This is a genomic window from Pseudomonas algeriensis (genome assembly GCF_048847255.1).
In the GTDB taxonomy this organism is placed as follows: Bacteria; Pseudomonadota; Gammaproteobacteria; order Pseudomonadales; family Pseudomonadaceae; genus Aquipseudomonas.
In genome coordinates this window covers 1-56,181 of sequence record NZ_JBKKRK010000007.1, presented here as the reverse complement: position 1 = coordinate 56,181, position 56,181 = coordinate 1, and the positions used below count along the sequence as shown (strand labels likewise).

General features: G+C 60.7%; 52 protein-coding genes, 9 tRNA genes and 1 pseudogene (1 of these 62 only partly in view). 18 read left to right on the top strand and 44 right to left on the bottom strand.

Going from position 1 to position 56,181, the window contains the following annotated elements; genetic code table 11:
* From ACLK1G_RS12500 to ACLK1G_RS12485, 4 genes are all read left to right on the top strand, one after another.
* Positions 1-199: the final stretch of a hypothetical protein gene (locus ACLK1G_RS12500; protein ID WP_198795953.1), read on the top strand. Its footprint begins 536 nt before the window's first position; only the last 199 of its 735 coding nucleotides appear in the window; its start codon lies beyond the left edge, outside the window; it ends in the stop codon at positions 197-199.
* Positions 196-759, top strand: coding sequence for a siphovirus Gp157 family protein (locus tag ACLK1G_RS12495; RefSeq protein WP_420765705.1), 564 nt, complete (start codon positions 196-198; stop codon positions 757-759). The genes ACLK1G_RS12500 and ACLK1G_RS12495 overlap by 4 nt, the downstream gene beginning before the upstream one ends.
* A gap of 246 nt (positions 760-1,005) precedes the next feature.
* The gene (locus ACLK1G_RS12490) at positions 1,006-1,467 is read left to right on the top strand and encodes a hypothetical protein (RefSeq protein WP_420765704.1); all 462 of its coding nucleotides are present in this window, start codon (positions 1,006-1,008) and stop codon (positions 1,465-1,467) included.
* A gap of 592 nt (positions 1,468-2,059) precedes the next feature.
* Positions 2,060-2,302 (top strand): hypothetical protein, encoded by a 243-nt coding sequence (locus tag ACLK1G_RS12485; RefSeq protein ID WP_420765703.1) that lies wholly within the window; start codon positions 2,060-2,062, stop codon positions 2,300-2,302.
* A 34-nt stretch (positions 2,303-2,336) separates the two neighbouring features.
* Here the strand turns inward: ACLK1G_RS12485 and ACLK1G_RS12480 are convergent, their stop codons facing one another.
* The 5 genes from ACLK1G_RS12480 to ACLK1G_RS12460 form a co-directional block, all read right to left on the bottom strand.
* On the bottom strand, positions 2,337-2,591 hold the full coding sequence (locus ACLK1G_RS12480; protein WP_420765702.1) for a DUF7660 family protein: 255 nt from the start codon (positions 2,589-2,591) through the stop codon (positions 2,337-2,339).
* 13 nt (positions 2,592-2,604) lie between these two features.
* Positions 2,605-3,009, bottom strand: coding sequence for a hypothetical protein (locus ACLK1G_RS12475; RefSeq protein WP_420765701.1), 405 nt, complete (start codon positions 3,007-3,009; stop codon positions 2,605-2,607).
* A gap of 92 nt (positions 3,010-3,101) precedes the next feature.
* Positions 3,102-3,290, bottom strand: coding sequence for a hypothetical protein (locus ACLK1G_RS12470; RefSeq protein ID WP_420765700.1), 189 nt, complete (start codon positions 3,288-3,290; stop codon positions 3,102-3,104).
* A 206-nt stretch (positions 3,291-3,496) separates the two neighbouring features.
* Positions 3,497-4,306 carry a hypothetical protein gene (locus ACLK1G_RS12465; RefSeq protein ID WP_420765699.1) on the bottom strand — a complete coding sequence of 270 codons (810 nt, stop codon included), beginning with the start codon at positions 4,304-4,306 and terminating at the stop codon, positions 3,497-3,499.
* 83 nt (positions 4,307-4,389) lie between these two features.
* Positions 4,390-4,986, bottom strand: coding sequence for a hypothetical protein (locus tag ACLK1G_RS12460; RefSeq protein ID WP_420765698.1), 597 nt, complete (start codon positions 4,984-4,986; stop codon positions 4,390-4,392).
* A 329-nt stretch (positions 4,987-5,315) separates the two neighbouring features.
* Here ACLK1G_RS12460 and ACLK1G_RS12455 point away from each other — a divergent pair, with 329 nt between their 5' ends.
* Together ACLK1G_RS12455 and ACLK1G_RS12450 are read left to right on the top strand one after the other, a co-directional pair.
* On the top strand, positions 5,316-5,549 hold the full coding sequence (locus ACLK1G_RS12455; RefSeq protein WP_420765697.1) for a hypothetical protein: 234 nt from the start codon (positions 5,316-5,318) through the stop codon (positions 5,547-5,549).
* Positions 5,549-6,685: a tyrosine-type recombinase/integrase gene (locus ACLK1G_RS12450; protein ID WP_420765696.1), complete on the top strand. Its 1,137-nt coding sequence runs from the start codon at positions 5,549-5,551 to the stop codon at positions 6,683-6,685. The genes ACLK1G_RS12455 and ACLK1G_RS12450 overlap by 1 nt, the downstream gene beginning before the upstream one ends.
* A gap of 108 nt (positions 6,686-6,793) precedes the next feature.
* Here ACLK1G_RS12450 and ACLK1G_RS12445 read toward each other — a convergent pair.
* Positions 6,794-6,870: transfer RNA gene (locus tag ACLK1G_RS12445), tRNA-Val, on the bottom strand.
* Positions 6,871-7,053: 183 nt separating this feature from the next.
* Here ACLK1G_RS12445 and ACLK1G_RS12440 point away from each other — a divergent pair.
* Positions 7,054-8,337: an NAD(P)/FAD-dependent oxidoreductase gene (locus ACLK1G_RS12440; protein WP_420765695.1), complete on the top strand. Its 1,284-nt coding sequence runs from the start codon at positions 7,054-7,056 to the stop codon at positions 8,335-8,337.
* 189 nt (positions 8,338-8,526) lie between these two features.
* Here the strand turns inward: ACLK1G_RS12440 and ACLK1G_RS12435 are convergent.
* From ACLK1G_RS12435 to leuC, 19 genes are all read right to left on the bottom strand, one after another.
* Positions 8,527-8,603, bottom strand: a tRNA-Asp gene (locus tag ACLK1G_RS12435).
* 89 nt (positions 8,604-8,692) lie between these two features.
* A tRNA-Asp gene (locus ACLK1G_RS12430) sits at positions 8,693-8,769 on the bottom strand.
* Positions 8,770-8,827: 58 nt separating this feature from the next.
* A tRNA-Val gene (locus tag ACLK1G_RS12425) sits at positions 8,828-8,903 on the bottom strand.
* Positions 8,904-9,072: 169 nt separating this feature from the next.
* Entirely contained in the window at positions 9,073-9,846 is a 774-nt protein-coding gene (locus tag ACLK1G_RS12420; protein WP_420765694.1) for an SDR family oxidoreductase, read from the bottom strand.
* A complete protein-coding gene (locus tag ACLK1G_RS12415) occupies positions 9,843-11,054 on the bottom strand; it encodes an O-succinylhomoserine sulfhydrylase (protein WP_420765693.1) in 1,212 nt (403 codons plus the stop codon). Before ACLK1G_RS12415 ends, ACLK1G_RS12420 begins: the two co-directional genes overlap by 4 nt.
* 57 nt (positions 11,055-11,111) lie before the next feature.
* Positions 11,112-12,617, bottom strand: a complete 1,506-nt coding sequence (gene purF / locus ACLK1G_RS12410) for an amidophosphoribosyltransferase (RefSeq protein WP_305495814.1) — start codon at positions 12,615-12,617, stop codon at positions 11,112-11,114.
* A 41-nt stretch (positions 12,618-12,658) separates the two neighbouring features.
* The gene (locus ACLK1G_RS12405) at positions 12,659-13,219 is read right to left on the bottom strand and encodes a CvpA family protein (protein ID WP_039593931.1); all 561 of its coding nucleotides are present in this window, start codon (positions 13,217-13,219) and stop codon (positions 12,659-12,661) included.
* Positions 13,220-13,308: 89 nt separating this feature from the next.
* The gene (locus tag ACLK1G_RS12400) at positions 13,309-13,998 is read right to left on the bottom strand and encodes an SPOR domain-containing protein (protein ID WP_420765692.1); all 690 of its coding nucleotides are present in this window, start codon (positions 13,996-13,998) and stop codon (positions 13,309-13,311) included.
* Positions 13,982-15,289, bottom strand: a complete 1,308-nt coding sequence (gene folC / locus ACLK1G_RS12395; protein ID WP_420765691.1) for a bifunctional tetrahydrofolate synthase/dihydrofolate synthase — start codon at positions 15,287-15,289, stop codon at positions 13,982-13,984. Before folC ends, ACLK1G_RS12400 begins: the two co-directional genes overlap by 17 nt.
* On the bottom strand, positions 15,286-16,206 hold the full coding sequence (accD, locus tag ACLK1G_RS12390; protein ID WP_420765690.1) for an acetyl-CoA carboxylase, carboxyltransferase subunit beta: 921 nt from the start codon (positions 16,204-16,206) through the stop codon (positions 15,286-15,288). The genes folC and accD overlap by 4 nt, the downstream gene beginning before the upstream one ends.
* Positions 16,207-16,462: 256 nt before the next feature.
* Positions 16,463-17,095: a phosphoribosylanthranilate isomerase gene (locus ACLK1G_RS12385; protein ID WP_420765689.1), complete on the bottom strand. Its 633-nt coding sequence runs from the start codon at positions 17,093-17,095 to the stop codon at positions 16,463-16,465.
* Positions 17,096-17,158: 63 nt separating this feature from the next.
* Complete coding sequence (truA, locus tag ACLK1G_RS12380; RefSeq protein ID WP_420765920.1) at positions 17,159-17,983, bottom strand: tRNA pseudouridine(38-40) synthase TruA; 825 nt, start codon at positions 17,981-17,983, stop codon at positions 17,159-17,161.
* A 300-nt stretch (positions 17,984-18,283) separates the two neighbouring features.
* Positions 18,284-20,857, bottom strand: a complete 2,574-nt coding sequence (locus ACLK1G_RS12375) for a FimV/HubP family polar landmark protein (protein ID WP_420765688.1) — start codon at positions 20,855-20,857, stop codon at positions 18,284-18,286.
* Positions 20,858-21,065: 208 nt separating this feature from the next.
* On the bottom strand, positions 21,066-22,076 hold the full coding sequence (locus ACLK1G_RS12370) for an aspartate-semialdehyde dehydrogenase (RefSeq protein WP_420765687.1): 1,011 nt from the start codon (positions 22,074-22,076) through the stop codon (positions 21,066-21,068).
* A 253-nt stretch (positions 22,077-22,329) separates the two neighbouring features.
* Positions 22,330-23,442 carry an aspartate-semialdehyde dehydrogenase gene (gene asd, locus ACLK1G_RS12365; protein WP_420765686.1) on the bottom strand — a complete coding sequence of 371 codons (1,113 nt, stop codon included), beginning with the start codon at positions 23,440-23,442 and terminating at the stop codon, positions 22,330-22,332.
* 53 nt (positions 23,443-23,495) lie between these two features.
* Positions 23,496-24,578 carry a 3-isopropylmalate dehydrogenase gene (gene leuB, locus ACLK1G_RS12360; RefSeq protein WP_063320312.1) on the bottom strand — a complete coding sequence of 361 codons (1,083 nt, stop codon included), beginning with the start codon at positions 24,576-24,578 and terminating at the stop codon, positions 23,496-23,498.
* 56 nt (positions 24,579-24,634) lie between these two features.
* The gene (locus ACLK1G_RS12355; protein ID WP_420765685.1) at positions 24,635-25,399 is read right to left on the bottom strand and encodes a class I SAM-dependent methyltransferase; all 765 of its coding nucleotides are present in this window, start codon (positions 25,397-25,399) and stop codon (positions 24,635-24,637) included.
* 154 nt (positions 25,400-25,553) lie between these two features.
* Positions 25,554-26,198: a 3-isopropylmalate dehydratase small subunit gene (leuD, locus tag ACLK1G_RS12350; protein WP_030142033.1), complete on the bottom strand. Its 645-nt coding sequence runs from the start codon at positions 26,196-26,198 to the stop codon at positions 25,554-25,556.
* A gap of 11 nt (positions 26,199-26,209) precedes the next feature.
* A complete protein-coding gene (gene leuC / locus ACLK1G_RS12345) occupies positions 26,210-27,628 on the bottom strand; it encodes a 3-isopropylmalate dehydratase large subunit (RefSeq protein WP_420765684.1) in 1,419 nt (472 codons plus the stop codon).
* Positions 27,629-27,785: 157 nt separating this feature from the next.
* Between leuC and ACLK1G_RS12340 the strand changes: the two genes are divergently transcribed.
* The gene (locus tag ACLK1G_RS12340) at positions 27,786-28,676 is read left to right on the top strand and encodes a LysR family transcriptional regulator (protein ID WP_420765683.1); all 891 of its coding nucleotides are present in this window, start codon (positions 27,786-27,788) and stop codon (positions 28,674-28,676) included.
* 67 nt (positions 28,677-28,743) lie between these two features.
* On the top strand, positions 28,744-32,022 hold the full coding sequence (locus ACLK1G_RS12335; protein WP_420765682.1) for a PAS domain S-box protein: 3,279 nt from the start codon (positions 28,744-28,746) through the stop codon (positions 32,020-32,022).
* A 234-nt stretch (positions 32,023-32,256) separates the two neighbouring features.
* Here ACLK1G_RS12335 and ACLK1G_RS12330 read toward each other — a convergent pair whose 3' ends face one another.
* The 11 genes from ACLK1G_RS12330 to uvrB all read right to left on the bottom strand — a co-directional run bounded on the left by ACLK1G_RS12330 (position 32,257) and on the right by uvrB (position 40,506).
* Positions 32,257-32,709, bottom strand: coding sequence for an Hsp20 family protein (locus ACLK1G_RS12330; protein ID WP_420765681.1), 453 nt, complete (start codon positions 32,707-32,709; stop codon positions 32,257-32,259).
* 119 nt (positions 32,710-32,828) lie between these two features.
* Positions 32,829-33,788, bottom strand: coding sequence for a tRNA dihydrouridine synthase (locus ACLK1G_RS12325; RefSeq protein WP_420765680.1), 960 nt, complete (start codon positions 33,786-33,788; stop codon positions 32,829-32,831).
* A 244-nt stretch (positions 33,789-34,032) separates the two neighbouring features.
* Entirely contained in the window at positions 34,033-34,482 is a 450-nt protein-coding gene (locus ACLK1G_RS12320) for an acyl-CoA thioesterase (RefSeq protein ID WP_420765679.1), read from the bottom strand.
* Positions 34,483-34,527: 45 nt separating this feature from the next.
* Entirely contained in the window at positions 34,528-35,361 is an 834-nt protein-coding gene (locus ACLK1G_RS12315) for an alpha/beta fold hydrolase (protein ID WP_420765678.1), read from the bottom strand.
* Between the two features lie 27 nt (positions 35,362-35,388).
* Entirely contained in the window at positions 35,389-35,928 is a 540-nt protein-coding gene (locus ACLK1G_RS12310; RefSeq protein ID WP_039593946.1) for a TetR/AcrR family transcriptional regulator, read from the bottom strand.
* A gap of 179 nt (positions 35,929-36,107) precedes the next feature.
* Positions 36,108-36,183, bottom strand: a tRNA-Glu gene (locus ACLK1G_RS12305).
* A gap of 75 nt (positions 36,184-36,258) precedes the next feature.
* A tRNA-Ala gene (locus tag ACLK1G_RS12300) sits at positions 36,259-36,334 on the bottom strand.
* A 53-nt stretch (positions 36,335-36,387) separates the two neighbouring features.
* Positions 36,388-36,463: transfer RNA gene (locus ACLK1G_RS12295), tRNA-Glu, on the bottom strand.
* A gap of 79 nt (positions 36,464-36,542) precedes the next feature.
* A tRNA-Ala gene (locus ACLK1G_RS12290) sits at positions 36,543-36,618 on the bottom strand.
* Between the two features lie 146 nt (positions 36,619-36,764).
* Entirely contained in the window at positions 36,765-38,246 is a 1,482-nt protein-coding gene (gltX, locus tag ACLK1G_RS12285; RefSeq protein ID WP_420765677.1) for a glutamate--tRNA ligase, read from the bottom strand.
* A 244-nt stretch (positions 38,247-38,490) separates the two neighbouring features.
* Positions 38,491-40,506, bottom strand: coding sequence for an excinuclease ABC subunit UvrB (gene uvrB / locus ACLK1G_RS12280; protein ID WP_420765676.1), 2,016 nt, complete (start codon positions 40,504-40,506; stop codon positions 38,491-38,493).
* A 332-nt stretch (positions 40,507-40,838) separates the two neighbouring features.
* Between uvrB and ACLK1G_RS12275 the strand changes: the two genes are divergently transcribed.
* The 4 genes from ACLK1G_RS12275 (at position 40,839) to ACLK1G_RS12260 (ending at position 43,057) form a co-directional block, all read left to right on the top strand.
* The gene (locus ACLK1G_RS12275; protein WP_420765675.1) at positions 40,839-42,035 is read left to right on the top strand and encodes an amino acid aminotransferase; all 1,197 of its coding nucleotides are present in this window, start codon (positions 40,839-40,841) and stop codon (positions 42,033-42,035) included.
* 222 nt (positions 42,036-42,257) lie between these two features.
* A tRNA-Asn gene (locus ACLK1G_RS12270) sits at positions 42,258-42,333 on the top strand.
* A gap of 257 nt (positions 42,334-42,590) precedes the next feature.
* Positions 42,591-42,785, top strand: coding sequence for a hypothetical protein (locus ACLK1G_RS12265; RefSeq protein WP_420765674.1), 195 nt, complete (start codon positions 42,591-42,593; stop codon positions 42,783-42,785).
* An 89-nt stretch (positions 42,786-42,874) separates the two neighbouring features.
* On the top strand, positions 42,875-43,057 hold the full coding sequence (locus tag ACLK1G_RS12260) for a hypothetical protein (protein WP_420765673.1): 183 nt from the start codon (positions 42,875-42,877) through the stop codon (positions 43,055-43,057).
* On the opposite strand, the gene ACLK1G_RS12255 is transcribed toward ACLK1G_RS12260, so the two are convergent.
* From ACLK1G_RS12255 to ACLK1G_RS12220, 8 genes and pseudogenes are all read right to left on the bottom strand, one after another.
* The gene (locus tag ACLK1G_RS12255; RefSeq protein WP_420765672.1) at positions 43,054-44,115 is read right to left on the bottom strand and encodes an AI-2E family transporter; all 1,062 of its coding nucleotides are present in this window, start codon (positions 44,113-44,115) and stop codon (positions 43,054-43,056) included. The genes ACLK1G_RS12260 and ACLK1G_RS12255 overlap by 4 nt on opposite strands.
* 381 nt (positions 44,116-44,496) lie before the next feature.
* The gene (locus tag ACLK1G_RS12250; protein ID WP_371856978.1) at positions 44,497-45,252 is read right to left on the bottom strand and encodes a methyl-accepting chemotaxis protein; all 756 of its coding nucleotides are present in this window, start codon (positions 45,250-45,252) and stop codon (positions 44,497-44,499) included.
* Between the two features lie 102 nt (positions 45,253-45,354).
* Positions 45,355-46,176: pseudogene (locus ACLK1G_RS12245) on the bottom strand (cache domain-containing protein); the annotation flags it as partial.
* Between the two features lie 199 nt (positions 46,177-46,375).
* Positions 46,376-47,692, bottom strand: coding sequence for a Na+/H+ antiporter family protein (locus ACLK1G_RS12240; protein WP_420765919.1), 1,317 nt, complete (start codon positions 47,690-47,692; stop codon positions 46,376-46,378).
* A 234-nt stretch (positions 47,693-47,926) separates the two neighbouring features.
* Entirely contained in the window at positions 47,927-49,240 is a 1,314-nt protein-coding gene (locus ACLK1G_RS12235) for an ATP-binding protein (RefSeq protein WP_420765671.1), read from the bottom strand.
* Positions 49,237-49,905, bottom strand: coding sequence for a response regulator transcription factor (locus ACLK1G_RS12230; protein ID WP_420765670.1), 669 nt, complete (start codon positions 49,903-49,905; stop codon positions 49,237-49,239). Before ACLK1G_RS12230 ends, ACLK1G_RS12235 begins: the two co-directional genes overlap by 4 nt.
* Complete coding sequence (locus ACLK1G_RS12225; protein ID WP_420765669.1) at positions 49,905-50,216, bottom strand: PepSY domain-containing protein; 312 nt, start codon at positions 50,214-50,216, stop codon at positions 49,905-49,907. Before ACLK1G_RS12225 ends, ACLK1G_RS12230 begins: the two co-directional genes overlap by 1 nt.
* Positions 50,216-50,524 (bottom strand): PepSY domain-containing protein, encoded by a 309-nt coding sequence (locus tag ACLK1G_RS12220; RefSeq protein ID WP_420765668.1) that lies wholly within the window; start codon positions 50,522-50,524, stop codon positions 50,216-50,218. The genes ACLK1G_RS12225 and ACLK1G_RS12220 overlap by 1 nt, the downstream gene beginning before the upstream one ends.
* Positions 50,525-50,749: 225 nt before the next feature.
* Between ACLK1G_RS12220 and ACLK1G_RS12215 the strand changes: the two genes are divergently transcribed.
* The 5 genes from ACLK1G_RS12215 (at position 50,750) to codA (ending at position 55,908) form a co-directional block, all read left to right on the top strand.
* A complete protein-coding gene (locus tag ACLK1G_RS12215) occupies positions 50,750-51,829 on the top strand; it encodes a patatin-like phospholipase family protein (RefSeq protein WP_420765667.1) in 1,080 nt (359 codons plus the stop codon).
* A gap of 83 nt (positions 51,830-51,912) precedes the next feature.
* The gene (queD, locus tag ACLK1G_RS12210; RefSeq protein ID WP_025212792.1) at positions 51,913-52,269 is read left to right on the top strand and encodes a 6-carboxytetrahydropterin synthase QueD; all 357 of its coding nucleotides are present in this window, start codon (positions 51,913-51,915) and stop codon (positions 52,267-52,269) included.
* A 77-nt stretch (positions 52,270-52,346) separates the two neighbouring features.
* Positions 52,347-53,177 (top strand): alpha/beta fold hydrolase, encoded by an 831-nt coding sequence (locus tag ACLK1G_RS12205; RefSeq protein ID WP_420765666.1) that lies wholly within the window; start codon positions 52,347-52,349, stop codon positions 53,175-53,177.
* Positions 53,178-53,376: 199 nt separating this feature from the next.
* Positions 53,377-54,648, top strand: coding sequence for a cytosine permease (gene codB / locus ACLK1G_RS12200; protein ID WP_420765665.1), 1,272 nt, complete (start codon positions 53,377-53,379; stop codon positions 54,646-54,648).
* A 12-nt stretch (positions 54,649-54,660) separates the two neighbouring features.
* Positions 54,661-55,908 (top strand): cytosine deaminase, encoded by a 1,248-nt coding sequence (gene codA, locus ACLK1G_RS12195; RefSeq protein ID WP_420765664.1) that lies wholly within the window; start codon positions 54,661-54,663, stop codon positions 55,906-55,908.
* Positions 55,909-56,181: the final 273 nt, after the last annotated feature.

Genomic DNA, 56,181 nt, shown 5'->3' with positions numbered 1-56,181 from the left:
CCAGAAGCAAGAACGGCTGGATTACATCAGGTCGGTTGTCGAGACGATGCAAGGTGCCCAGTCGCTGCAAGAACTCAAAAAGATCCATGACCACGCAGTTCGACGCCTGACCGCGCGTAAAGACGATACGGCGGTCCGGCGCATCGCCAAAGAATTGAAAGACCTTTCTGCGAAATTCGAAGAGGAGTCAGCTGCATGACCCAGCTATACGCACTCTCCGGCAAGCTCGCCGAGATCCAAGCGATGGCCGACGTCGATGATGAGGGACTTAAAGAGGCCCTACAGCACGCCCTGGAAGAGATCCAAGGCGAGTTCGAAGTGAAGGCCGACAATGTCGTCATGCTGCGCCGGAACATTGAAAGCGATGTGGCCGCGATTGAAAACGAGATTGAGCGTCTCACCGAGCTCAAGCGCATCAAGAACAACAGCGTGGCCGAGATCACCGACTACCTTCGCCGGAACATGGAAGCGGCAAATCTCAAAACCATTAAGCGTCCCCTTTTCACCATTACCCTGGCCCTCGGCAAAGAGAAGGTAATCGTGGACAACGAGGACGCCGTGCCGGATGAGCTCATTGCCGTGAAAACCAGCATTGCGCCCGATAAGAACGCTATCGCCGCCAAACTCAAAGAAATCCGCGATCACAACGACACCGTCCGGAAGCGGATCGAAGCTGGTGAAGACGTCGAGCATGAACTTCTGCCCGAACCGTCCTGGGCGCACCTGGAACGTGGAGATAGCTCCATCCGAATTAAGTGAGGCAAAGATGATTAGCAATCACCTCAGCCTGATCGAGCTGCAGCGGCGGAATGCAGAGTCGATCGATGATCAGATCACCAAATATCTCCAGAAGGGCGGACGAGTCGTTCAATTGGAGGCACCGCCTTTCAATCCGATACGACCGCCCCGCTCCACCCGGATAGACCCGGAAACAATCCTGAAGCGGAACCGAGAATCGCCGCCTCACGCCAAGCGGAGGACGAGACGCAAAGCGGTGGACACGCCATGAGCAAACGTAAAGCGAATAACAACGTCGCCCGCGCCGAACGAAAATGCCGGGCATTGCTCAGGACCAACCATGTCGCAGTGGTAAACATTGACCCGAGCGGCACGCAGGTCATGATGAACTGGAAAAGTTGCCGCCAGATCCGAACGCTTGAAATCGCAAACGCAATCTTCGATTTCGCCTACAACTGGACGATCTATATCGCCGGCATGTGCCGAGACGACCGCGGAGCCGAGTACATCAAGTCAGTGGAGATATCGCCAGAAGGCGTCTACAAGGTGGAAAGTCTTACGCATGCTATCGAGCATTACTACCTGGAGCTCCGCAATAGCTGCAATCCGAACCATCTGGTGGCGTCTGGCTGGATTGCGATACCCGACGATGTGTGTCTGGGAGAGGGGCAAGCCGCGAAGCTATTCTCTGCCGTCGGCGCTTGGAATCAGGTCAGATTAGCCGCTTGATACCTATTTAGGCTCGCCATGACAGTTCATCTATTCACCCCGCTGTACTGCCAGCTTGTTTAAGGTGATAGGCCAGCCGATCAATTTCCCAGAAGGCTTTAGTGGCGGCATTTTGTGGGCAAATACGGCGCTGTACCGGTGCACCAGCGGAATGCAACCCTGAGTGCTAACGAAAGCGAAAGTGTCTCGCATGCGCTCTACGTCAAATTTACTACCTAGGTAATCCTTCAACAAACGGCGACTAATTATGTAATGTCCACACTCTAGGCAAGTGACATCATCCCAGTCACCGTATAGACCCTTGCGATACGCGTCGCCCCAACAAATCCAGCAACTGCACTTCATTCCACTTCCACCTCCCGTTTCCAAATTGGATTCTAGGCAAACGGGTTGGGTTCCTCCTAGGATGAGGTCGCTGGCGAGCCGTTTGTCGTGCCAGCCGGCAGATGGGCAGCCTATCGGAAACGCGACCCCGTCAGGCGCCAAAAGCTAAGGATTTCTGAAACCCTACTTCGTCGAATTGGTCGATGGCATCAGAGGGCGACGACGCCCCAGCCCGGCGAAGGGCAAACTTGCGTGTGCGGAGTACCAAATGTCTAACGAACCTTTCAACCTACCAGCCGGGGCGATGCGCGCCGCTGAGAAGATACTAAAAGACATCGAGACCGCTGGATCGATGATCCTGGCCGTCAAAAGCGGTGCAAAAGCTCACGGATTTGTGATCGGCCTAACCTGCGCGGGAGCCATCACCGGGGATCAAGCCGACCTAATTCTGGACCGGTTCGACCACGCGACGGAGAGAAGGCTTAGAGACTTGGCACTTAACGCTAAATAGGAGCTTTTTTTCCAACAGCCCTCAAACGCAAGGGTCATTCATAGATCTTTCCCCAGTACAGAAAAACCGCAAACTGACGCCAAGGGTTAGACGGATCAAGCCCCTGCCTGATACCAAAGTCGCTGGCTTTTGCCCACGCAACGGCAGATTCCAAGAAACCATCTATCGTATCGTTTTCCCAATCTGCGCTATCTGCCGAGGCTGCCGCTCTATCTGCCATCAAAGCATGGGCAAATCTAAGAAAAGATTGGTCGTCGTTGACTTCTTCTAGGAGGTCGTAGGGGTCCATCGTCGCCCCATCCTTAAGGGGTGATCGGTTTATCTATCCGTTCACCGGATTCCATATCCTCGATCTTAAAGTCCCACCAGTCTTCACTTGGCATCGACTTGAGACCGTACTCACGCCCGGCTTTTAGGTAAACGTCCCGAAAAATTGGCCTCGTCGCTCGTGTTCCCGTCCACTTCTTCACTTCCAGACGGTGTTTTCCTGGGGACAAGCGATATTGGGTACGCTGCGTGTACAACGCATACAGGGTGTCTGCTCCATCTACGCTGGCAATAGTGAGCGTCTTCTCTATCGCCCGAATACCTGCCGTTTGGGAGTCTGGTAACCCCTCTGCTGCTTTCTCAGTGTAGGACTTACACCCAGCCGCCATAGCGATAATCATAGCGAAACCGAGGATGCTGAAGCCGCGCTTGAGCTGCATAAACCGTCCTGTATTCCATTCGTGGATCGGCTATTCAACCCCACCCATTATAAAAATGCCAGCATAGCGCCATCGCCACGGAGCGCCATGAATCACTCGAGATCAAACCCATGGGGTATGAGAGTCATAGCTTCGGTGTAGGTCGCGAAATCAATGATCTCGCGGAGGAAGACGACTACCGCCAGTTTCTGAGCATCGTCAGGCATTCCGATCCATTTCAGCATCGCCCTTGCATCCTCCTCGATTGCCGCGAGCGCATCTACGTCGCTTTGCAGTCTCATGTCGGTCTCCGGCCAGTGTCAGCTCGGATAAGTAATAGCTTTTAATAGCAAATGATGCCAACCAAGGCGGCCCTTAAAATTTTCAAAGCCCGGAAAAACGGCCAACAATCCGCCACTTTGCATATCAAGCCGTCTCCTCGGGGGATCGGGAAATACGCAGGTTTTCTGAGCCGGACGAGGAGGATCAGTCGTCTGGTCGTGATACCTCAGTAGTTTTTCATGGCGAGCCGTGCTAGAACTGCACTATGAAGCAAATCCTTCCGATAATTAAAAAGATCGTCCTTCGCCGCGCCAGCAAAGTATTCCGCTTCCAGAATATTTGAGAATATAATTTTCTCTCTAGGCGAAAAGATCATGACATAAAACAAAAGCAGCTTTTCGGCAGATGTCATTTGGGCAAATACAGCACGCATTGAGAACTCAACATTTTTTTCTTCACGTGCGTTTTCAATAACATAACGAATTAAGAACAACATAGACTCTACATAACTGGCCACTGCCGTCCAGTATATTAGCTTCCAACTAGCGTACTCAGGAACCAACTTATCGTACATCTGGCCCGCATTGACGCGCTCAGCCCTGCTGAAATAATCTTCTTGCAACCTATTAAGAGCATATTCAATAGCACGATGCCCTGAAAATTCATCGTGCTTCCGATCCCCTATATATTGAATAAGCTTTACTGACTCGACTGAGCTATGACTCAAAGTCAACAATTGAAAGAGCCGAGTATCGAACGTCATTTCTTCGTGCCGCTTCTCCGACCTCTTACTTTCGGCATATTGAGCCCGTAGTGTAACCATAAGCCCAATTAACGCAAAGAATGAAAGCAAAGGATTTAACACTCCGCCAAAGTAATCACCAAACTGACCCCAAACAGCTTGATCGGTAGATCTGACCGCAGGAAAATTAGAGAAGTAATTACTTAAGATTCCGCCTATCAACAATATTGCAATAGCAATGATTACATTAAATAAAACCAAACCTGAGATTTTACTTTCGCACTCTTTCTTCATCGGACACTTCCTGATAGGCGGGTCATTTTTTATATTAGCCAACCCGTTCACAATAGAGGAGTCTTGGCCATTTATTCTCAGATTTAGTTCGGATCTGCTTCCTCCGTTGAAACGCCGACCCACAGCTGACTGGATGCCATTTTTCGGAAAGGGTGTTCGCCGAGACCTGCCCTACTATGCAGCTCACAGATCAGAGTTTTACAAGCGTCAAAACACTTCCTCGCGTTTGAGATAGTCAGTGCCGTTTGCCATCCAGCAGCGATTTGCCGCGAGTTTTCTCCTCCAATGGAAACGGGCAAGTCGAGCGTAAACATATGCGTCTCGGTTCTGCCGTGAGCCATTTCATTTCGGAATTGAATCGCCGAGGCAGCATCTGGATAGGCTTCGTCGATACTTAAAACATCCAAACCCACCTTGACTCTAAGCAACTTGTATTTATCCCAGACGGAGGTTCTGTTGTTTTTTCTATTCCACTCGGCGTACCCATTCAATTCGCCTAGATGATTAAAATAGGCTTCGACAAGAAAACTAGAAAGCACCAAAGCATTTATAAGATTATAAGCCTGACCATCTTCACTGCTTTCCGCCGACGCTAACGATGCTCTGGCGCCGGCATGGAAGAAAGCGTACGTAAACAACCTCGTTTGCCCGCTTACCTTTTTTGACTTTTGTATGTCCATTTATCGTCTCTATCTCATGTACAAAAAGGAGCCAGTAAACTCCAAACCGCACCATCCGACGCCCCAATCTGACGTACGTCCATGATGTCACACGAAAGAGCTCACAGTCGCATCAAGGGAAAGTACATTTGCGAAGGCCCAGCATGTGGTGCTCGGCTTAATCCCAAGAGATCGCCCCCCCTAGCTCAACGCTGCATCTAAAACCGCGCCCAATCTATCACTACATGCCAACGGTCCAAATGGAGCGAGTGCCTCCCTCCACGGTGCTTGAAACGCAGTACGTAACCCATCACAACCTTCCGCCGCTACGCGCGGCATGGAGCATCATCATGGCAAAAATCATTGCCCAAATGACAGTAAAGCTCCCTCGCCTCATGGAGGTGAGCGAGTACAGAAAACTACGCTATGCCGGCGGCAAACCCAGCGTGCAGCAACTAAAAAAGTGGATTGAGGAAGGGGAAGTGATCGGAGAGATAAAGGGCGGGATGTATTTTGTTGACCTACAAGCAGCAGTCATGGGAGCGAACGACCCGCTGCTGGCACAGATGACGGAGATTGGTTAATGGCTGCTCGGCCACGCATATTGAAAAACAGAAAGTTGCCGCCGAACCTCTACCCCAACGGAAAATATTGGCGGTACCGCAATCCCATCACCGGATTGGTGACAAGCATCAACCGTCCTTTGGAAGAAGCAATAAAGCTAGCGCGGGCGGCGAATCTGAAACTGTCGGCGCTGGTTGTCGACGACGGCGCGCTACTCACCGTGTTGACTGGGGAGCGTCTGCCGACGATCAACATCCTATTGCAGCGTTTCCAGGACGAGTGGCTCAAGGACAAAGGCTACGCAGCTCGCACGCTGGAGGAGATCAAGTTCAAGCTTCAGCGGTACCAGCGAGACCTTGGCGAACGCCTGATTGGGCAATTGAACGTGCTTACCATGGCTGAATACCTGGACCAGTTCAGCAACAACGCCTACACGAAGCACCGCGGCTTGTGGGTTCAGATATTTGCTTTCGCCGTGGCTAAAGGCCTGGCAGAGCGAAATGTGGCAGAGCTGACCTTGGTGAAAAAGGAGGCGGAGAAGAAGCGTCAGCGTCACACGCTCGAAGGGCTGACCTCAATCATCAACGCCGCGACGACTCCCCCCTGGCTAAAACGCGCAATCCGCCTAGCGCTAACAAGCCTCCAGCGGCGCGAGGACATCGTGACGTGGCAGAAATCAGCCGCCAACATGGATGAAAACACGCTGACCGTTTCGCCCGGAAAAACTCAGGGTTACAGCAATCCGGTTCACCTCAAAATCAAGATGGGCGCAGCCCTACGCGAGGTTGTAGGAGAGTGCCTACGCTCACCAGTAGCTTCCCCCTACTTGATCCATTACAAGCCAAAGGCGAGGCGCAGAGAGCAGATCAATGCGAAGGATCACTGGACCTCTGTGACGCCGGATTACCTGACCAAGGAATTCAGCAAGGCCAGGGACGAGGCGCACGCCTATGACTATATGCCAGCAGGAGAGCGCCCCACTTTTCACGAGATTCGCGCTTTAGGCGCGTGGCTCTACGAGCAGCAGAACTTCCCCCAGGAATACATCCAGGCGCTGCTCGGTCATGCTGACGAAAAGATGACGAAGCACTACCAGAAGGGACACGGCGAGCAGACGATTGAATACGTCGAGGTGGGTGCCGAATTGGCGTTGTGAGGTGGGGTTTTGCAAAAGTTTTGAAAAAGTTTTGAAAATCGCACCCAACAAAAAAGGGCCCACCTTTCGGTGAGCCCTTCTAGACCGCCCAGCAGAGCGGATTTTGTTTGGTAGGCGCGATTGGACTCGAACCAACGACCCCCACCATGTCAAGGTGGTGCTCTAACCAACTGAGCTACGTGCCTGCTGTGAGGCGGCATTCTACGGAATTCCAAAGGGGTGTCAACACCTTTTTTTCACCTAAGCCTATGAATATGCAAAATATTTAATTGCGCCGAGGCGACAAGGATTTTGTGGTGGCTGGCGGCGGATTTTTATCTCGGGTAGGATCGCTGCATTCGTAAAAAATATAAAACAGAGGTTCCAGAATGGCGAACACATCCTACCCAGCGTCCTATTACGCCGCATCGGCCAATGCGACGCCGTCGCGCCCTGCCCTGCAGGATGATGTCGAAACCGATGTCTGCGTGATCGGTGCGGGATACACGGGGTTGTCTTCCGCGCTGTTTCTGCTGGAGCACGGTTTTAAAGTGACGATCGTCGAGGCGGCGAAGGTCGGCTTCGGCGCTTCGGGTCGCAACGGTGGGCAGATCGTCAACAGCTACAGCCGCGACATCGATGTGATCGAGCGCAGCGTCGGTCCACAGCAAGCGCAGTTGCTCGGCAACATGGCGTTCGAGGGTGGACGGATCATCCGTGAGCGGGTGGCTAAGTATCAGATTCAGTGCGATCTGAAGGACGGCGGTGTATTCGCGGCCCTCACCGCTAAACAGATGGGTCATCTGGAGTCGCAGAAGCGTTTATGGGAGCGTTTCGGTCATACACAGCTGGAGTTGCTGGATCAGCGGCGTATTCGCGAGGTGGTGGCTTGCGAGGAGTATGTCGGCGGCATGTTGGATATGAGCGGAGGGCATATCCACCCGCTCAATCTGGCGCTGGGCGAAGCGGCGGCGGTGGAGTCACTGGGTGGTGTGATCTACGAGCAGTCGCCGGCGGTGCGCATCGAGCGCGGTGCCAGTCCGGTCGTGCATACGCCGCAGGGCAAGGTCAGGGCCAAATTCATTATCGTGGCGGGCAATGCTTACCTGGGCAATCTGGTGCCGGAGTTGGCGGCCAAGTCGATGCCTTGTGGTACGCAGGTGATCGCCACTGAGCCGCTGGGGGACGAGTTGGCCCATCGCCTGCTGCCTCAGGATTACTGCGTCGAAGATTGCAACTACCTGCTCGACTACTACCGGCTGACGGGTGACAAGCGCCTGATTTTCGGTGGTGGCGTGGTGTATGGCGCAAGGGATCCGGCCAACATTGAAGCGATCATTCGGCCGAAGATGCTCAAAGCGTTCCCGCAGCTCAAGGATGTGAAGATCGATTACGCCTGGACCGGAAATTTCCTACTGACTCTGTCGCGTCTTCCGCAAGTCGGGCGGCTGGGGGATAACATTTATTATTCCCAAGGCTGCAGTGGTCATGGCGTGACGTATACGCATTTGGCGGGCAAGGTACTGGCAGAGGCATTGCGAGGGCAAGCAGAGCGTTTTGACGCGTTTGCGGACCTGCCTCACTACCCCTTCCCCGGCGGTCAATTGCTGCGCACCCCGTTTGCAGCGATGGGGGCTTGGTATTACGGGTTGCGGGATCGGTTGGGGTTCTGAAGCGGCCGACACAAGGGCTGCTTTGCAGCCCAGCGGGAGCAAGCTCCCTCGCCACGGTTGTAGGCCCAATACTGTTCAGCCAGACACAAAAAACCCCGGTCTTTCGACCAGGGTCTTTGCTATCGATTGGAAGAAGCTCTTCAGCTCTCTTCTTAGCTTCAAGGCGTTCAGTGGGCCTCGAAGCAGATATGGCGCAGCGGACGGGACTCGAACCCGCGACCCCCGGCGTGACAGGCCGGTATTCTAACCGACTGAACTACCGCTGCGTATCGCTGTGGACTTGCGTCCATTTAACTCGTCTGATCCAAACCCGCGGGCTTGGATCTCGAACCAGGCGAACCTGCTTCGCAAAATATGGCGCAGCGGACGGGACTCGAACCCGCGACCCCCGGCGTGACAGGCCGGTATTCTAACCGACTGAACTACCGCTGCGCGTCGGTGGATGCTTTTGACAGCTTCCATCTTGCTTTCGCAAGACTCTCAAGAAACATGGTGGGTGATGACGGGATCGAACCGCCGACATTCTGCTTGTAAGGCAGACGCTCTCCCGGCTGAGCTAATCACCCTTTGCTGCGTTGAGGCCGCGAAATTTACGCAGGTACCGAAGCTAAGTCAATAGCAGGGTTGGATTTTTTTCAGAAACAGTTTCAAGCGACAAGCGCCAAGCTACAAGTAAAAAGCACCGGACCCGCACCACGCTGCTTGCAGCTTGAACTTGCCGCTTGCAGCTGCTCCTTACTCATAAATCATTTTCTTGGTCATGCCGCCATCCACCACGAACTCCTGCCCCGTGACAAAACCGGCGTTGCGCGAAAGCAGCCATGCCACCATCGCCGCCACGTCCTCCACCGTACCCACCCTGCCCGCCGGATGCTGGGCGTGATCGGCATCGGTGAGCGGCTGCGCTCGACGTTGCGATGGGTCTCGCGCGTCGATCCAACCAGGGCTGACGGCGTTGACCCGAATCTCCGGCCCTAGACTGATCGCCAGGGCATGAGTCAGGGCCAGCAAGCCTCCTTTGCTGGCCGCATAGGCCTCGGTGTCCGGTTCCGACTGCGCGGCGCGGGTCGAGGCCAGGTTGACGATGGCCCCGTTGTGGGCACGCAGGTAAGGCGCGCAGTGCTTGGCCAGCAGCATCGGCCCGCCCAGGTTCACCGCCAGGACCCGGTTCCAATGCGCCAGGTCCAGGCTTTCCAGGGTGATGTTGTGCGGGTCGGCGATGGCGGCGTTGCACACCAGCGCGTCGAGCCGCCCGAACTGGCCGAGCACTTCAGCGATAGCGGTGGCAACCTGGGCCTCGTCCGACACATCCATGGCGATGAACCAGGCATTGTCACCCAAGGTTTTCGCCACCTTGGAACCGCGCTCGCGGTCCAGGTCGGTGAGAACCACCTGCCAACCTTCACAGATCAGCCAGGCGGCAATCCCAAGGCCGATACCCCGCGCGGCGCCCGTCACCAGGACTACCCGGCCATGAGTACCGCTCGGCGGCGTAGCCAGCTCGATCACAAGGCCGCCAACCCGCGGGCCAGGTCGGCTTGCAGGTCCGCCACGTCTTCCAGGCCGACCGCCACGCGGATCAGGCTGTCACGGATACCCGCCGATTCACGCTCCTGGGGCGACAGGCGACCGTGGGAGGTGGTGCTCGGGTGGGTAATGGTGGTTTTGCTGTCACCGAGGTTGGCGGTGATGGAGATCAACCGGGTCGCGTCGATGAAACGCCAGGCGCCCTCCTTGCCGCCCTTGACCTCGAAGCTCACCACCGCGCCGAAACCGCGCTGCTGACGCAAGGCCAGTTCGTGTTGCGGATGGCTCTTGAGGCCGGCGTAATGCACTTTCTCGATACCGTCCTGCTGCTCCAGCCACTCGGCCAGGGCCTGGGCATTGGCGCAATGAGCCTTCATCCGTAGGCCGAGGGTTTCCAGGCCTTTGAGGAAGATCCAGGCATTGAACGGGCTGAGGGTCGGCCCAGCGGTGCGCAAGAAGCCCACGACCTCTTTCATTTGCTCGCCACGACCAGCAACGACACCGCCCATGCAACGACCTTGGCCGTCGATGAACTTGGTGGCCGAATGCACCACCACGTCCGCGCCCAGCTTGAGCGGCTGTTGCAGCGCCGGTGTGCAGAAGCAGTTGTCGACCACCAGCATGGCGCCCTTGGCATGGGCGATTTCCGCCAGCGCGGCGATGTCCACCAGCTCAGCAAGCGGATTGGACGGCGACTCGACGAAAAGCAGCTTGGTATTGGCCTTGATCGCGGCATCCCAACCGGACAGGTCCGCCAGGGGCACGTAATCGACTTCCACGCCGAAACGCTTGAAGTACTTTTCGAACAGGCTGATGGTCGAGCCGAAGACGCTGCGCGACACCAGCACATGGTCGCCAGCGCTGCAGAAGCTCATCACCACCGCCATGATCGCGGCCATGCCGGTGGCGGTCGCCACGGCTTGCTCGGCGCCTTCCAGGGCGGCGATACGCTCCTCGAAAGCCCGCACGGTCGGGTTGGTGTAACGCGAGTAGACGTTGCCCGGCACTTCCCCGGCAAAGCGCGCCGCGGCATCGGCGGCCGTGCGGAACACGTAGCTGGAGGTGAAGAACATCGGATCGCCATGTTCGGCTTCCGGTGTACGGTGCTGGCCCGCGCGAACCGCCAGGGTATCGAACGCTACGCCTTCAAGGTCGCTGTCCAGCCGACCGGCATCCCAATCCTGACTCATGCTGCCACTCCTGTAATCGGTTAAACGCAAACCGGCCCCTCGGGGCCGGTTCGTGACTCAGTTGTTGTACAGATCGATGATCGCGCTGACCGCCTGCGTCTTGGCCTTGGACGCGTCGTTACGCGCGTTCTCGATCCGATTCAGGTAGGCCTCGTCGATGTCGCCGGTGACGTACTTGCCGTCGAATACCGCACAATCGAACTGCTCGATCTTGATCTTGCCGCCACCCACCGCTTCGATGAGGTCCGGCAAGTCCTGGTAGATCAGCCAGTCGGCGCCGATCAGGTCGGCCACTTCCTGGGTCGTGCGGTTATGAGCGATCAGCTCATGGGCACTCGGCATATCGATGCCGTAGACGTTCGGGTAGCGCACGGCCGGGGCCGCCGAGCAGAAGTAGACATTCTTGGCGCCGGCTTCGCGGGCCATCTGGATGATCTGCTTGCAGGTGGTACCGCGCACGATGGAATCGTCCACCAGCATCACGTTCTTGCCGCGGAATTCCAGTTCAATGGCGTTGAGCTTCTGGCGTACGGATTTTTTCCGTGCAGCCTGGCCCGGCATGATGAAGGTGCGGCCAATGTAGCGGTTCTTCACGAAGCCTTCGCGGAACTTCACGCCCAAATGGTTCGCCAGCTCCAGGGCCGCGGTGCGGCTGGTGTCCGGGATCGGGATGACCACGTCGATGTCATGGTCCGGACGCTCGCGCAGGATCTTGTCGGCGAGCTTCTCGCCCATGCGCAGGCGCGCCTTGTAGACCGAGATACCGTCAATGATCGAGTCCGGACGGGCCAGGTAGACGTGCTCGAAGATACACGGCGTCAGGCTCGGGTTGGTCGCGCACTGGCGGGTGAACAACTTGCCGTCTTCAGTGATGTAGACCGCTTCGCCCGGGGCCAGGTCGCGAATCAGGGTGAAACCAAGCACGTCCAGGGACACGCTCTCGGAGGCGATCATGTACTCGACGCCTTCGTCGGTGTGACGCTGGCCGAACACGATCGGACGAATACCGTGCGGGTCGCGGAAACCGACGATGCCGTAGCCGGTGATCATCGCCACCACCGAGTAGCCACCCACGCAACGGTTGTGCACGTCGGTCACGGCGGCGAACACGTCTTCTTCGGTCGGCTGCAGCTTGCCGCGCTGGGCCAGCTCGTGAGCGAAGACGTTGAGCATCACTTCCGAGTCGGAACTGGTGTTGACGTGGCGCAAATCAGATTCGTAGATCTCCTTGGCCAGTTGCTCGACATTGGTCAGGTTGCCGTTGTGCGCCAACGTGATGCCGTACGGCGAGTTGACATAGAACGGCTGGGCTTCGGCCGAAGTCGAGCTACCCGCTGTGGGGTAACGCACATGGCCGATGCCCATATGCCCGACGAGGCGCTGCATGTGACGCTGATGGAACACGTCGCGCACCAGGCCATTGTCCTTGCGCAGGAATAACCGGCCGTCATGGCTGGTCACGATACCGGCAGCGTCCTGGCCGCGGTGCTGGAGCACGGTTAGCGCGTCATACAGCGCCTGATTGACGTTCGACTTACCGACGATACCGACGATGCCACACATGCGACGCAACCCCTACTTAATGGATCTGAACTGAACAACACTCACTGCGGCGTTTTGGCCATCGGTAAGAGCTGTTCCTTGAACGGTATTTCAGCGGGTACGCTGATACCGCTGGCAAGCCACTGACTGCTCCAACCCAGGATCAGGTTCTTGGACCAGTCTGCGACCAATAGAAATTGTGGCACGAGCCGGGACTCCTGCCACCACGTATCCTGCTGTACCGGCCCCAGGCTCAACAGCCCGACGGCCACGACCACCAGCAAGGCGCCACGCGCCGCGCCGAAAGCCATGCCCAGGAACCGGTCCGTCCCGGAAAGCCCGGTGACGCGAATCAGTTCGCCGATCAGATAATTGATCATTGCGCCCACCAGCAAGGTGGCGATAAACAAGATGGCACAGCCCGCGATCACGCGGGCCGAGGGTGTTTCGATGTATCCGGCGAGGTACTGGGACAGCGAGCCACCAAACATCCAGGCCACGACTCCCGCGATGATCCAGGTCAGCAGCGAGAGCGCTTCCTTGACGAAGCCGCGACTCAGACTGATCAATGCGGAGATGGCGACGATCGCAACGATCGCCCAGTCAACCCAGGTAAATGGCACGGTGCAGCCTACAGACGGATAAGGCGGCGCATTTTAGCAGAGCGCAGGGCTGTCGGTAAGCTGCGTGATTCAAATCGGCTAAATGGCTGTCAACCGCGCTCTGGCTGGAAGCGAACCACAAAGCCCTTGAGGTTCTGCTGGCGATTGAGCAAGTCGCGCAGACGGTCGGCCTCGGCACGCTCGATCAACGGACCGACAAAGACCCGATTCTTGCCATCGGCGGAACGGATGTAGGCGTTGTAGCCCTGGCTGCGCAGGTTTTTCTGCAGTTTTTCCGCGCTTTCGCGACTGGTCAGGCTGGCCAGTTGCACCGACCAGCTCACCGACAGGCCGTTGGCATCGACGCGGCTCTGGGTGGTGTCTGGCTTGGGGCCCGCGGTGATCGGCTGGCTTGGCGCCGGTTTGATCGCCGGCGTCGCCGGGATGGGCGTTGGCGCTACAGCAGGCTTGGCGGGTGCCGCCGGGGCAGGCGCGACAGCGGCAGATGCGGGCGCTGTCGGCGTGGACCCGACCGGCGCGGTAGGCGCGGCGGATTGTTCAGCCAATTCCGCGTCGCTCGGCACCGGCTCCTGGGGCAGTGCCTGCGGCTCGGGCACTGGCACGGGTTCGACTTGCACGGGTGGCACCGCAGGCGCTTGGGGCGCGGCCGGCGCATCAACCGTGACCTGGCGCTGCTCGTCCTGCCGGGAAAACAGCATCGGCAGGAAGATCACCGCCAGGGCCACCAACACCAGGGCCCCGACCATGCGCTGCTTGTAAGCCTTATCCAGCAATGCCATCTGCAGCTTCCTCCGTGGAGCGCCGGGCCAACCATTGAAGGGCCTCGGCAACGCAATAAAATGATCCGAACAACAGAATCTCGTCGTCTGCCGTCGCCAGGGCGCACTGCCCTTCCAGCGCGTCAGCCACACTGCCATAAGCTTCCACCGAAGCGCCACGATGCTGCAACACCGCCTGCAACTCGCTGGCCGGACGCGAACGCGGCGAATCCAGTGGCGTCACGGCCCAGTGATGGACACTAGCACCCAACGCATCGACAACGCCATCCAGGTCCTTGTCCGACAGCAGGCCAAACACCGCCAGCCGCTTGCCCGCCACGGGTCGACGCGCCAGGCGTTCGGCCAGGTACTGCGCCGCGTGGGGGTTGTGACCGACATCCAAGAGCACGTTGAGGCGCTTGCCTTGCCAATCGATCGAGCGGCGATCAAGACGACCGACAACGCGAGTCGCCTGCAGTGCCTGGATAATCCGTCCGGTGTCCCACGGCAGCCCGAGCAGCAGGTAGGCCTGCAGTGCCAGCGCGGCGTTCTCCATTGGTAAGTCCAGCTGCGGCAGGTCACGCAGCTCGACCGGGTTGCCCCGAGCATCGCTGCCACGCCATTGCCAGTGCCGCTCCGTCATGGCCAGGTCGAAGTCCCGCCCACGCAGGAAGAACGGGCAGCCCAGCTCGCGCACTTTATCCAGCAACGGCTGCGGCGGATCGAGATCGCCGCAGAGTGCCGGCGCGCCCTGGCGAAAAATACCGGCCTTCTCGAAAGCCACGGACTCGCGGGTATCGCCCAGGTAATCGGCGTGATCCACGCCAATACTGGTGACCAGCGCGATGTCCGCGTCCACGAGATTGACGGTATCCAGGCGACCACCCAGGCCGACTTCCAGCACGACCGCATCCAGGCCGGCACGGGCGAACAGCCAGAACGCCGCGAGCGTGCCCATCTCGAAATAGGTCAGGGAAGTCTCGCCCCGCCCGGCTTCCACCGCCGCGAAGGCTTCACACAGATCGGCGTCGGAAGCTTCGACACCGTTGACCTGCACCCGCTCGTTATAGCGCAGCAGGTGCGGCGAACTGTAGACGCCGACACTTAATCCCTGGGCCCGCAGCAGCGAGGCCAGAAAGGCGCAGGTCGACCCCTTGCCGTTGGTGCCGGTAACCGTGATGACCCGAGGCGCCGGCTTGGCCAGTCCCATGCGGGACGCTACCGCTTGCGAGCGCTCCAGCCCCATGTCGATGGCCGATGGATGCAACTGCTCGAGGTAGGCAAGCCAGTCGCCCAGGGTACGTTCGGTCATAGGCCAGCAGGCGCCGGCGGAACCACGATCGGCTCGATTGGCGTGGCGACGAAGGTCGGCGTCGGCAGGCCCATCAGTTGCGCCAGCAGATTACCCAGGCGCGGACGCAGCTCCTGGCGGTGAATGATCATGTCGATCGCGCCATGTTCCAGCAGGAATTCGCTGCGCTGGAAACCTTCCGGCAGCTTTTCACGCACGGTCTGCTCGATCACACGCGGACCGGCGAAGCCGATCAGGGCTTTCGGCTCGCCGACGATGACGTCGCCCAGCATCGCCAGACTGGCGGAAACACCGCCGTAGACCGGATCGGTCAGCACCGAGATGAACGGAATGCCTTCTTCACGCAAGCGCGCCAGTACCGCGGAGGTCTTGGCCATTTGCATCAGCGAGATCAGGGCCTCCTGCATCCGCGCGCCACCGGAGGCGGCGAAGCAGATCATCGGGCACCGGTTTTCCAGGGCGTAGTTGGCGGCGCGAACGAAGCGCTCGCCGACGATGGCGCCCATGGAACCGCCCATGAACGAGAATTCAAAGGCCGACACCACCACCGGCATGCCCAACAGGGTGCCGCTCATGGAAACCAGGGCGTCTTTTTCACCGGTCTGCTTCTGGGCAGCGGTCAGGCGATCCTTGTATTTCTTGCCGTCGCGGAATTTAAGGCGGTCCACGGGCTCCAGGTCGGCACCCAGCTCAACACGGCCTTCGGCGTCCAGGAAGATATCGATACGGGCACGCGCGCCGATGCGCATGTGGTGGTTGCACTTGGGGCAAACGTCCAGGGTCTTTTCCAGCTCGGGACGGTACAGCACCGCTTCGCAGGATGGACATTTGTGCCACAGACCTTCAGGCACCGAGCTTTTCTTCACCTCGGAACGCATGATCGAAGGGATCAGTTTGTCTACCAACCAGTTGCTCATGCTTCTTTCTCCAGTACCGGCGGCCCGAACGCTCTGGTTCGCGGCCCCGCGTATGCCCTTGAGCTCAAATTCATTGTGCGGCGAGGAACGAGGATCGTCGCGGTCAGTGCGAAACATGACCTGCGCCCAGCCCAACCATCCCCCGCCATCCCGGCAACCGCTGCACTGCGATTGCCACTACGCTATCGGCCCACCCGTAGGCGGCGCCTGCCTGCTTTGAACAGTGCAGGTATGGACGGCGGCAGTCTGCCAGCCGTCACATTGACGACTGGCTGCTGCGCACAGCCGCCATGAATGCCCGGATCTTCGCTGGGTCCTTGATGCCCCTGGCCTGCTCCACCCCGCCACTGACGTCCACCGCGTAGGGTCGAACCTGGGCGATGGCGTCAGCCACGTTGTCCGCCGTCAGGCCACCGGCGAGGATGATCGGCTTGTCCAGGCCCTGCGGCACCAACGTCCAGTCGAACGCTTCACCGGTCCCTCCCGGAACGCCCTCCACGTAGGTGTCCAGCAAGATACCGCTGGCCCCGGAAAAGGCTTTGCAACTGGCGGCGATGTCGTCGCCGGCCTTGACCCGCAACGCCTTGATGTACGGTCGATGCCAACCCTCGCAATCGGCGGGTGTCTCGTCGCCATGGAACTGCAGGAAGGCCAGCGGCACCGCATCGAGGATTTCGCCCAGCTCGCAACGACTCGCATTGACGAACAGGCCGACCGGCGTGACGAAGGGTGGCAGCGCCTGGATGATCGCTCGTGCCTGCTGCACCGTCACCGCCCGCGGGCTCTTGGCGTAGAACACGAGCCCGATGGCGTCCGCACCGGCGTCGACCGCCGCCAAGGCGTCTTCGACTCGGGTGATTCCGCATATCTTGCTGCGAACGACCGACATGGTGGATAAAACCTCAGGCAAATCCGTGGAAGTCCCGGATGGTAACAAATGCAGCGGAGGGCGTCAGCCGTCGAGTTCCGAGAACCCCGTGAGGAAATGTGGCCCGATGTAACGCTCAGGCAACTCGAATTCGTCGTGATATTCAACCTGGACCAGGTACAGGCCAAACGGGTGCGCGGTCACGCCTCCCGAGCGGCGAATGCGGCTTTCGAGCACTTCCTTGACCCATTCCACCGGCCGCTCACCCGCGCCGATGGTCATCAGCACACCGGCGATGTTGCGCACCATGTGGTGCAGAAAGGCGCTGGCGCGGATATCAAGCACGATCATCTTGCCGTGACGGGTCACGCGCAGGTGGTGCAGTTCCTTGATCGGCGACTTGGCCTGGCACTGCCCCGCGCGAAAAGCGCTGAAATCATGGACGCCGACCAGGTATTGCGCGGCCTCGGCCATACGCTCGACATCCAGCGGACGGTGGTTCCAGGTGATTTCTTCATTCAGGTGCGCTGGGCGGATCTGATCGTTGTAGATCACGTAGCGATAGCGCCGGGCGATAGCCTTGAAGCGCGCATGGAAATGCGCGGGCATCGCCTTTGCCCAACTGACGCTGACATCGTGCGGCAGGTTGATATTGGCCCCCATCACCCAAGCCTTCATCGAGCGCTCGACTTGGGTGTCAAAATGCACCACCTGGCCGCAGGCATGCACGCCGGCGTCGGTACGTCCGGCGCAATGCAGCGACACGGGGGAATCGGCGACTTTGGACAGTGCGTCTTCAAGGATTTCCTGCACCGTTAATACGCCGGAGGCCTGACGCTGCCAGCCGCGATAGCGCGAGCCTTTGTATTCAACGCCCAAGGCGATTCGGAAAAAGCCGTCGGCCGCCATTTCGGCGGCCGGGTTGTCTATGTTTGCCAAGGAATTACAGCCTGCTGAGGTACGCAAAGGCGGGCATTATAAAGCCGGCTGGGCGGGATGCTAGTGCCACAGGTGGGCACTGTCGGGAATGGACTGGCGCCATCGCGAGCAAGCTCGCTCCCACAGGGTTCTCGGGTGCTCATGGATTCTGCGCTCACCGCGAATCCTTGTGGGAGCGAGCTTGCTCGCGATGCCGCCAGCCCAGACGCTACAAAACCTGCAAATAAAAACGGCAGCCTCACCGGCTGCCGTTTTTGTTTAACCGCCGACTCACGCCAGGCGCGACAACATCTCCTTCGCTTCGCTCTTCTGCGTGGCATCGCCTTCACTGAGCACTTCGCCGAGGATATCCCGGGCGCCGTCATTGTCGCCCATGTCGATGTAGGCCTGGGCCAGATCGAGCTTGGTTGCCACTTCGTCGGTGCCGCTGAGGAAATCGAAGTCCGGCTCGTCGTCGGCAGTCGCCAAGGCGTCTTCAGCAGTGAAGGTTGGCTGGCCTATGTTGTCGGACAGGCGATCCAGCTCGGCGTTGACATCGTCCAGCTCGGACTCGAAGGCATCCTTAGGCTGATCGTGGGCGTCCATCTCGTCGGCCAGGGACAGATCGAAATCCGCCGGCAGTTCAAGATCGTCGGCCGGCGTGTCATCCAACGCGGGCGTTTCGGCCGCTGGAATGTCCAACCCCTTGAGATCGTCGTCCAGGTCCAGCAGGAAGTCTTCATCCGCCAAGGCGGGTGCCGGAGCATCCGCGCCCAGGTCCAGATCGAACTCCGACAGATCGTCGAGGCTTTCGTTGGCCTCGGTCTGTTGCTTGAGCACCGATTCAAAACTCAGGTCATCGTCTTGCGGAAACGCATCCAGTTCGGCGAGCGGCTCGGGGGCTGGCGCGACCGGAGCGGTGTCCATGTCCTCCAGGCTCAGATCAAAAGCGCTGTCGAGCTCGTCGTCGGTCGGCGATTTGTCTTCCAACAGCTCCTTGACGTACTGGGCATCCAACTCAGCGGCGACGGCTGCCGCAGCCAGGCCTGCACCAGCGGCGACCGCCATGGCCGGGAAACGGCTCTTGAGCTGTTCGACCTGGGCGTAATTCTCGCCATTGGCGACCAACTGCCGCTCCTGGGCGACAAAGGCGTCGCGGTCGCCCTGCTGGCCGTAGACTTCCATCAGCTTCAAGCGCAGGTCGCTGCGCTGGGGCTCGGCCTTGATGCCTTGCTCAAGCAGGTCGGCGGCCTGATTCAAGCGACCACGATCGATGTGCGACTGAGCCTGGGGCAGCACGTCATCCGAACGCTCCGCGGCCGGTGCTACCAGCGGTGCGGCTATGGGGGGCGTGACGACCACGGGCGCAACCACCGGGGCAGGCCTAGGGGCTGGCGCGGGGGCTGGCTTGGGTTCGAGCTTTACGCTAGGTGGTGGTACTTCAATGCCCTCGAAGCTGCTCGGGGGCAGATCGAACTCCGGGGAGAAGTCGGCCTCCTCCTCGAGGGCTCGGGCCATGCGCAGATGTTTCTCGGCTTCCTGCTGGGCCTTGCGGCGGCGAGCGAGCAGCAGGAGCAGCAGCAAGAGGAGCAACGCACCGCCGCCAATCAGGCCCAGCAGGATCGGATTGGTCAGCAGGTCGTTGTATTTTTTCTCGTCGGCTGCGGCCGGCGCCGGTTCAACCGGCGGGGTCGCTTCTGGGGTGGCCTGGGGTGCCGGGGCGGCGGACGGTGCTTGTGCCGCTGGCGCGGGGGTCAGTTCCGCCGACATCGCCGGGGTGGCTTCGCCAGTGGGCGGGACCGCGACGCCTTCGGCCTGCATTTTCGCCAGTTGATTGTTCTTCAGCTCGATCAGGCGCTGCAGTTTGTCCAGCTGGCTCTGAAGATCGGCCATGCGGCTCTTCAGTTCTTCATTGTCGCGACGAGCCGAATCGAGGCTTTCCTGAGTCACGGCAAGTTGGTTACTCAGGGCCTGGGCATCACCGGCTGCGCCTTTGCCTTTGGCACCCGCTTTCGCCGACTCGGCGGAAACCAGGCTCAGGTTATCGCGAGCCGCGCCCTGGGCCGGTGCGTTATCGCCACCGCCACGCCGGGTGGCGTCCACCTGCTGGCGTCCGTTACCCGCCCCGCTCCGACGCCCCTGGCGCCAGGCGGCGTTTTGAGCGGCCACTTCGGCAATGGCCTGGGGCTGCGGCAATGCCGTGCTTTGCACCGGATCGGGCAGGCGCAACACCTGGCCGGTCTTGAGCAGGTTGATGTTGCCGTCGATGAATGCGTTCGGGTTCAACGCCTGGATCGCCAGCATCGTTTGCTGCACCGAACCACCGTTGCGCACCTTGGCGGCGATTTCCCATAGGGTATCGCGCGGCGTCGTGGTGTATTGGGACGGCTTGGTAGCCCCGGTGACCGGCGAAGACACCACCTGGGACGGCTTCGCCCGAGCGGCGTCGGCGGCCTGCGGCGAGAACTTAGACGGATCGAGCAGTACGCTGTAGTCGCGCAGCAAGCGGCCGTTGGGCCACATCACCTGCACGAGGAACTTGACCATCGGTTCGGTCAGCGGCCGGCTGGAAGTCACCCGCAGGACACTCTTGCCGTTGGCGTTGATCACCGGTGTGAAGCTCAATTCATTGAGAAAGGCTTGGCGGTCAATGCCCGCCTTGGCGAATTCTTCAGGTGGGGCCAGGCTCGGCACCACCTCGGCGGCGGTCAGTTGCTGGACATCGAGCAGTTCGATCTCGGCCACCAGAGGCTGGTTCGGCGGCGACTTGAGGGTCAATTCCCCCAGCCCGAGCGCTTGCGCCATACCGGAGGACAGCGCCGAGGCGGCCGCTATTGCTAACACCAGTTTGCGAACTTGAACCATAGCCTCTTCCTTTGTTTGAACATTCCTCGGCCAGCGAGAAGGTGTTGATGCCGCTGCCGTAAGGCATTGCGCGCAGCCCCAAGCGACGGTGCGCGCGATCGTTTCACTCATGCCCGAGGCAGTCCCCGGGAGGGAGGTTCGCCTTCAGCACTCTGGCCAAGCATAGCGCCCAGCTAGAACCATTCGACAAATTGTTGCCAAGTATCTTTTACAGCAGGTCTTTTATCAACAACTCAGCCACCTGCACCGCGTTGAGCGCCGCGCCCTTGCGCACGTTATCCGACGTCAGCCACATATTCAGCTCCGACGGATCATCGATGCCGCCGCGCACGCGACCGATATAGACCACATCCTGCCCCACCGCATCACCCACCGGCGTCGGATAATCACCCGCCTCCACCAGCTCGATGCCGGGGGCCGCTTCCAGGGCGGCGTTGACCTTCGCCAGGTCGACGGGACCGGCAGACTCCACGGTCACGCTAAAGCTATCGCCAAAAAACACCGGGGCTTGAATGCAAGTCGCGGAAATCTTTAACAAAGGTTGCTCCAGCACTTGGCGCAGCTCACTCACCAGTCGCTTTTCCAGTGGGGTATGGCCCTGCGCATCGGGACTACCCACCTGGGCCAACAGGTTGAACGCCATCTGCCGGTCGAAGAACGTCGGTTCGAGCGGACGGGCGTTGAGCAATTCCGCCGTCTGGCGCGCCAATTCAGTGACCGCAACGCGGCCTTGGGCCGATACGGCGAGGCTGGCAGTCAGGCTCACGCGCTGGATATCCAGGCATTGGCGCAACGGTGCCAAGGCAACGGCCAGGACCGTCGCCGAGGGGCTCGGGCTGCTGACCTGCACGGGCCTGGACAGATTCGCCAGCACATGCGGGTTGGCCTCCGGTACGATCTGCGGCGCCTGTTCGGCCGGCAGCGCACCGGACAGGTCGATCAGCGCGCAGCCGGCCGCCGTGGCGCGCGGAGCGAAGCTCAGAGTGACCGCCGGCCCCGCCGCGAAAAACGCCAGTTGGACTTTGCTGAAATCGAACTCATCGACCTCGCGCACCCGCACGTTTTTACTCCGGAACATCACCGAGCTGCCCGCCGACTCGCTGCTGGCCAACAGGTGCAGGTTGCCGATCGGGAAGTCGCGCTCTTCAAGGATCTGGACGAGGGTTTCGCCGACAGTACCGGTGGCGCCGATCACGGCAATATCAAAGGACTGGCTCATGGGTCTACCTCAGGTAAAACGTGGGGAGCGGCACTTTACCGGGTGGTGGGTGGGCAGGCAATTGGCGGGAAGTTTGTGGTGACTGTGGCGGCCCCTTCGCGAGCAGGCTCGCTCCCACATTGGATCTTCAGTGAACACAAAACCTGTGGAAGCGAGCCTGCTCGTGAAGGGGCCGGTCCAGACACCCAAAAACTGCCCCAATAAAAAACCCGCACCTCTTACAAGGCGCGGGTTCTTTCACAGCGACAATCGATCAACGCTCGAGCAAAATCCGCAGCATGCGGCGCAGCGGTTCGGCCGCGCCCCACAACAGTTGGTCGCCAACGGTGAAGGCACCGACGAACTGCGAGCCCATGTTCAGTTTGCGCAAGCGGCCCACTGGCACGTTCAGGGTGCCGTTGACCTTGGTCGGGCTCAGCTCCTGCATGCTGGTTTCACGGTTGTTCGGCACCAGCTTGACCCACGGGTTGTGCTGGCTGATCAAGCCTTCGATGTCGGCGATCGGCACGTCTTTGTTCAGCTTGATGGTCAGCGCCTGGCTGTGGCAACGCATGGCGCCGATGCGCACGCAGATGCCGTCCACCGGGATCGGGCTCTTGAAGCGGCCCAGGATCTTGTTGGTCTCGGCCTGGGCCTTCCATTCTTCACGGCTCTGGCCGTTCGGCAGTTCCTTGTCGATCCAAGGGATCAGGCTGCCGGCCAGCGGCACGCCGAAATTCTCGGTCGGGTAGGCATCGCTGCGCATCGCTTCGGCGACCTTGCGGTCGATGTCCAGGATGGCACTGGCCGGGTTCGCCAGCTCGTCAGCCACGGCGCCGTGGGTCACGCCCATTTGCTTGATCAGCTCGCGCATGTGCTGCGCGCCGCCACCGGAGGCTGCCTGATAGGTCATGGCGCTCATCCACTCCACCAGGCCCGCTTCGAACAGGCCGCCCAGACCCATCAGCATCAGGCTGACGGTGCAGTTGCCGCCGATGTAGTTCTTGGTGCCCGCATCCAGCTGCTGGTCGATGACCTTGCGGTTGACCGGGTCGAGGATGATCACCGCGTCGTCCTGCATGCGCAGGCTGGAAGCGGCATCGATCCAGTAACCCTGCCAGCCGGCTTCACGCAGTTTCGGGAAGACTTCGCTGGTGTAGTCGCCGCCCTGGCAGGTCAAAATCACGTCGAGGGTCTTGAGCTCGTCGATGCTGTAGGCATCCTTGAGCGCACCGGTGTCCTTGCCCACGGACGGGCCCTGGCCACCCACGTTGGAAGTGGTGAAGAACACCGGCTCAATGAGATCGAAATCCTGCTCTTCCAGCATTCGCTGCATGAGCACGGAACCGACCATGCCGCGCCAACCGATCAGACCTACACGTTTCATCGCAACACACCTATACAAAAGTGGGCCACCGTCGAGGCGGTGGGCCCGAAAGATTACAGATTCCGCAGCGCGGCGACTACTGCATCGCCCATTTGCTGCGTACCGACTTTGGTACAGCCTTGCGACCAGATATCACCGGTGCGCAAGCCCTGGTCCAGGACCACGCTGACGGCTTTTTCGATCGCGTCGGCGGCATCGTTCAAGTTGAAGCTGTAGCGCAGCATCATCGACACCGACAGGATGGTCGCCAACGGGTTGGCAATGCCCTGCCCGGCGATGTCCGGCGCCGAACCGTGGCACGGCTCGTACATGCCCTTGTTGTTGGCGTCCAGGGAAGCCGACGGCAGCATGCCGATGGAACCGGTGAGCATTGACGCTTCGTCGGACAGGATGTCGCCGAACATGTTGTCGGTGACGATCACGTCGAACTGCTTCGGCGCACGCACCAGTTGCATCGCCGCGTTGTCGACGTACATGTGGCTCAGTTCGATGTCCGGGTAATCCTTGGCCACCTGCTCGACCACTTCGCGCCACAGTTGGCTGGAAGCCAGCACGTTGGCCTTGTCCACCGAGCACAGTTTCTTGCCCCGCACGCGGGCCATGTCGAAGCCGACCCGGGCGATACGGCGGATTTCGCTTTCGCTGTAAGGCAGGGTGTCGTAGGCCTGGCGCTCGCCATTCTCCAGCTCACGGGTGCCGCGCGGGGCGCCGAAGTAGATACCGCCGGTCAGTTCGCGGACGATGAGGATGTCCAGGCCCGAGACGATTTCCGGCTTCAGGCTCGACGCGTCGGCCAGTTGCGGATAAAGGATCGCCGGACGCAGGTTGCCAAACAGACCCAGTTGCGCACGAATCTTCAGAAGGCCGCGCTCCGGGCGGATGTCGCGTTCGATCTTGTCCCATTTCGGGCCGCCCACGGCGCCCAGCAGCACGGCATCGGCGGCACGGGCACGGTCCAGGGTTTCATCGGCCAGGGGTACGCCGTGCTTGTCGATGGCCGCGCCACCAATGACGTCGTGGCTGAGTTCGAAGCCCAGGCCGTACTTGTCGTTCGCCAACTCCAGGACCTTGACCGCCTCGGCCATGATTTCCGGGCCGATGCCGTCACCTGGGAGAATCAGAATCTGTTTGCTCATGCTTTCCTCGTTTGTTCGGTTTTCGGCACAACCCCTGGGGCCGACCGGTAAAAATCCTATCGCTCGGCCCACAGCACCAGCACATCTGTACTGAACGAACCATCGGCCTCAATCTGAAAATATTCACGCACTTCGTCGCCCATCGAACGCTGCAGCTCAAGAATCGCCGCACGCATCACCTCGGGGGTGCGCATGCGCTCGACCCAGGACTGGTACTCCAGGCGCAGGCGCTGGCGCGACGTGCTGCGAGTGTGCAGCCCCGCTTCGCTGACCTGGCGCAACCATTCGGCGGCCGAATAGTCGCGCACATGGCTGGTGTCGCGCAGCACTTCGATGCTTTGCAGGTAGGTGTCCAGTAACGGCGTGCCAGGCGACAGGATATCGATGAACGCTACCACCCCGCCCGGCTTGAGCACCCGGCGCACTTCCCGCAATGCCAGGCCGAGGTCGCTCCAATGATGCGCCGAATAGCGGCTGAACACGAAGTCGAACTCAGCGTCGGCGAACGGCAACCGCTCGGCGGCGCCACGAACCGTGCTGATATTGCCCAGGCCACGCTCGGCAGCCGCCGCCGTCACCACGTCGAGCATCTGCTGGGACAGATCGTACGCCACCACCTTACCGGCCAGCGGCGCCACGTGGAAACTCACATGGCCGGCGCCGCAACCCAGGTCCAGCACACGGGCATCGCCACGACCGGCCAGCTCGGCCTGTAGCAGGGCGAACTCGGTGCCCTGGGCGTGCACGGCACTGCTCAGGTAGGCCGAGGCCTGTTCACCGAATTGCTTTTGGACGACTTGGCTGTGGGCGGTGCTGGTCATGGGGACTTCCTTTTTGGGTATAGCCTTGTGGTGTCAGTGCCGCCGTCTTCGCGAGCAGGCTCGCTCCCACACTGGACTTGCAGCGTCCACAATCCCTGTGGGAGCGAGCCTGCTCGCGAAGGGGCCTGCACTGACTACATCTATCTCAGGTCAATCAAGCATCGCGAAACAACCAAGGCTGGCTCGCCCGATGCTTGGCCTCGAACGCGGCAATTGCCTCGCCGTCCTGCAAGGTCAGGCCGATGTCATCCAGGCCATTGAGCAGGCAATGCTTGCGAAACGCATCGATCTCGAAACCCAACACCTTGCCGTCGGGACGGGTCACCGTCTGCGCGGCCAGGTCGATCTGCAATTGATAACCAGGATTGGCCTCGACCTGCTGGAACAGCTCGTCCACTTCGGCGTCGCTGAGGATGATCGGCAGCAGGCCGTTCTTGAAGCTGTTGTTGAAGAAAATGTCGGCGTAGCTCGGCGCGATGATGCTGCGAAAACCGTACTCTTCCAAGGCCCACGGCGCGTGCTCGCGGCTCGAGCCGCAGCCGAAGTTCTCACGGGCCAGCAACACGCTGGCGCCTTGGTAGCGCTCGGCGTTGAGCACGAAGTCCTTGTTCAGCGGACGCTTGGAGTTGTCCTGGTACGGCTGGCCGACATCCAGGTAGCGCCATTCGTCGAACAGGTTCGGGCCGAAGCCGGTGCGCTTGATGGATTTCAAGAATTGCTTGGGGATGATCTGGTCGGTGTCGACATTGGCACGATCCAAAGGCGCGACAAGACCGGTGTGCTGGGTAAAAGCTTTCATGCTGCGCTCCTTCAGATCAATTCGCGGACGTCGACGAAACGGCCGTTGACAGCTGCCGCCGCGGCCATCGCCGGGCTAACCAGGTGCGTACGACCACCGGCACCCTGACGGCCTTCGAAATTTCGGTTGGACGTCGAGGCGCAATGCTCGCCCGACTCCAGGCGGTCCGGGTTCATCGCCAGGCACATCGAGCAACCCGGCTCACGCCATTCGAAACCGGCTTCGAGGAAAATCTTGTCCAGCCCTTCCGCTTCGGCCTGGGCCTTCACCAGGCCCGAGCCCGGCACCACGATGGCCTGTTTGATGGTCGAGGCGACCTTGCGGCCCTTGGCGATGACCGCCGCGGCGCGCAGGTCCTCAATCCGCGAGTTGGTGCAGGAGCCGATGAAAACACGGTCGAGCTGAATGTCGGTGATCGCCTGGTTGGCGCTCAAGCCCATGTACTTCAAGGCACGGACAATGGAGTCGCGCTTGACCAGGTCCGTTTCCTTGGCCGGATCCGGCACGTTCTGGTCCACTGCCAGGACCATTTCCGGCGAAGTGCCCCAGCTGACTTGCGGCTTGATCTGCGTCGCATCGAGCTCGACCACGGTGTCGAATTTGGCGTCCGGGTCAGAGACCAGGTCTTTCCAGGCTTCGACCGCCATGTCCCACTCCGCGCCTTTGGGCGAGAACGGACGGCCCTTGACGTATTCGACGGTTTTTTCATCGGCGGCCACCAACCCGACGCGCGCGCCGGCTTCGATGGACATGTTGCAGATGGTCATGCGGCCCTCGACGGACAAGTCGCGGATCGCGCTGCCGGCGAACTCGATGGCATGGCCGTTACCGCCAGCGGTACCGATCTTGCCGATCACGGCCAGGACGATGTCCTTGGCGGTCACGCCGAACGGCAACTTGCCCTCGACGCGCACCAGCATGTTTTTCATTTTCTTGGCGACCAGGCACTGGGTGGCGAGCACGTGCTCGACCTCGGAAGTGCCGATGCCGTGGGCCAAGGCGCCGAATGCGCCGTGGGTCGAGGTATGGGAGTCACCGCAGACCACGGTCATGCCGGGCAAGGTCGCGCCTTGCTCCGGGCCGATGACGTGGACGATGCCCTGGCGCACGTCGTTCATCTTGAATTCAACGATGCCGTATTCATCACAGTTGTCGTCGAGGGTCTGGACTTGAAGACGCGAGACCTGGTCGGCAATGGCTTCGATGCCGCCCTTGCGCTCCGGGGTGGTCGGTACGTTGTGGTCCGGGGTGGCGATGTTGGCATCGATGCGCCAAGGCTTGCGCCCAGCCAGGCGCAGGCCTTCGAAGGCTTGCGGCGAAGTCACTTCATGGATGATGTGACGATCGATGTAGATCAGCGCCGAGCCATCGTCGCGCTGCTTGACCAAATGCGAATCCCAGAGCTTGTCGTAGAGCGTTTTGCCGGCCATCACACGGTTTCCTCATCAGCTTGTTTCTATGCCCTGGGTCTTGAGTGAGTAAATGCCCCCTTGGCTTGTGAGGCTGATGTTATGAGGCTACATTAAATAACTCAAATTCATATTTTTCATGCTTTGCATAACCAACAGGAATTCGACCGGTACGGCCATGGACTTAGCCAACCTCAACGCCTTTATTGCCATCGCCGAGACCGGCAGTTTCTCCGGAGCCGGCGAGCGCCTGCACCTCACCCAGCCCGCTATCAGCAAGCGTATTGCCGGGCTGGAACAACAGCTCAATGTGCGCCTCTTCGACCGGCTGGGTCGTGAAATTGGCCTGACCGAAGCCGGCCGGGCGCTGCTGCCCCGGGCCTATCAGATTCTCAACGTGCTCGACGACACCCGCCGCGCGCTGACCAATCTGACCGGCGAAGTGACCGGGCGGCTGACCCTCGCCACCAGTCACCACATCGGCTTGCATCGCCTGCCCTCCTTATTAAGGGAATTCACCCGACGCTACCCACAGGTGGCATTGGATATTCAGTTCCTTGATTCGGAAGTGGCCTACGAGGAAATCCTTCACGGTCGCGCGGAACTCGCCGTCATCACCCTCGCCCCCGAGCCCCACGCACTGGTAAGGGCCAAGCCGGTGTGGGATGACCCGCTGGATTTCGTCGTAGCGCCGGAACACGCGCTGCTGGAAAACGGCGCAGTGAGCCTGGCGGACATCGCCTTGCATCCGGCGGTGTTCCCTGGCGGCAATACCTTCACCCATCACATCGTCCAGCGACTGTTCGAAGCCCAAGGCCTGACTCCGAACATCGCCATGAGCACGAATTATCTGGAGACCATAAAGATGATGGTCTCCATCGGCCTGGCCTGGAGCGTCCTGCCGCGCACCATGCTCGACGAACAGGTGGCGCGCATTCCTTTGCCGGGCATACAGCTCAGTCGCCAGCTAGGCTATATCGTGCACACCGAACGGACGCTGTCGAATGCAGCACGGGCTTTCATGGCTCTACTGGACGCACAAATCGATCTGCCAGGGACAAGGGCATAAGTTGTGCTACTCCTATAGGGCCACTACGCCTGTGCATCACACCCACCCGCCCAAGGCCCGCTAGAGAATGCCCAAACCCGCCGACCATCTTCCGCCCCTGCCGCGTATCCAGGCGCTCGACCCGAAGCGGTCCGAGCAAAGCTGGGACAGCGCGCCACAGCTGCTGGCCGCCCTGAACGGAGCGCGGCTGGGGGCCTGGTCGTGGGACATCGATACCGGGCAGATCAGTTGGTCCCGAGGCACCCAGGCACTGTTCGGCTTCGATCCGCGCCAACCGTTACCCGCCGACGTGGACTACCTCGATCTGTTGCTGCCCGAGGACCGGGCCCGGGCCATGCGCGCGTTTCACGCGGCGGTGGCCGGCGCACCGCTCGAGCAGGCCATGCACCACCGAATCGTCTGGCCCGACGGCAGCCTGCATTGGCTGGAAATCAGCGGCAGCGTATTGCCCGACAAACATGGCCGTCCACGCATGATCGGGGTCATTCGCGAGATCACCCACCAGCGCGAACGGGAACAGGCGCTGCGCAGCTCGGAAAAACGCTTCGCCACGCTTTTTCATCTTTGCCCGAACATGGTCTTGCTGACCCGCCAGGAGGACGGCCTGATCAGCGAAGCCAACCAGTATTTCGAAAGCCTGTTCGGCTGGCCGGTTCACGATGTGATTGGCCGCACCACCCTGGAACTGGGCCTGTGGGTCGACCCCAGGCAACGGGCGAAGCTGGTGGAGGCGACCAAGGCCAAAGGCGAACTGGTGAGCATGGAAGTGGAGTTCCGGGCCAGTAACGGCCAGGTCCACAACGGCATCCTCAGCGCGCAGAAAGTCGAACTCGAAGGCCAACCGTACCTGCTGAGCACGTTCCTCGATACCACCGAGCGCAAACTCGCCGAACAGGCCCTCAAGGACAGCCAGGAACGCCTGGACCTGGCCCTCGACTCGGCGCAACTGGGCACCTGGGACTGGCACATTCCCAGCGGCATGCTCTACGGTTCGGCCCGGGCCGCGCAGCTCCATGGCCTGGAGCCCAAAGCCTTTCATGAATCGTTCGACGCATTTTTCGAGGGCGTACCCACCGAAGAACGCAACAACATGCGCAACGCCTACCGCAGCCTGCGCGAAGGCCCGGCGGGCAACTATCAATTGACCTATCGCGTGCAGCTGCCGGACGGCAGCTCACGCTATCTGGAGAGCCGCGCCCGCCTCTACCGCGACGACGACGGCAGCCCCTTGCGCATGGCCGGCACGTTGCTCGACATCACCGATCAGGTGGAGCGCGAACAGAGCCTGGCGGCATCGGAAGAAAAATTCGCCACACTGTTCCAGGTCAGCCCCGACCCGATCTGCGTGACCCACCAGGACGATGGCAGATTCCTGGAAATCAACTCCAGCTTCACCCAGACCTTCGGCTGGGCGGCCAGCGACGTCATCGGCCGCAGCGCCGACGAGATTGGTCTGTGGGACGCGTCCGGCAGCAGCCTGCAACGCATCGAACGGGTGATCCGCGAGCAATCGCTGAGCAATGTCGCCATCGTCGTCCACCACAAGAACGGCCAGCCGCTGACCTGCGTGATTTCCAGCCGGCAGATCCACGTCGGCAACCAGCCCTGCATCGTCACCACCCTGCGGGACATCACCCAGCAGCAGCGTTCCGAGGCGGCGCTCAAGGCCAGCGAGGAAAAATTCGCCAAAGCTTTCCACTCCAGCCCTGACGCCATCACCATCACTGAATGCGAAAGCGGCCGCTACCTTGAGGTCAACGACGGTTTCTGCCGCCTCACTGGCTATCGCGCCGACGAAGTGGTCGGCCACACAGTGTACGAAGTCGGCATCTGGGCCGAGGAAAAACAACGCACGGCGCTGCTGGCAGAGCTACAGCTCAAGGGCCGGGTCGTGCATCAGGAAATGCTCGGGCGCAACAAGCGTGGGGAAATCCTCACGGTGGAAGTGTCGGTGGAACCCATCACGCTCAACGAGACCGCCTGTCTGCTGCTGACAGCCCGGGACGTCAGCCTGCTGCGCAACGCCGAAGCGCAGATCCGCCACCTGGCTTATCACGACCCACTCACCAACCTGCCCAACCGGGCGTTGTTGATGGACCGCTTGAGCCAGCAGATCGCCTTGCTCAAGCGCCACAGCCTTCGCGGAGCCCTGCTGTTCCTCGACCTGGACCACTTCAAGCACATCAATGACTCCCTCGGCCATCCGGTGGGCGATACGGTGCTGAAGATCATCACCGCACGCCTCGAAGCCAGCGTGCGCCTCGAAGACACCGTGGCGCGGCTGGGTGGCGACGAGTTCGTGGTACTGCTCAGCGGCCTCGAAGGCACACGGGCCGCGGTCAGCGAACAGGTACAGAACCTGGCCGACACCCTGCGTGACCTGCTCTCGGAGCCGATGTTCCTGGACGGCCAACGGCTTCAAGTTACCCCCAGCATTGGCATGGCGCTGATTCCGGACCACGGCTCCACCCCGACCGACCTGCTCAAGCGCGCCGACATTGCCCTTTACCGCGCCAAGGACTCGGGGCGCAACACGTCGCAGATGTTCCACGCCACCATGCAAAAAGCCGCGAGCGAGCGACTGCGCATGGAAACCGACTTGCGCCAGGCCCTGGCTCGCAACGAGTTCAGTTTGCATTTTCAGCCCCAGATCGATGCCCGGGACAACCGCATCATCGGCGCCGAAGCCCTGGTCCGTTGGAATCATCCGGACCTGGGTGCGCAGTCGCCCAACGAGTTCATCAAGGTACTGGAAGACAGCGGCTTGATCCTGGAGGTCGGGACCTGGATCCTCGATGAAGCCTGCAACGGCTTCAAGCACTTGATCGCCAAGAGCAAGGTCGATCCACAGCGCTTCAAATTGTGCGTCAACATCAGCCCACGGCAGTTTCGCCAGAGTGATTTCGTCGAACGCATCGAAAGCAGCCTCTCCCGTCACGGCCTGCCCTATTGCGTGCTCAAACTGGAAATCACCGAAGGCATCGTAATCCAGAACCTGGACGACACCATCGGCAAGATGCGTCGCCTCAAGAAACTGGGCGTGAGCTTCGCCATGGATGATTTCGGCACGGGATACTCGTCGCTGACGTACCTCAAACGCCTACCGGTCGACACGTTGAAAATCGATCAATCCTTCGTGCGGGACGCCACCAGCGACCCCAACGACGCCGAAATCATCCGCGCCATCGTGGCCATGGCCCGTAGCCTGAACCTGGAAATGATCGCCGAAGGGGTGGAGACGCTGGAACAATTGCAGTTCCTGCAGGGGCTCGATTGTCATTTGTACCAGGGTTACCTGCACAGCCGGCCGTTGCCGCTGGAGGCGTTTGAGCGGTTGTTGCCCTAATTTTGAACCGCAATACAAGACGGGCTTTTGTGGCGAGGGGATTTATCCCCGCTGGGTTGCGAAGCAGCCCCAAAAAAGAACAGACGACGCTGTTTAGCCTGACACGCCGAGGCGACGGCTTTAAGGGCTGCTTCGCAGCCCAGCGGGGATAAATCCCCTCGCCACGATTAATCTTCCACCGATCTCAAAAATGAAGAAGGGCGCCATTCGGCGCCCTTCTTCAATTGCGATGGATCAATTCTCCAGCGCGGGTTTTTGCTGCGCACCGTTGATCGGGATGCGCTTGGCTTTCGCCTCTTCCGGTACCACGCGCAACAGGTCGATGCTCAACAGACCGTTGCTCAGGCCGGCGGCCTTGATCTCGATATGATCCGCCAACCGGAAGGACAGCTTGAACGCCCGCTGGGCGATGCCTTGGTGCAGGTAGGTCACGCTGTCGTTGCTGGCCTCGCGCTTGCCGCCGCTGATGGTCAGCACACCTTTTTCCACTTGCAGGTCCAGGTCTTCTTCCCGGAACCCGGCAGCGGCGACTACGATGCGGTATTCGTCATCGCCGTGTTTTTCCACGTTGTAAGGTGGATAACTGCTGCCCGGTTCGTTGCGCAGTGCGGTTTCGAACAGGTCGTTGAAACGGTCGAAGCCCACCGAGGAACGGAACAGAGGGGCCAGCGAAAATGCAGTACTCATGATTCAAATCTCCTGAAAGTTCAGCAAGGTTTTTTGTCTCCGCGACCCGAATTCGGCATCGCGTACCCCCTATCTAGGGTCCGCCAAAAACTTTTCAAGAGCTTTTCCTGAGATTTTTTTCAGGCCGCTTCGGTGCGCTGCACACCCAATAAATGGCCCACCGCATCCAGTTCCGTTTCTCGCCGTAGCGCGCCGAACAACTCCACGGCTTCGGGGTAATTGCGGGTCAGCATGGCCAGCCATTGCTTCAAGCGACCCGGCGCCTGGCGAGGGGTCAATTGTTCCACCACCTGTACCCAGAAATCCTGGAGCATCGGTTGCAGGTCGGCCCAAGACATCTCGATAACCTCTTCACCCGCCCGGGCGGCGGCGATCTGCCGCGCCAGGTCGGGACGGGAGACCAGTCCACGGCCGAGCATGATGTCTTCGACACCGCTGATTTCCCGGCACCGACGCCAGTCATCGACGCACCAGATATCGCCGTTGGCGAACACCGGCACCTTGACCACTTCCTGGACGCGGGGAATCCACTCCCAGTGGGCCGGTGGCTTATAGCCGTCGACCTTGGTCCGCGCATGCACAACGATGTGCGCCGCGCCGCCCTCGGCCAGCGCCGTGGCGCAGACCAGCGCGCCGTCCGGGCTGTCGAAACCCAGGCGCATCTTCGCCGTAACCGGAATGTGCTTGGGCACCGCACGACGGACATGTTCCACGATTTCGTTGAGCAGCTCTGGCTCCTTGAGCAACACCGCCCCGCCCCGTGACTTGTTCACCGTCTTGGCCGGGCAACCGAAATTCAAGTCGATCACCTCGGAGCCCAGCTCGCAGGCCAGCGCCGCGTTTTCCGCCAGGCATACCGGGTCGGAACCGAGCAACTGCACACGCAGGGGCACACCCGCCGCTGTCTGGGCACCGGTCAACAGTTCAGGGGCAAGCTTATGGAAATAGGCCGGCGTGAGCAGACGGTCGTTGACGCGAATGAACTCGGTGACGCACCAGTCGATGCCACCAACACGGGTCAGGACGTCCCGCAGGATGTTGTCGACCAACCCCTCCATGGGCGCCAAGGCAATTTGCATGGGAAACACACTCAACGAAAAAACGTGCGGCAGTTTAGCGGATTTCCTTCACAAAATCGGAATCCACCACGAATCACTGTGGGAGCGAGCCTCCTCGCGATGGCGTTTTTTTTTTTTGTTTTGTTTGTTTTGGGCCCCCCCCCATCGACCCCACGCCCCCCCCCACCCCGACTCCAAGGCGCCCACAAAACCGGAATCCACCACCAAACCCTGTGGGAGCGAGCCTGCTCGCGATGGCGGTGGGTCAGTCTATAAAGAGGCCAGATGAATTCAGCGCCACGCCATAACCTTCGATGAACTCCGGCGGCATGCGCTTGGGCCGGCCGGTAGACAGTTCGATGCAGACGAAAGTGGTCTGGGCCCGCAGCAATGTGGTGTTATCACTGGGACGGACCAGCTGGAAATGCCGGGTCATTTTCAGGCGCTGGTCCCAGTCGACGATCCAGGTCGCCAACTGCAATTCGTCGCCCTCGTAGGCGGCCGCCAGATAATCGATTTCATGCCGCACCACCGCCATCGCCCGATCCAGTCGCCGGTATTCCACCAGATCCAGGCCCAGGCGCTGGGAATGCCGCCACGCGCAACGCTCCAGCCAGGTGACGTACACCGCATTGTTGGCGTGGCCTAGCCCATCGATATCTTCTGGATTGACCTGAAGATCAATAATGAACGGCGTTGCCCGATCCCAGCCCATGCCCCTCTCCCGGTCGAATTTGGATCGGGGCAGTGTAACGGAAGCTCAAGCCGATTGCCGCGCTTGCAGGCTGCGCCCCGCCAGCAGTGATAACACGCCATCAATGACACGGGGATCGGCCAGGACTCGCTGGTGTCCACCCTCGGACAACCGCAGCAAGCGACTGTCGAACCAGGCTTCATGGATCAGTTGCGATTCCCTGACCGAAACCGACGTATCGTCCTCGGCATGGACAATCAACCCTGGAATATCCAGCTGGTATTGCGCAACATCCATCTTCGAAGCCCGCATGCCCACATCCTGCTCCACCTGGCGAATGAACGCCGAGCGGGCCCTGGCGGGCATTCCCATCATCCGGGCGAACCCACGCAGCACGCCGAGGATCCGCGCAGGCGCGGCGATGCTGACCAGCGTCTCGGTCCGCAAGCCCAACTGGACCGCCAGCATGGCACTGGCGCCACCCATGGAGTGACCGATCACCGCTTGCAGCGGTGGCAACTCAGCTGCGGCTTCGAGCATCGCCCGGGCAAACAACAGGACGTTGGCTTCGTGGCCCGGCGAGCGACCATGGGCCGGTCCGTCCAGCGCCACCACGGTATAACCGGCATCCACCAGCGCGGTTATCAAGGCCGCGAACTGCGTCGGCCGTCCTTCCCAGCCATGCATCAGCAGGACCGCCGGGCCTTTGCCCCAGCGCAAGGCAGACAGGCCGAAGCGCAAGGTGATGCGCTCGGACGAAGCAAGCAATGGCAACTCCCAGGCCCTCGGTGGCAGGTTGCGCGGACTCATGAAGACCCTGCGCATTTTCTTCGCCACCAGGCGCGGTGCTATCCAACCAAGGGTGCCATTGACGCCACGAATCCAGCTCAACCTGTCCATGCTCATCTCCAGGGCTTGCGCCTTAGCTCAGCGCACCGCCGACTTGGCGGCGCGCAGCAAACGATCCGATAACTCACCCGGGCCCAATGCCCGTGCCAGCGCCAGGCCGCCGACCATCAAGGCAATGTCAGCCAGGGCTTTGTCCGCGTCTTCGGGGCTGGCGGCCAATTGCGCGACCATCAGCTCGATATGCTCATTGAGCACCTCACGAAATGCATCCGGCAGCCGCCCGAGCTCGCCGACCGATGCCGGAATCGGACACGCCTGCTCGGTTGAATCGCGGTGCTTGCGCGACAAGTAGAAGGCCGCGACCAAGGCGCGCCGTTCTTCACCCGTCAGCTCGGCATCCATGTCGGCGATCAAGCCACGACGGCGGTTCAGCAACTGCTTGAACGCCTCCAGCATCAAGGCGTCCTTGCTTTCGAAATGAGCGTAGAAACCACCCACCGTCAGCCCGGCCGCCCCCATCACCTCGCCCACGCTCGGCTCGGCCGGCCCGCGCTGGATCAGCGCATCGCTGGCGGCCTTGAGAATGCGTTCGCGGGTCTGTGCTTTTTTATCGCTCATCGTTGCCTCCGAATATTACGATTGAAATATTATTCTCATAATAAATTTTCGCAAGCGAAATGTTGACCGCCGGTCAGAAGTATTTTCAGGAGAATAGGAAATTGGCTGAACGCCAGGCAAACAAAAGGGCCATTCAAGAATTGAATGACCCTTATAAAATCCCGCAGAGCGGGTAATCGTGGCGTCCCCTAGGGGACTCGAACCCCTGTTACCGCCGTGAAAGGGCGGTGTCCTAGGCCACTAGACGAAGGGGACACAAACCTTCTTACTTGATCAGCGCTGAGAACTGATCGATTCAAGGCCGGAGTGGCCAGACCTTGAACCTGAGATTGGTGGAGCTAGACGGGATCGAACCGTCGACCTCTTGCATGCCATGCAAGCGCTCTCCCAGCTGAGCTATAGCCCCGGATTTTTCGCCTCGCGGCGGAGCGACATCTTGCAACATCGCTTCTGTAAAACTGGCGTCCCCTAGGGGACTCGAACCCCTGTTACCGCCGTGAAAGGGCGGTGTCCTAGGCCACTAGACGAAGGGGACGCAAACCCTTCTATACAACTGATCAACGCTGAGAGTTGATCGCTTCAAGGCCGGTGTGGCCAGGCCTTGAAGTGTAAATTGGTGGAGCTAGACGGGATCGAACCGTCGACCTCTTGCATGCCATGCAAGCGCTCTCCCAGCTGAGCTATAGCCCCTCATCGCTGAGGACGGGGCGAATCTTAAGGGCGTATCGGAGGGCTGTCAAATTTATTTTCAAAGAATTTGAAAATTTTTTGCCGGGATAACAATCACTTACCGACAAACCCCGGAAAACCGGGGCATGCCCTCCTCCATCAGCCGCTTAAGCGATCGCGCCCAGCAGCTTTTCCCACTCCTTGTTCTCCTTCTTGGACACGCCACCGAGCAGATCAATGGCCTGGCGCAGGCGGAAACGGGTCAGGTCCGGCCCGAGGATTTCCATGGCATCGAGCACCGACACCGAGCTCGCCTGGCCAGTAATGGCGGCAAACATCAGCGGCATCGCGTCGCGCAGTTTCAACTCCAGGGATTCGACCACTGCCTGAATCGTCGCGGTGATGCTGTCTTTTTCCCACTGGCGCAGGCTTTCGAGCTTCCAGAGGATCAATTGCATCAACTGCCGCACCTGGTCGCCCGAGAGCTTCTTGGATTCGAACAGCCTCGCATCGGGGGTCACGCCACCGGCAAAGAAGAACCCGGCCAATGGCGCGATCTGGCTGAACGTCTCGACCCTGCCCTGCACGTGCGGGGCAATCTTCATCATGTATTCAGGGTTGAACGCCCACTTCTGCACGCGCGCGGCGAACTCTTCCACAGGCAGGTCGCGCAGCCATTGGCCGTTGAGCCAGGACAATTTCTCGACGTCGAAGATCGGCCCGCCCAGGGAAACACGCGAAAGGTCGAAGTGTTCGACCATTTCCTGCAGCGAGAACTTCTCGCGCTCGTCGGGCATCGACCAGCCCATGCGCCCCAGGTAGTTGAGCATCGCCTCGGGCATGAAGCCCATGCGCTCGTAGAAGGTCACCGAGGTCGGGTTCTTGCGCTTGGACAGCTTGCTCTTGTCCGGATTGCGTAGCAGCGGCATGTAGCACAACTGCGGTTGCTCCCAGCCGAAGTACTCGTAAAGCAGGATCAGTTTCGGCGCCGACGGCAGCCACTCCTCACCGCGCAGGACGTGGGTGATGCCCATCAGGTGGTCGTCGACCACGTTGGCCAGGAAGTACGTCGGCAGGCCGTCGGTCTTCATCAGCACTTGCATGTCCATGCGGTCCCATGGGATCTCGACATCGCCACGCAGCATGTCCGGCACCACGCAGACGCCCTCGGTCGGCACCTTCATGCGGATCACATGGGGCTCGCCAGCGGCCAGGCGACGGGCGACTTCTTCCTTGGACAGCAGCAGCGCGCGACCGTCATAGCGCGGGGTTTCGCCACGGGCGATCTGCTCGGCGCGCATCTGGTCGAGTTCTTCGGCGGTGCAGAAACAAGGGAATGCGTGCCCCATGTCCACCAGTTGCTGACAGTACTGCTTGTAGATCTCGCCGCGCTCGCTCTGGCGATACGGGCCATGCGGGCCGCCAACATCCGGGCCTTCGCTCCAGTCGATGCCGAGCCAGCGAAGGGCGTCGAAAATCTGCTGTTCCGACTCGCGGGTCGAGCGCAACTGATCGGTGTCCTCGATCCGCAGGATGAACTCACCACCGTGCTGCTTGGCAAAGCAATAGTTGAACAAGGCGATGTAAGCGGTGCCGACATGGGGATCGCCAGTGGGCGAAGGCGCGATGCGGGTACGGACGGTGGTCATGGCATGTCTCGGAAAGAAGATAAAAGCGAAGATCAAACAGGGGGCGAATGGTAACAGGCGATGGTGGGCGGGCTCCAGTGAGAGGCCGATTTGAGTAAAGCCTGCCAGACCGAGTCGCCCTCATCGCGAGCAGGCTCGCTCCCACAGGAAACCGAGTTGACTGGACTGGATGCGGTCCACTGTGGGAGCGAGCCTGCTCCGGGCGGCGTTCCGACGATGAGGCCTTCGAAGGCCACTGCAAGAGTCAGACAGTCAGCAACCGCTCGCGCAACTTGCCAATCTCATCGCGCAACTGCGCCGCGGCCTCGAACTCCAGGTCACGGGCCAGTTGGTACATCTTCTCTTCCAATTGCCGGATACGCTTGGTGATTTCGCTCGGCGAGCGCAGTTCGGCTTCGTAGCGGGCGCTTTCCTCGGCGGCTTTGGCCATGCCCTTGCGTTTCTTGCTGCGCGAGCCAGGCACCGTGGCGCCTTCCATGATATCGGCGACGTCCTTGAACACGCCTTTAGGCGTAATGCCATTGGCCAGGTTGAAGGCGATCTGCTTGTCGCGGCGACGCTCGGTCTCGCCGATAGCCCGCTCCATGGACCCGGTGATGCGATCGGCATACAAAATCGCGCGGCCGTTGAGGTTTCGCGCCGCGCGACCGATGGTCTGGATCAACGAGCGCTCGGAGCGCAGGAAACCTTCCTTGTCAGCGTCGAGGATCGCCACCAGCGACACCTCCGGCATGTCCAGACCCTCGCGCAGCAGGTTGATACCCACCAACACGTCGAAAGTGCCCAGGCGCAGGTCGCGGATGATCTCGACCCGCTCCACCGTGTCGATGTCCGAGTGCAGGTAACGCACCCGCACGCCATGGTCGGCCAGGTAATCGGTGAGGTCTTCGGCCATGCGCTTGGTGAGCGTGGTGACCAGCACCCGCTCTTCCAAGGCCACGCGTTTCGTGATTTCCGACAGCAAATCATCGACCTGGGTCAGTGCCGGGCGCACCTCGACCTGCGGGTCCACCAGCCCCGTCGGCCGCACTACTTGCTCGACCACGCGACCGGCATGCTCGGCCTCGTAATTGCCAGGAGTGGCCGAGACGAAAATCGTCTGCGGGCTGACGCTTTCCCATTCGTCGAAACGCATCGGCCGGTTATCCAGTGCCGAGGGCAGGCGGAAACCATATTCCACCAGGGTTTCCTTGCGCGAACGGTCGCCTTTGTACATGGCGCCAACTTGCGGCACGCTGACGTGGGACTCGTCGATCACCAGCAGGGCGTCAGGCGGCAGGTAGTCGTACAAAGTGGGCGGCGGCGCGCCCGCCGGACGGCCCGAGAGGTAGCGCGAGTAGTTCTCGATGCCGTTGCAGTAACCCAATTCCAGGATCATTTCCAGGTCGAAGCGGGTCCGCTGCTCCAGGCGTTGGGCCTCCACCAGTTTGTTGTTCGAACGCAGGTATTCCAGGCGTTCTTGCAGCTCGGCCTTGATCCCCTCGATGGCGTCCAGCAAGGTTTCCCGTGGCGTTACGTAGTGGCTCTTGGGATAGAAGGTGAAGCGCGGCATCTTGCGGATCACTTCGCCGGTCAGCGGATCGAAGGCCGAGATGCTCTCCACTTCGTCGTCGAACAGCTCGATGCGGATCGCTTCCAGGTCCGACTCTGCCGGGTAGATGTCGATCACATCACCCCGCACCCGGAACGTCGCCCGGGCAAAATCCATGTCGTTGCGGGTGTACTGCAAATCCGCCAGGCGCCGGAGCAAGGCGCGCTGGTCGAGCTTATCGCCCCGATCCACGTGCAGCACCATCTTCAAGTAGGTTTCCGGGCTGCCCAAGCCATAGATGCACGACACCGTGGTGACAATGATCGCGTCCTTGCGCTCGAGCAACGCCTTGGTCGCCGACAGCCGCATCTGCTCGATGTGGTCGTTGATCGAGGCGTCCTTTTCGATGAAGGTGTCCGACGACGGCACATACGCTTCGGGCTGGTAGTAGTCGTAGTAGGAAACGAAGTATTCAACCGCGTTGTTCGGAAAAAATGCCTTGAACTCGCCGTACAACTGCGCCGCCAGCGTCTTGTTCGGCGCCAGCACCAGCGTCGGGCGCTGCACCTGGGCGATCACGTTGGCGATGCTGAAAGTCTTGCCCGAGCCGGTCACACCCAGCAACGTCTGGTGCGCCAGCCCGGCCTCGATGCCTTCGACCATCAGGCGGATGGCTTCCGGCTGATCGCCGGCGGGCTGGAAGCGGGTGACTAGCTGGAATTCAGACATAACATAACCCCTGGGTTCACTCCTGTCGGCCAGCCGACGGGAACGAGGAAGACCGAATTGACTGACGTCGGCCGATGAAAAAGCTGGAATTCACACAATGTGGAGGTGAATGCCTTCGCTTTCAAGACGAGCGTCCTACACGCCTTGCAGACTTTGACGCGGCGAAGGGACTAACGGTCGAAAAAAAACGAAAATACTTACGGTAAAGACCGATTAGCCTGTCGCCCTGCCCGGTGATGGCCTCTATACTAGCTCCCCGTTTGTGCACCGCTCTAGTGCATCCGGCTGGAGCGCGACACGTCCCCTCACTCTCCATTCAGAGCCGCGCACTAATGAGCCTGTTTTCCGCTGTCGAATTGGCACCACGCGACCCCATCCTGGGCCTCAACGAAGCTTTCAACGCCGACACCCGTACCAACAAGGTCAACCTGGGCGTAGGTGTTTACTGCAACGAGGAAGGGCGCATTCCATTGCTGCGCGCCGTGGTTGAAGCCGAGACGATTCGCGTGGCTCAGCACGTGTCCCGTGGCTACCTGCCGATCGACGGCATCGCCGCCTATGACCAGGCGGTCCAGACCCTGCTGTTCGGCAAGGACTCCCCGCTGATCGCTTCGGGCCGCGTCATCACCACCCAGGCCGTGGGCGGCACTGGCGCGCTGAAGATCGGCGCCGACTTCCTCAAGCAACTGCTGCCAGACGCGGTCGTGGCCATTAGCGACCCAAGCTGGGAAAACCACCGCGCCCTGTTCGAAACCGCCGGTTTCCCAGTACAGAACTATCGCTACTACGACGCCGCCACCCACGACGTGAACCGCAGCGGCCTGCTGGAAGACCTCAACGCCCTGCCCGACCGCTCGATCGTTGTGCTGCACGCCTGCTGCCACAACCCGACCGGCGTGGACCTGAGCCCCGAGGACTGGAAAAACGTGCTGGCCGTGGTCAAGGCCAAGAACCACGTGCCGTTCCTGGACATGGCCTACCAGGGCTTTGGCAAGGGTATTGATGAAGACGCCGCGGCGGTGCGCCTGTTCGCCGAGTCGGGCCTGACCTTCTTCGCCTCCAGTTCGTTCTCCAAGTCGTTCTCGCTGTATGGCGAGCGCGTCGGCGCCTTGTCGATCGTCAGCGAGTCGAAGGAAGAAAGTGCCCGCGTCCTGTCCCAGGTCAAGCGCGTGATCCGCACCAACTACTCCAACCCGCCAACCCACGGCGCCAGCATCGTCGCCGCCGTGCTCAACAGCCCTGAGCTGCGGGCCCAGTGGGAAGAAGAACTGGCCGAGATGCGCCTGCGTATCCGCGGCATGCGCGACCAGATGGTGGACATGCTGGCCAAGGCCGCGCCGCACCACGACTTCAGCTTCGTCGCACGCCAGAGCGGGATGTTCTCCTACTCCGGCCTGACCGTTGAACAAGTGACGCGCCTGCGCAACGAGTTCGGCATCTATGCCCTGGACACCGGCCGCATCTGCGTGGCCGCGCTGAACCAGAACAACATCGATGCGGTAACCAAGGCCATCGTCCAGGTGATCTGACACCCCGGCGCTGGATGAAAAGCGGGAAGCCATCGAGCTTCCCGTTTTTTTTTGGGTGCCCCCTGTGGCCAGGGATTTATCCCCTCGCCACAATGGTCAGCGTCCGGCCGGTAATGTGTGGAGCAGTAACATTTGCTACCTGAACACCTCAACCACGAAAATCCTGCCCAATCATCAACCCAAGCTTGACTTCTCTTTTCCAATCAGTAACATACGCGTCATTCCGCGATAGCTCAGTTGGTAGAGCAAGTGACTGTTAATCACTGGGTCCCTGGTTCGAGTCCAGGTCGTGGAGCCAGACAGCAAAAATCAAAGCCCTTGAATCGAAAGATTCAGGGGCTTTTTTATGGGCGCCTTTCGGCGGTCAGAGCCCGCTGATGGCCGTAGAGCGCCTGTCTGAGGTCGCTACCAGAACAATAATTTGGCGCCAATGCGGCATCATGGTCTGAATCCTGCTTTGTTTTTCCCAATCCCAAGCTGTCACCTGAGCGTCATGGCCGTGCCGCAAACTGTCCCGGTCCGCCATTGCAGCTTCATAACAACAAGGACGAAGCCATGCCAACACAAAACCCTCACCGCATCGTGGGACTGTGCACCTCGAGCAAGGTGTACAACGCACTGACCGAGCTCAAGCACCTGGAAGGCCACCGCAGCGCCAAGTTCCTCTCCCTGCTCGCGGAGAGCCTGGTCCGCAAGGGACTGCTCAACGAGCAGGAAGTGGTGCACATGCTGGACCTGGTGGTCGATTGAGCGGCATCGATTCCTACTATTGAAGCCGTTGATTTTTCCCCATCCTTCATGAGACGTAAGGTAGCCCCATCGATTGATGGAGGTTTCCCATGCCCAAGGTTCAAATCATGTCTGTCGTTGGCAGCGCCGTCCCCGCCCCGCTCAGGGAACGAGGCCTGCTGGCTTGCTGGTACCTGGTGCAGGACGGTGTGACCATCAGCGGCCCGCTGACTTCACTGCCCGCTGCCCAGGCCATGTCGCAACGCATCGGTCCCTATCTGCTGCGCGCCTAAGGCAATTGCACCCGAGGCGTATTTTCGACGAACAACGCCCAGCACGACAGGAACAGTGCCGCGATCAACGGGCCGATGACGAAGCCGTTCAGGCCAAACACCGCCAGCCCGCCCAGTGTCGAGACCAGGACCATGTAGTCGGGCATCTTGGTGTCCTTGCCCACCAGGATCGGCCGCAGGAAGTTATCCACCAGGCCGATCACGAATACACCGAACAGGGTCAGCACGACGCCCTGCCAGATCGCCCCGGACAGCAGGAAATACACCGCCACCGGCGCCCAGACGATGCCCGCTCCCACGGCTGGCAGCAGCGACAGGAACGCCATCAGCACCGCCCAGGGCAGCACTGTCGGGATGCCAAGCACCCAAAAGATCAAGCCGCCCAGTGCGCCCTGGGTAATCGCTACCAACAGGTTGCCTTTCACCGTCGCCCGCACCACCCGGTTGAATTTCAACTGCAGACGGCGCTTCTGGTGCTCCGCCAAAGGCACGGCAAAGCGAACCTTGCGCACCAGTTCCGGACCGTCGCGCAGGAAAAAGAACAGCAGGTAGAGCATCACGAAAAAGCTCACCAGGAATTGGAACGTCCCCTGGCCGAAACTGAACGCCTGGGTGGCGAAGAATTCGCTGCCCTGCATCGCGCTCTTGACGATCTTGTCCCGCAACCCGCTCAGGTTGCCCAGGCCAAAACGGTCCAGCAGGTGCTGGAAGTACGGGGGCAATGCTTCCTTGAAGCGGGCCAGGTAATCGGCAACGTCCAGCTCGCCACTTTCCAGGCTCTTGTAGAGTGCCGCGCCTTCCTGAACCAGCAAGGTGCTGATGACGATGACCGGCAAGACAGCGATCAGCATGCAACTGGTCAGGGTCAGCAGCGTCGTGAGGTTGCGCGGCCAATTGAGTTTCAATTGCAGCCGCCGCTGCAGCGGCGCGAAGACGATGCCCAGGATGACGGCCCAGAACACCGCTCCGTAGAACGGCAGCAGGATCCAGACGAAGGCGATGCTGACCAGGATCAGCAGCAACATCTGCGATTTGTTTTGGAGGTTCTTGCGGTTCATTTGCTTTCCATGTCCTTTGGCAGATACACATTAGTCCGCCAGGACTCGCCGGAGTGCCGTCGCGTCTGCTGCGCGCCATGAACCCAAATCAATACCGCCTGGCCGGACGTGGCCTACCCCGCCGCTTTTCGACCCGACATTGCGGTGGATGTGCCGTTCGGCGTGTTGATACAGGGTGCGCGAGCCATAGCCCAGGCACTGATCCGGCTATGCAGGCGGCGAAGAACAACTGTGGGAGCTCGCTAGCTCGCTCCCACAGGATGACCGACAGAAACTGCCGAAGGCTGCGATCCTCCGCTTCCGATAGGGCCTGGCAAGCCAGGCGGCACATCTGGATCGAAAGCGAAAGATCGCAGCCTTCGGCAGCTCCTGCTGCCCGGATCAGATCCGGAACTGCCCCACCAGCTTGCCCAGGCGCTGGCCCAGGTCGGCCAGGCTGCGGGAGGTCTGGGCGCCGAGTTGGGTTTCGTCGGCAACGCTGTCCACGGCCACGGCGATCTGGTGAACGCTGCGGTTGATTTCTTCGGCTACCGCGGTCTGTTCCTCGGCGGCACTGGCGATCTGGGCGTTCATCGAGTTGATGGTGCCGATCAGCTGCGCCATGGTGTCCAGTGAAGCCCCAGCCTCATTGGCACGTTCCGACGTGCCGTCGCCGGCCTCACTGGAACGGCGCATCGCTTCCACCGCCGCATGGGTGCCGGACTGCAACCGGTCGATCATCCCCTGGATTTCCTGGGTGCTTTGCTGGGTCCGGCTGGCCAGGGCACGGACCTCATCGGCGACCACCGCGAAACCGCGTCCCGCTTCGCCGGCCCGCGCGGCCTCGATGGCGGCGTTAAGGGCCAGCAGGTTTGTCTGCTCGGCGATCGAACGAATCACTCCCAGGACACTGACGATCGAGGCCACGTCCTGTTGCAGACTGTCCAAGGACACGCCGCTGCTGCGGATATCGTTCACCAACGCATGGATCTGCTGGATACTGCCGGCCACCACGCGCTTGGCCGACTGGCCTTCTTCGTCGGTCTGCTGGGCCGCGACGGCGGCGCCCTGGGCACTGCGGGCGACTTCCTGGGCGGCGGAGGACATCTCGTTGATCGCGGTGGCGACCTGGTCGGTTTCGTGGCGCTGGCGTTCCATGGCCTGCTCTGAACGCTGGGCTTGCTCGGAGACTTGCGTCACCAGCCCGGTCAGCTGCGAGGTCATGTCGGTGATCTGCCGCACCAGGCCGTGGATCTTGTCGACGAAACGGTTGAACGAACCGGCCAGTTGGCCCAGTTCATCCTGGCTGGTAATCGCCAGGCGCCGGGTCAGGTCGCCCTCTCCCGCCGCGATGTCGTCGAGGTTGTCCTTCATCAGGTGCAACGGACGCAGGATGGTGTTGGCGAGCACCAGGCCCACCACCGCGATCACCAGCAACACCACGGCGGCAATCCCGACGATGCTGAGGATCACGCCTTGCAGCCGATCGTGGACCTTGGCTTCCACCAACGCCACCTGACCTTCGATGCCATCCAGGTTGACCGAGCTGCCCACCGCCAGGTCCCACTTGGACAAGTATTCGGTGTAGCCGAGCTTCGGCACCAGGTCTTTGCTGCCCGGCAGCGGCGAGCTGTATTCGAGGTAATGCGTGCCGTCCTTGGCGACTTTCACCAGGTCACGGTTGACGTAGACACCGTTCGGATCGCGGTTGTCCTTGAAACTCTTGCCCACACCATCAGGGCTGTTGGCCTTGAACAGACGAATGGTCTCGGAGTCGTAGCCGAAGAAATAGCCGTCCTTGCCGTAGCTGATATTGGACAGCAACTTGATCGCCTGGGCACGCGCCTCGTTATCGCCGGGCGCGGCGGCATCGTAGAGCGGCTTGATGGCCGTCAGCCCGACCGCGACATAATTCTGTAGGGTGGCCTTGGCCTCGCTGAGCAGGCGCTCGCGGGTTTGCTGGACTTCTTTGCTGGCCTGTTCCTTCAAGATGAACGCAGTGGTCAGGCTGATGATCACGGCGGACAGCAATACCGGCAGTATTGCCAGGGACAGGACTTTAGCCTTCAAGCTCAGGCGCATGCTGTTCACTCTTGTAGGTTTTATGGTGTGGTTAGCTGGGTTAACGGCAGCCCACGGCAAAACTGTAGGACAAGGTGAACAGTCAGTTGGCAGGGTCGCTGAATTCAAGGGCCCCATCGCGAGCAAGCTCGCTTCCACAGGAAAATGCGATCCAATGTGGAAGCGAGCCTGCTCGCAATGAAGGCAACGCGGTCTTGGCCTACAACACCATCGCCGCCACCCAACCAAACACCAGCAACGGCAGGTTGTAATGGATGAAGGTCGGAACCACGGTGTCCCAGATGTGGTGATGCTGGCCGTCGATGTTCAGGCCGGAGGTCGGGCCCAGCGTCGAGTCCGAGGCAGGCGAGCCGGCATCGCCCAAGGCGCCGGCGGTGCCGACGATGCAGACGATCGCCAGCGGGCTGAAACCCAGTTGCAGGCACAGCGGCACAAAGATAGTCGCCAGGATCGGCACCGTGGAGAACGACGAGCCGATGCCCATGGTCACCAACAATCCCACCAGCAACATCAGCAATGCGCCGACGCCCTTGTTGTGGCCGATCCAGGCCGCCGAGGTTTCAACCAGGCTCTGGACTTCACCGGTGGCCTTCATCACCTCGGCGAACCCCGACGCGGCGATCATGATGAAGCCGATCATCGCCATCATCTTCATGCCTTCGGTGAACAGGTCATCGGTCTCGCGCCAACGCACCACGCCCGAGACAGAAAAGATCAGGAAGCCGGCCAGGGCGCCGATGATCATCGAGTCGAGCAGCAGCTGGATGGCAAAGGCCGCCGCGATCGCCAACCCCGCCACCAACAGGCTGAGCGGGTTATAGCGCACCGCCACCTGCTCGGCGCGAGCGATTTTCTTCAGGTCATAGACGCGTTTCTTGCGATAGGTGATAAACGACAGCGCCAGGCCAAACACCATGCCCAGCGCCGGGATGCCCATGGCGTGGGTGATGTTGATGCCGCTGACGTCCACGCCGCTTCTCGCGACGTTGGCCAACAGGATTTCGTTAAGGAAAATATTGCCGAAGCCCACCGGCAGGAACATATAGGGCGTGATCAGGCCGAAGGTCATGACGCAGGCGATCAACCGGCGGTCCATCTGTAACTTGGTCAGTACATATAGAAGCGGCGGCACCAGCAACGGGATGAAGGCGATGTGGATTGGCAGGATATTCTGTGAAGCGACCGCGACGGTACCCAGCAGGCCGATCAGCACCCACTTGACGCCCGTGCCGCCGGCGGCGTCCTGGCGGTCGACCATGGCCAGGGCTTTGTCGGCCAAGGCGTGAGCCATGCCGGACTTGGCGATCGCCACGGCGAAAGCACCCAGCAATGCGTAGGACAGCGCCACCGTAGCGCCGCCACCCAGGCCTGCATTGAACGCCTTGAGCGTCGCCTCGATCCCCAGGCCGCCCGTCAGGCCGCCCACCAATGCGCCGACGATCAGCGCGATCACCACATGCACGCGGGACAGGCTGAGCACCAGCATGACGCCAACCGCCGCAATTACTGCATTTATCATCGTTACCTCAAAGCACAGCGATGGAAAGCCACCGGACAAAAAGGTCGCGACTTTGCAGGAAGCGGCGGCAAGCTGCAAGGGTCATGCGGCGGGTTTCGCATTCACTGCCGATCCAGTGTGGGAGCGAGCTGGCTCGCGATGGCGGTGGGTCAGTTGATATTCATTTGGCTGAACTGACGCTATTGCGAGCAAGCTCGCTCCCCCAGGGCTCAGCGGCACCATCAGTATGTTTCAGCGCTTGGGCAAGTCGATCACGACCTTCAAACCGCCCCACTCGCTGTCACCCAGCGCCAGCGTCCCGCCCCAGGTGTCGACGATGTCGCGCACGATGCCCAGCCCCAGGCCGTGGCCGTCGGTTTGCTCATCCAACCGCGTGCCTCGGCTGAATACCTGGTCGCGGCGCTCCGCGGGGATGCCCGGCCCATCGTCTTCCACCACCAGGCTGAAGCCCTCGACCGTCTCGCTCACGCTCAGGCGCACTTCGGCGTCGGCCCATTTGCACGCGTTGTCCAGCAGGTTGCCCAGCAGTTCCAGCAGGTCTTCACGATCCCAAGGCAGGTGCAAGCCGGGCGGCCCGACGTAGGCCAGATGCAGATGCTCGCCATGGATCATGTTCAGCGTCGCCAGCAATCCCGGCAGTTCGGCGTCGCAGTCCAGGTGCGCCCCGGGCAACGCATCACCGGACAACCGGGCGCGATTGAGTTCGCGGTTCAAGCGCTGGCGAACCTGCTCCAGTTGTTCGAGCAGCAACTTGCGCAGTTCCGGATAAGGGTCGAGCTTTTCGTTCGACGCCAGGCTTTGCAGCACCGCCAGCGGGGTCTTCAAGGCATGGCCCAGGTTGCCCAGGGCGTTGCGTGAGCGCTTGAGGCTGTCTTCGGTGTGGGCCAGCAGATGGTTGATCTGCGCCACCAGTGGCTCCAGCTCCCTGGGCACTTGCTCATCGAGCTGCGAGCGCTGCCCGCGTTGCAACTGGGCAATCTGCTCTCGAGCCTTTTCCAACGGACGCAACGCGCGATGTACAGTGAGGCGCTGGAGTAACAGGATCAGCAGCAACCCGGCCAGGCCGAGCCCCAAGCCGACCTGCTGCATCCTCAGGAAGCTGTCCCGCACGGGCGTGTAGTCCTGGGCCACGCTGATGGAAATTGCCTGGCCCAAGCGCCGATAGTCGGTGCGCAGTACCAGCAGCCTCTGGCCTTCGGGGCCCAGTTGCAGATTGCTGTGCAGGCCCGGATGGTCGAGCCGGGGCAGTTCCTGGTCCCACAGGGAGCGGGAGCGCCAATGCTCGTTGGCGAAATCGATGCGGAAATAGTGCCCGGAAAACGGCCGCAGATACGCCGGTGACAAGCGCCGCTCGTCCAACTGCAAACCTTGCGGGCCACGGACCAAAGCCACCAACAGGTTCTCGCTGTCGTTACGCAGCCCCGCTTCCAGATAACGCTGCAAGCCTAGTTCGAACAGCCACAGGCTGGTCTGCGCCAGGACGAGGCCGACCACGACCATCACACCGATCAGCCCAAGGCTCAGGCGCCGTTGGATGGATCTCACTGCGTCTGCCCGCCGAACAGGTATCCCTGGCCGCGACGGGTTTCGATCACGTTGCGCCCCAGCTTGCGCCGCAAGTGGTTGACATGGACTTCCAGCACATTGGAATCGCGCTCGGTTTCTCCGTCATACAGGTGCTCGGCGAGATGACTCTTGGAGAGGATTTGCTCGGGGTGCAACATGAAATAGCGCAACAAGCGGAACTCGGCGGCGGTCAGCTGGATCTCCGCTCCGTCACGAATCACGCACTGGCGCCCTTCATCCAGGTGCAACCCGGCCGCCTGGAGCGTCGGTTGATTGGCCTGGCCGTGGGAACGACGCAGCAGCGCCTGGATGCGCAAGTGCAGTTCTTCGGGGTGAAAGGGCTTGGTCAGGTAATCATCGGCCCCGGCCTTGAGCCCTTCGATGCGCTCGGCCCAGGAGCCGCGGGCGGTGAGGATCAACACCGGCGTGGCCAGGCCACCGGCTCGCCATTGCGTCAGCACCTCAAGCCCAGGAACGCCCGGCAGGCCCAGGTCGAGAATGATCAGGTCGTAGGGCTCGCTGCTGCCCTGATAGATCGCATCACGACCATCGGCCAGCCAATCCACCGCATAACCCTGCCGCGCAAGCCCGGCCATCAGCTCATCGGCCAGGGGAACGTGGTCTTCCACCAGGAGCAGGCGCATCAGTCTTCCTTATCTTTGAGTAAACGGCCGGTAGCGGCCTCCAGGTCCAGTTCGCGCACTACGCCGTCGGTATCCAGCAGCTCGACCTCATAAATATAGACGCCGTGCTTTTCCTCCAGCTCGGCCTCCAGCAACTTGGCGCCAGGATGGCGGTCCAGCGCTTGTTGGAGCAATTGCTCCAGCGGCAGGATCACGCCCTGTTGGCGCAGTTGCAGGGCCTCGTCCTGGTCCAGGTCCCGGGCCATGGCGAGTGAACAGAACGCCAGCAGCGCCAGCGCCCAGCGGCTGCGGGCGCGTAAACTAAGCTTCATTACGTATCCTGATGATTCTTGAGCACCTTGCCGCTGACGGCGTCGAGTTCCAGGTCCCATTCGATGCCATCCGCATCGCGCAGGTCCACCTTGTAACGGTACTTGCCGTATTCATCTTCCAGCTCTGTATCAATCACGGTGCCGTCAGGGTGTTCGGCCAGGGCCGCTTCGTTGAGCTTGTCAAAAGGCAGGATGGTACCAGCGTCCACCAGCTTTTTGATCTCATGGCGATGGAGATCTCGTGCTTGAGCCAGGCCAGCGCCAAAGGCGATGAGCGTCACGAGAATAAAGGCAGTCAGGCGGTTCACGGATTATCTCCTTCTTATAATCTTCACCGGGAAACTGTATCGGGGTGAACTTAACTGAAACTGAATTGCCATCATTGGACACACATCAATTGAGAGCGAGCTTGCTGGCAACAGCGGTCTTTGCGTTGCCATCGATGCAACTGGGCTGACGCTATCGTGAGCAAGCTCGTTCCTACGGGGTTTTGTGTCGTTATAATTCATCGCTTGCCAGTATCAGAGACCGGTATGACCGCCATCCATATCAAATTCCCAGCCCTCACCGTCAAGGCCGGCTCCCGCGCCTTCAAGCGTATCCGCGAGGCGGGCCTCAAGGCCGCCGATGTTGGCATCCTGCCGGGTGCCGCCGGTGGCCCGAAAGCCTTGGGCATCCAGGGACTGGACCTGGCCCTGTTCGGCGAATGGCTCCCCGCCGCGCCGCGAGAGCGGTCGCTGATCGGCGCTTCGGTTGGCTCCTGGCGCTTTGCCAGCGCCTGTCTGCCGAACGCCGCCGAGGGTATCCGGCGCCTGGGCACTTTGTATAACGAACAGAGCTTCGCCAAAGGCGTGACCATGGCCGGCGTCAGCCAAAGCTCCCAGCGCATGCTCGACGACCTGCTGGAAGGCCGGGACCTGACGATCCTCGATAACCCGCTCTACCGGCTCAACATCATGGTGGTCAAGAGCCACGGCTTGCTGGCACTGGACCACCGTGGCCGGCTGGGCCTGGGCTTGTCGTCGGTGATTGCCGACAACTTGCGGGGCCGCGCACGCTTGTCGCGGCATTTTGAGCGGCTGATCGTACACGATCCTCGGTTGGCGCCTCCGCTGAATCCGCTGACAGACTTCCCGTCGCGCTTCGTGCCGCTGGCCGCCGATAACCTGCGCCAGGCGTTGCTGGCGTCGGGCTCGATCCCGATGGTAATGGAAGGCGTGCGCGACCTCCCCGGCGCCGGCGCCGGCACCTACCGCGACGGCGGTCTGCTGGACTATCACCTCGACCTGCCCTACAGCGGCGACGACATAGTCCTCTATCCACACTTCACCGATCGGGTCATTCCCGGCTGGTTCGACAAGGGCCTGCCATGGCGCAGGGGCAACGCCGAACGCCTCCAGAACGTGCTGTTGCTCGCGCCATCGCGCGAATACCTGGCTCGCCTGCCCTACGGCAAACTGCCGGATCGCAACGACTTCAAGCGCTTCATGGGCGATGACCCGAGCCGCCGTAAATACTGGCGCACGGCGATGGACGAAAGCCGCCGGCTCGGCGATGAGTTCCTTGAACTGACGGCCAACGGTGGATGGGGCGAGCGTTTGCTGACCCTTTAGTCAGCATGCTCGCGCATCACACGGATCAACCTGATAAACTCCGCCGCCTGCCTCGCGACCGCTACCTTAAAGAGCCTGAACCTGTGGAAATCTTCAAAGAATTCACCTTCGAATCCGCCCACCGCCTGCCCCACGTACCCGAAGGCCACAAGTGCGGCCGTCTTCACGGTCACTCGTTCAAGGTGGCTATCCACCTCAGCGGTGACATCGACCCGCACACGGGCTGGATTCGCGACTTCTCGGAAATCAAGGCGATCTTCAAGCCGCTCTACGAGCGCCTGGACCACAACTACCTCAACGACATTCCTGGCCTGGAAAACCCGACCAGCGAAGTCCTGGCCAAGTGGATCTGGAATGAGTTGAAGCCGCTGCTGCCGGAACTCAGCGCCATTCGCATCCACGAGACCTGCACCAGCGGCTGCATCTATCACGGAGAGTAACCAAACCTGCTGTGGCGAGGGAGCTGCAGCTTTTGTGTCTATGCTCTCTGGCTTAAACATGCCAAGAGGATACGATCATGACCCATTGGCCGCTGGATCAGGTCTACCAGTTCAACGGACACCCCGTCCGCTACGCCATCCACGGCGACGGCCCGCCGCTGGTGTTTGTCCACGGCACGCCCTTTTCTTCCCATGTGTGGCACCGCATCGCCCCGCTCTTCTTCGCCACGCACAAAGTGCACTACTTCGACCTGCTGGGGTATGGCCAATCTGCGCAACCGGACGCCAACGTGTCCCTGGGCGTGCAGAACACACTGCTTGCCCAATTGCTGGAACACTGGAACCTGGAGCGTCCAGACGTAGTGGCCCATGACTTTGGCGGCGCCACCGCGCTGCGTACACATCTGCTCGATGGCAAGGATTACCGAAGCCTGACCCTGATCGACCCGGTGGCCCTGTCGCCCTGGGGTTCGCCTTTCGTCCAGCATGTGCGCCAGCATGAAGCGGCGTTCAGCGGCCTGCCCGATTACATCCAGCGCGCCATCGTGCCGACCTATGTCCGCGGCGCGATGAAACGAGACATCTGCGACGCAGAACTGGCGCCCTACGTGAAGCCGTGGCTTGGCGATCCGGGCCAGGCGGCCTTCTACCGGCAGATTGCGCAGATGGACGAGCGCTACACCCGTGAGGTCGAAGGGCTGTACCCCAGCGTACGCTGCCCGACCCAGATATTGTGGGGTGAAGATGACCAATGGATCCCCATCGAGCGTGGCCGCGCGCTGCACAAGATGATTCCGGGGGCGCTGTTTCAGGCCGTGCCGAACGCTGGACATCTGGTTCAGGAGGATGCGCCGGAAGCCATCGTCGCGGCGGTGTTGCGGTTCTTAGGGCCGCTTTCCCCTACCTGAAATCTTTACGGTGTGGGGGAGCGAGCTTGCTCGCTCCCCCACGGGCCCCTCCGTGTTCCAACGTGAACCATCCCTGCACCACTTTTGTTCCTCCAAACCCACCCAACCCAACGGGATTGTCTATAAATAACCGGCGATCGCTCGCTTGGCACGGCCGCTGCACGCTTGCGCTTTTTCTCTCTCCGCAAGGACCCGCCACATGACCCAGAACGATCCCGGTAATGACTACCCCTTGAGTGAAGTCCCGATGAGCGCACGCAAGGGCCTGGCTTCCACGGCCATGGTGCTGCTGGGCTTTACGTTTTTCACCGCCACCATGTTTGCCGGTGGCAAGCTGGGCGTGGCGTTCGGTTTCGCGGACATGCTCGGCGTCATCGTCATCGGCAATCTGTTGCTGGGCCTTTATGCCGCGGGCCTGGGTTACATCGCGTTCAAGAGCGGGCTCAATTCAGTGTTGATGGGCCGCCTCTGTTTTGGCGAAGTAGGCAGCAAGCTCAGCGATCTGATCCTGGGCTTTACCCAGATCGGTTGGTACGCCTGGGGCACGGCCACCGCTGCGGTGGTGCTGGGCAAGTATTTCGAGTTGGGCCAGGGCACGGTGCTGGGGCTGATGGTGCTGTTCGGCCTGGGATTCTGCGCCACGGCTTATATCGGCTATCGCGGGCTGGAGATCCTGTCGTACATCGCCGTACCGGCCATGCTGTTGTTGCTGATGCTCTCGATGTGGGTCGCGACGCAGAAGGTTGGCGGCCTCGATGGCCTGCTGGCGGTTGTGCCAACGGGTAATCTGGATTGGTCTACGGCAATCACCCTGGTTTTCGGCACGTTCGTCAGCGGCGCCACGCAGGCGACCAACTGGACACGTTTTTCCCGCTCGGCGAAGGTCGCGGTGCTGGCGAGCCTGATCGGCTTTTTCCTGGGCAATGGCCTGATGGTGTTGATCGGCGCATACGGTGCCATCGTCTACCAGCAGCCCGACGTCGTCGAAGTCTTGTTGTTGCAGGGCTTCGCCATGGCGGCGATGGCAATGCTGCTGCTCAATATCTGGAGCACCCAGGACAACACCATCTACAACTTCGCCGTGGCCGGTTGCAACCTGCTGCGCACTCGCCGACGCAGGGCGGTCACGCTGGTCGGCGCCGCGATCGGCACCCTGTTGGCGTTGCTGGGCATGTACGATTTGCTGGTGCCTTACCTGATCCTGCTCGGCACCGTGATTCCACCGATTGGCGGGGTCATCATGGCCGACTTCTTCTTCCGCTGGCGTGGGCGCTATCCTCGCCTGGCGCAGGCGCAACTGCCTGCGTTCAATTGGCCTGGGCTGGGTGCCTATGCCGTCGGCACCGTTGCGGCGTTCAACTCGCCATGGATCGCACCGCTGGTAGGAATCGCCACCGGCGCGCTAACGTATGTGCTATTGATCGGCGTGACAGGCACTCGCACCGCTGACGCGCCCCTGCAAGACCTCTAAAGGATTCGCCTGATGCACATCATCAACGCCCGCCTGCGCAACCGCGAAGGCTTGCATGAATTGCACCTGGAAAACGGCCTGATCGCCAGCATCGCCCGCCAGACCGAAGCCCCCAGCCTGGGCCCCGAAGACATTGATGCCGGAGGCAACCTGGTGGTGCCGCCTTTCGTCGAGCCGCACATACACCTGGACGCCACACTGACCGCCGGTGAACCGCGCTGGAACATGAGCGGTACGCTGTTCGAGGGCATCGAATGCTGGGGCGAACGCAAGGCCACCATCACCCAAGAAAACACCAAGACCCGCGCCAAGAAGACTCTCCAGGCCCTGGCCGCCCATGGCATCCAACACGTGCGCACCCACGTCGACGTGACCGATCCGGCGCTCACGGCGCTCAAGGCAATGCTCGAAGTGCGCGAGGAAAGCCGCCATCTGGTCGACATGCAAATCGTCGCGTTCCCCCAGGAGGGCATCGAGTCCTACCGCAACGGCCGCGAGCTGATGGAAGAAGCGATCCGCATGGGCGCCGACGTGGTGGGGGGCATTCCGCATTTCGAATACACCCGCGACCAGGGTGTCAGTTCGGTGAAGTTCCTGATGGACCTGGCCGAGCGCACCGGCTGCCTGGTGGACGTGCATTGTGATGAAACCGACGACCCACACTCGCGCTTCCTCGAAGTGCTCGCCGAAGAAGCGCGCAGTCGCGACATGGGCGCGCGGGTGACCGCCAGCCATACCACGGCGATGGGCTCCTACGACAACGCCTACTGCGCCAAGCTGTTCCGCCTGCTCGGCCACTCTGGAATCAGCTTCGTATCGTGCCCGACTGAAAGCATCCATTTGCAAGGACGCTTCGACAACTTCCCCAAGCGTCGCGGCGTCACCCGGGTCAATGAACTGCTCGAAGCCGGAATGAATGTGTGTTTCGGCCAGGATTCGATCGTCGATCCATGGTACCCGCTGGGCAATGGCAACATCTTGCGCGTGCTCGAAGCCGGGCTACACATCTGCCATATGCTCGGCTATCGCAACCTGCAAAGCGCCCTGGACCTGGTCACCGACAACAGTGCCAAGGCCATGGCCCTGGGCGAGCGCTACGGGCTGGAGCCTGGGCGTCCGGCGAACCTGCTGGTCCTTTCGGCCGACAGCGACTACGAAGTGATCCGCAGCCAGGGCCTGCCGCTTTACTCGATTCGCAAAGGCGAAGTGCTGATGAAGCGGCAGATGCCGGTGGTAGAGTTCGGGCCGCAGTTGACCTGAAATCCCCTATACCTGTGGGAGCGAGCCTGCTCGCGATAGGGGGCTGTCGGTTGATATCTATGCGGCTGAGCTGACGCCATCGCGAGCAAGCTCGCTCCCACAGTGGATTGGTGTGATACCTGAAATCTGCGCCCGCTGGAGATCTACTGTGGGAGCGAGCCTGCTCGCGATAGGGGGCTGTCGGTTGATATCTATGCGGCTGAGCTGACGCCATCGCGAGCAAGCTCGCTCCCACAGTGGATTGGTGTGATACCTGAAATCTGCGCCCGCTGG

What these genes read in the sequence shown, in the direction of transcription:
- ACLK1G_RS12495 (WP_420765705.1), top strand. Translation starts at nt 196, where the DNA reads ATGACCCAGCTATACGCACTCTCCGGCAAGCTCGCCGAGATCCAAGCG.
- ACLK1G_RS12490 (WP_420765704.1), top strand. Translation starts at nt 1,006, where the DNA reads ATGAGCAAACGTAAAGCGAATAACAACGTCGCCCGCGCCGAACGAAAA.
- ACLK1G_RS12485 (WP_420765703.1), top strand. Translation starts at nt 2,060, where the DNA reads ATGTCTAACGAACCTTTCAACCTACCAGCCGGGGCGATGCGCGCCGCT.
- ACLK1G_RS12480 (WP_420765702.1), bottom strand. Translation starts at nt 2,591, where the DNA reads ATGGACCCCTACGACCTCCTAGAAGAAGTCAACGACGACCAATCTTTT.
- ACLK1G_RS12475 (WP_420765701.1), bottom strand. Translation starts at nt 3,009, where the DNA reads ATGCAGCTCAAGCGCGGCTTCAGCATCCTCGGTTTCGCTATGATTATC.
- ACLK1G_RS12470 (WP_420765700.1), bottom strand. Translation starts at nt 3,290, where the DNA reads ATGAGACTGCAAAGCGACGTAGATGCGCTCGCGGCAATCGAGGAGGAT.
- ACLK1G_RS12465 (WP_420765699.1), bottom strand. Translation starts at nt 4,306, where the DNA reads ATGAAGAAAGAGTGCGAAAGTAAAATCTCAGGTTTGGTTTTATTTAAT.
- ACLK1G_RS12460 (WP_420765698.1), bottom strand. Translation starts at nt 4,986, where the DNA reads ATGGACATACAAAAGTCAAAAAAGGTAAGCGGGCAAACGAGGTTGTTT.
- ACLK1G_RS12455 (WP_420765697.1), top strand. Translation starts at nt 5,316, where the DNA reads ATGGCAAAAATCATTGCCCAAATGACAGTAAAGCTCCCTCGCCTCATG.
- ACLK1G_RS12450 (WP_420765696.1), top strand. Translation starts at nt 5,549, where the DNA reads ATGGCTGCTCGGCCACGCATATTGAAAAACAGAAAGTTGCCGCCGAAC.
- ACLK1G_RS12440 (WP_420765695.1), top strand. Translation starts at nt 7,054, where the DNA reads ATGGCGAACACATCCTACCCAGCGTCCTATTACGCCGCATCGGCCAAT.
- ACLK1G_RS12415 (WP_420765693.1), bottom strand. Translation starts at nt 11,054, where the DNA reads ATGAGTCAGGATTGGGATGCCGGTCGGCTGGACAGCGACCTTGAAGGC.
- purF (WP_305495814.1), bottom strand. Translation starts at nt 12,617, where the DNA reads ATGTGTGGCATCGTCGGTATCGTCGGTAAGTCGAACGTCAATCAGGCG.
- ACLK1G_RS12400 (WP_420765692.1), bottom strand. Translation starts at nt 13,998, where the DNA reads ATGGCATTGCTGGATAAGGCTTACAAGCAGCGCATGGTCGGGGCCCTG.
- folC (WP_420765691.1), bottom strand. Translation starts at nt 15,289, where the DNA reads ATGACCGAACGTACCCTGGGCGACTGGCTTGCCTACCTCGAGCAGTTG.
- accD (WP_420765690.1), bottom strand. Translation starts at nt 16,206, where the DNA reads ATGAGCAACTGGTTGGTAGACAAACTGATCCCTTCGATCATGCGTTCC.
- ACLK1G_RS12385 (WP_420765689.1), bottom strand. Translation starts at nt 17,095, where the DNA reads ATGTCGGTCGTTCGCAGCAAGATATGCGGAATCACCCGAGTCGAAGAC.
- truA (WP_420765920.1), bottom strand. Translation starts at nt 17,983, where the DNA reads ATGGCGGCCGACGGCTTTTTCCGAATCGCCTTGGGCGTTGAATACAAA.
- ACLK1G_RS12375 (WP_420765688.1), bottom strand. Translation starts at nt 20,857, where the DNA reads ATGGTTCAAGTTCGCAAACTGGTGTTAGCAATAGCGGCCGCCTCGGCG.
- ACLK1G_RS12370 (WP_420765687.1), bottom strand. Translation starts at nt 22,076, where the DNA reads ATGAGCCAGTCCTTTGATATTGCCGTGATCGGCGCCACCGGTACTGTC.
- asd (WP_420765686.1), bottom strand. Translation starts at nt 23,442, where the DNA reads ATGAAACGTGTAGGTCTGATCGGTTGGCGCGGCATGGTCGGTTCCGTG.
- leuB (WP_063320312.1), bottom strand. Translation starts at nt 24,578, where the DNA reads ATGAGCAAACAGATTCTGATTCTCCCAGGTGACGGCATCGGCCCGGAA.
- ACLK1G_RS12355 (WP_420765685.1), bottom strand. Translation starts at nt 25,399, where the DNA reads ATGACCAGCACCGCCCACAGCCAAGTCGTCCAAAAGCAATTCGGTGAA.
- leuD (WP_030142033.1), bottom strand. Translation starts at nt 26,198, where the DNA reads ATGAAAGCTTTTACCCAGCACACCGGTCTTGTCGCGCCTTTGGATCGT.
- leuC (WP_420765684.1), bottom strand. Translation starts at nt 27,628, where the DNA reads ATGGCCGGCAAAACGCTCTACGACAAGCTCTGGGATTCGCATTTGGTC.
- ACLK1G_RS12340 (WP_420765683.1), top strand. Translation starts at nt 27,786, where the DNA reads ATGGACTTAGCCAACCTCAACGCCTTTATTGCCATCGCCGAGACCGGC.
- ACLK1G_RS12335 (WP_420765682.1), top strand. Translation starts at nt 28,744, where the DNA reads ATGCCCAAACCCGCCGACCATCTTCCGCCCCTGCCGCGTATCCAGGCG.
- ACLK1G_RS12330 (WP_420765681.1), bottom strand. Translation starts at nt 32,709, where the DNA reads ATGAGTACTGCATTTTCGCTGGCCCCTCTGTTCCGTTCCTCGGTGGGC.
- ACLK1G_RS12325 (WP_420765680.1), bottom strand. Translation starts at nt 33,788, where the DNA reads ATGCAAATTGCCTTGGCGCCCATGGAGGGGTTGGTCGACAACATCCTG.
- ACLK1G_RS12320 (WP_420765679.1), bottom strand. Translation starts at nt 34,482, where the DNA reads ATGGGCTGGGATCGGGCAACGCCGTTCATTATTGATCTTCAGGTCAAT.
- ACLK1G_RS12315 (WP_420765678.1), bottom strand. Translation starts at nt 35,361, where the DNA reads ATGGACAGGTTGAGCTGGATTCGTGGCGTCAATGGCACCCTTGGTTGG.
- ACLK1G_RS12310 (WP_039593946.1), bottom strand. Translation starts at nt 35,928, where the DNA reads ATGAGCGATAAAAAAGCACAGACCCGCGAACGCATTCTCAAGGCCGCC.
- gltX (WP_420765677.1), bottom strand. Translation starts at nt 38,246, where the DNA reads ATGACCACCGTCCGTACCCGCATCGCGCCTTCGCCCACTGGCGATCCC.
- uvrB (WP_420765676.1), bottom strand. Translation starts at nt 40,506, where the DNA reads ATGTCTGAATTCCAGCTAGTCACCCGCTTCCAGCCCGCCGGCGATCAG.
- ACLK1G_RS12275 (WP_420765675.1), top strand. Translation starts at nt 40,839, where the DNA reads ATGAGCCTGTTTTCCGCTGTCGAATTGGCACCACGCGACCCCATCCTG.
- ACLK1G_RS12265 (WP_420765674.1), top strand. Translation starts at nt 42,591, where the DNA reads ATGCCAACACAAAACCCTCACCGCATCGTGGGACTGTGCACCTCGAGC.
- ACLK1G_RS12260 (WP_420765673.1), top strand. Translation starts at nt 42,875, where the DNA reads ATGCCCAAGGTTCAAATCATGTCTGTCGTTGGCAGCGCCGTCCCCGCC.
- ACLK1G_RS12255 (WP_420765672.1), bottom strand. Translation starts at nt 44,115, where the DNA reads ATGAACCGCAAGAACCTCCAAAACAAATCGCAGATGTTGCTGCTGATC.
- ACLK1G_RS12250 (WP_371856978.1), bottom strand. Translation starts at nt 45,252, where the DNA reads ATGGAACGCCAGCGCCACGAAACCGACCAGGTCGCCACCGCGATCAAC.
- ACLK1G_RS12230 (WP_420765670.1), bottom strand. Translation starts at nt 49,905, where the DNA reads ATGCGCCTGCTCCTGGTGGAAGACCACGTTCCCCTGGCCGATGAGCTG.
- ACLK1G_RS12225 (WP_420765669.1), bottom strand. Translation starts at nt 50,216, where the DNA reads ATGAAGCTTAGTTTACGCGCCCGCAGCCGCTGGGCGCTGGCGCTGCTG.
- ACLK1G_RS12215 (WP_420765667.1), top strand. Translation starts at nt 50,750, where the DNA reads ATGACCGCCATCCATATCAAATTCCCAGCCCTCACCGTCAAGGCCGGC.
- ACLK1G_RS12205 (WP_420765666.1), top strand. Translation starts at nt 52,347, where the DNA reads ATGACCCATTGGCCGCTGGATCAGGTCTACCAGTTCAACGGACACCCC.
- codB (WP_420765665.1), top strand. Translation starts at nt 53,377, where the DNA reads ATGACCCAGAACGATCCCGGTAATGACTACCCCTTGAGTGAAGTCCCG.
- codA (WP_420765664.1), top strand. Translation starts at nt 54,661, where the DNA reads ATGCACATCATCAACGCCCGCCTGCGCAACCGCGAAGGCTTGCATGAA.